We start from the raw sequence: 57,671 nt of genomic DNA on the forward strand, positions 1-57,671 counted from the left end.
TGCGATATTCGAACGAATAGAAACCGAAGTCGGAGCCGGTAAGCCGCTCGAGCCGAACGTTATCTGCCGGTGAATTCGGGTTCGTAGTCGTCTTCGGCGAACGCTTTGGCGCCTTCCTTGTGGTCTTCCGTTTCGAGCAGCGGCTCGAACAGGCGACGGTCGTACTGTCGGCCCTCGCGAAGCCCCGTCTGGGTGGCCACGGAAGCGGACTCCTTGATCGCCTGGATCGCCAGCGGCGGCTTGGATGCTATTTTCTCGGCGAACTCCTGCGTCTCGGCGTCGATGTCGTCGGGGACTCGATTCACGATTCCCAGTTCCTCCGCTCGAGCGGCACTGATGTGGTCCCCGGTCATGGCGATCTCCTTCGCCGCGGCGGGGTTCGCCAGTTCGCTGATGAACTGGACGCCGCCGGCACCGGGGATGATGCCGAGATCGACTTCCGGAAGCCCGAGCTTGGCGTCCGCTGCGGCGAACCGGAAGTCACACGACATCGCGGTTTCGAGGCCGCCGCCGAGGCAGTAGCCGGTTATCTTGGCGATCACCGGCGTCGGGAAGTCCATGATGAAGTCGTAATGGGCGCGTCCGGAACTGTCTCCGGGGCTGGACTCGCTGAATTCGCCGATGTCCGCGCCGGCACAGAAGTTACCCCCGGCCCCTTCGATGACGACCGCTCGAAGCGCGATTTCGCCCCGTTTTTCGTTCTCGGCCTCGAGTACGCGCAGTCCCTCGACGATGTCCTCCTGGAGCTGGCCGCTGAGCGCGTTGAGCGCGTCCGGGCGATTCAGCGTGAGATGTCCGATACCGGTGTCTTCGTTGAACTCGACCTCAGTCGTGTCAAATGTTTCCGCCATACACACGACGGTTCAGGGCCGACTCAAATAGGTTTTCCGATGGGTGAAAGTCACTCGGCCGGGGCAAAGAGGACTCAGCACACCGAAATCGGCCCGAATCGCGGCGTCCGCGCGAGGCCGTCCTCCCTCCGGAACACGGCCGTCGTCGCATCGCTGGCCGACCAGGATGATGTCCGGTAACGTGTCACAAGAAAGCGACAGCGTGTCTCTCCACACCGTGACCGATTTCTCGGCAGAAAATAACCAACTTAGGGTGTTATAGGAAGGAGAGTGACGACTGATTTGACCGGAGCGAATCGGTCGATTTGCGCGTGTCCCTGACCCGCCATGAGCCGACCGGGTCGGCCCGTACTCGGATCGAAAACGACCGTCAGCCAGCGAGGGGGGCCGATCCCGATTCGTCACGGACGGTGTCACTGGTACCCGCATATTTATTGTGAAATCGATCGTATCGTGACACGCAATATCATGGGAGAACCAACTGGAGCTGATACCGATGGTCGCTATTGATGCCGCAGCCGGGTACGTCCCGTTGTATCGGATCGACCGAAGCGAAATAGCGGCCCAACACGGCGGCAGCGGACGGGGCGAAAGCGCTGTTCCATCCCGCGACGAAAACCACATTACGATGGCCAGCGAGGCCACGACGTCCGCCCTCGAGCGTGCGGGCGTCGACGCCGACGATATCGGGGCCGTTTTCGCTGCGAGCGTCAGCGATTTCTTCGCGGAACACGGCATCGCCGCGCAACTCGCATACAGGGTCGGCGCTCCGACCGACAGCAGAACCGGGGATTTCCGGGGAACCACGCGAGCGGCCGCGGACGCGCTCGAGACGGCCAGACAGTACGTGCGTGCCACCGAGAAGCCGGTCGTCGTCGCCGCGGCAGACATCATGCCGGTCGAACCCGGAGACGACGACGAGGAGACGATGGGGGCCGGTGCCGGAGCGCTCGTCCTTCGTCCGCGTAGCGACGATCCGGCCGCGACGATCGATTCGGTCGGGCAGGCGACGACTGGTTTTCTCGAGCGGCACCGCGAACACGGGCAGTCCGCCGAACGGGGGGACGCCCGGTTCGAGCGCCGTCACGGCGTTCAACCGGCCGTGACGACGGCGCTCGAACGAACCGAAACCGACGTCGATCCCGAGTACGCAGTCGTCAGTGCACCGGGGTATCGGTTCGTTCAAACGGCGCTTCAGTCCGTCGACGCGGAACGGCTCTCGACGTTTAACGAGGTGGGGTACGCCGGCACGGCGACGTTGTTGCTGGACGTAGCACACGCGCTGGAATCGACCGAGTCGGGAGATTCCCTCGTCGCTATCGCGTACGGACAGGGCGGTGCGGACGCGTTTCGTCTCACCGTCGATGCGCCCGACGAACGGCCCGGCCTGTCCGTTTCGGACCAGATCGAAACGAAGGAGTACGTATCATACATGAAACACGTGAACTCACGGGAGCGATACGAGTATCAGGGGGTGCCGAATACATGAGCGGACCTCGCTATCACCGGACGAGGCGGCAGGATCAACGACTGGTCGGCTTCGAGTGTCAAGCCTGTGGTTTCGTTTCGTTCCCGGACGAGAAACGAATCTGCAAGCGGTGTGGAGACGCACCGGCGGAGTTTCGGGACGTGGATCTCTCGTCGTCCGGGACGGTCAAGACGTTCGTTGTGCAGGAGTATCTTCCGGACGATATCGAGGTTCCGCAACCGCTTGCGATCATCGATATCCCACAGACCGACGGTGACGGCGAACCGACTCGCGTCTACGGCCTGTTGACCGAAACCGAACTCGACGAAATTTCGGTCGGTTGTACGGTCGACGTTCGGTTTCGGGAACTCTTCGACGAGGGCGATCGACCGATCAATTCCTTTAAATTCTCGGTTCCGAGGGAGGAGAAACGATGACTGATGCACACGTCGTCGGTGCCGGTATCATCGACTTCGGGGAGAAGTACGACTGGTCGTTCGATGACTTGCTCGAGGGCGCGTACCTCGATCTCGTCGAGAGCGTCGATTACGGGGTCGATCCGACGAACGATATCGACGGCGTCTGGTACGGTACGCTGGACATCGCAAACGAAGGGGCGTCCGGCGCCGCAGTCGCACACGCGACGGGGCTTTTCGAAACGCCTGCAACGCACATCGTCAATGCCTGTGCCACCGGGAGCGATGCGTTTCGAAACGCCGTTCAGGCGATCAAGGCCGAGGACATCGACGTTGCGCTCGTGATCGGGGCCGAAAAGATGCTGGACTCGACGGAGGGCCTCATCGGCGGGGCGGCACTCGAACGGCTCTGGCGGGGGCGCGGCGTAACGATGCCGGCGTTCTTCGGTATGCGTGCGACCCGTCACATGGATCAGTACGACACGACCCGCGAACAGATCGCGTCGGTGTCGGTGAAGAACCACGAGAACGGAACGAAATACCCACACGCCCACCAGCAGTTCGAGTGTTCCGTCGACGACGTCAAGGAGTCACCGACCGTGTCGTATCCGCTGAACCTATACGATTGCTGTCCGGTAACTGATGGGGCCTGCGCCGTCCTCATCGCGAACGACGACCGCGCCCGCGAGTTCACCGATGCGCCGGTACGAGTCGCGGGCTACGGACTCTCCACCGATTCGTTCCAGCGCGGTGAGGATCTCGCATTGACGAACTTCCCCGCCTCCAGACACGCCTCCAGTAAGGCCTACGAACGCTCCGGGTACGGCCCCGACGACATCGACGTCGCCGAGGTCCACGACTGCTTCTCGATTACGGAGCTCATCACCTACGAGGACCTCGGATTCTGTGACCAAGGGGAAGGCGGTTCGCACATCGACGAGGGCATCCCCCGCTTGGACGGGGAACAACCGATCAACCCCTCCGGCGGCCTGCTGTCGAAAGGGCATCCGATCGGCGCGACCGGCGTCGCACAGATCGCCGAAATATTCGAGCAGCTCCGTGGAGAAGCGGGCGACGTTCAGGTTCCCGACGCCGAAGTCGGCATGCAACACAACATCGGCATCGGGCGCAACGCCACCGGCGCCGTCTCCTGTGTGAACATCCTCGAGCGATAGCTGCTGTAACCTATTTTTATTCGCCGGCGACAGTGGGCCTCGCGGGTACCGTTCCTGGCGCACTGTTTGGGTGCGTAAAACCGAGACGCCGTCCTTACTCCCCCTTCAGTTCCGCGAACGCCTGCTCGAGATCAGATATTGCCGGAATGATACTTTCCCAATCGAGCCAGATCACGTCGTCGGCGGATTCGGTGTAATCGTACCGGTTCGTGATCTCCTCCGGTGGGTCTTTGAGCTGAACGGGATATCCATGCCCGAGCGTCAGTTCGACTGCGTTCTCGCGTTCATACATGAAATTGAGGAGGTCGTACACATCGTCTTTATTATCGCTTTCATCGATGATGGTCCATCCCGTCGAATAGGTGAGGCACCCCTCCTCGGGGATGATGTAGTCCATCGGGAGCCCGTCATCGATCAGGTTTTCCGTACGGCCGCCCCAGCCTTCGACGGCGTGTGCTTGCTCTTCCCGTAACAGACGGGGGAACTCGTCGCCAGCGGCCCAGTATTTAAAGATGTTGTCGTGGAAATTCCGCTGTTCGTCCCAGACGCTCTGGAACATTTCGTCGTCGCTAATCGCTTCCGATGGGGAAATTTCCATCATCGCGCAATTGTTGCAGAACCTGGCGATGGCGTTATTGTGCATCGAGAGGACGTCGTTGTACTCCGATCCCTGCAGGTCTTCCCACGACGTCGGCTCCACGTGCTCCGTGTTGTATGCGATTCCCTGTGAATTGTTGAAGTAGAAGAGGCCGTAGTCATGTCCCTCGAGGAACGGCGCGTTCTTCCAGGACTCTTTCATGTTGTCGTAATTCGGGACCTCCCCGTAGTCCAGTTCAGCGAACAACTCTTCGTCGTAGAGGAGCGAATGCTGGGCGAACGCGGACGGGACCAGGTTAGTGAAATCGAACGCTCCTGGATTGTTCGATATGAGTTCCAGTATTTCGGTATCGTCAGCGGCCGACTGATGCGTGATTTGCTTTCCGTTTTCTTCGGCCCACTGATCCATCACTTGTCGTTCGGCTTCCTGAGTGACCCCGCCGCGACTGATGTAGGTAAGCGTGTTTTCGCCGCCGCCACCGAGACAGCCCGTGACTGCCATCCCGCTGACGACTGCGCCCGATTGTAGTACTCGTCGCCGTGATACTGGTCGTTGCTGGTTAGCGTGTACCATAGTCAGCCTAGTTTTCAGGACCGGGTATAAATGTTATGGCGCATACCAATAGAATTCATGAGAGACGCGGCTGCCGGCGTCAGTAATCGGTGTGCAAGCGATTTCGCGGGAGCGTAACGCCGGGCCGCCGGGCCGATTCCCCGTCCCGGTGTCGTCCGCACGGACGACGGGGGACCTCACTCTATCGAGTCAGGACTTCAGTTCCGTGAGAACTTCGTTCCAGTACTCGCTTCCGTCGAAGGCCAACTGGATTCGGTCCGCGATGCCGCCGTACTTGTCGAGGATTTCGTCCGCGAGCTCGTCCGGTGGGGCCTCGATCGCGAACGCGTCGACCATGTCGTCAGTAACGAGTTCGGTCATTTCCTCCCACTGGCCGTCTTTCGAGAGCTCGTGGAGTTCCATTCCGACATTTTTCCAGCCGTGGATCTCCAAGACATCGTGGTACGTCCTGGTCGACCCGTAAAACGCGATCCGTTGTTTCGCCTCCCGTCTCATCGCTTCCCGTTCGTCTTCGGTTTCGCCGGTAATCAGGAAGGGGCTCGCGGACAGCGTTACGTCATCGGGGTCGCGGTCGCCGATTTCGGCGCCCGTCTCGATCAGCGGCTTGATGACTTCCTCGGTGTACTTCGGCGTGTTGAACGCGTGCATGCAGAGCCCGTCGGCGACGTCGCCCGCCATCTTGAGCATGTACTCGTTTACTCCCGCCACCCAGATATCCGGCGGTCCCGACTCGAGGGGGCCGGGATTGAATTCCTCGGTCATCAGCGAGAACTGATAGAATTCGCCATCGAAATCGAGCTCGTCTTCGTTACCCTGGAAGACGTCGAAAATGTGGCGAAGTGCGAGGACTTCTTCACGGAGCCGCGGTCCCGGTTTTTCCCAGTCGAAATCGACCGAAAACCGCCGTTCGTTGTGTCCTTTGACCTGGGTTCCGAGGCCGAGTATCATTTGCCCGTCGGAGAACCGCTGTAGATCCCAGGCCATGTACGCCATCACCATCGGTGATCGCGTAAACGCGGTCGCGATCCGCGTTCCAATATTTACGTTCTCAGTTCTCTCGGCTACGAGCGGGAGCGGAAGGAAAGGGTCTTCGTCAGTTTCGGGCGTAAAAACCCCGTCGAAGCCGAAGTCTTCGGCTTGGCTGGCCAACTCCGCTGATTCCGCCGATAACCCCTTGACACTCGTGTCAATTTTGATGTCAGTCATTTCCGACTGATGTGACTACCGACACACAGTTAATAGTACCGCTGTCAGCGACTGAGCCCGCTTCGGGACGTGAAGCGGCCGGGAAATCGTAGCGGGTTCGTATTCTCGCATCGGCTCGACGATCCGAGTCGTGTCCGTCACGACGCGTAATCGACGACGGAAACACTTTGCTGTCGGGAGTTCCGGCCCGCGTCTTCCTCGTCGTTACGATTTATGCCGCGTGGACGGACCGTCTCACCGGTTGAACGGCGCAACGGCCTCCATGGTCGATTCGATCGCATCGTCTTCTGCCGGACCGAGCCAGCCGATTCGAACGGCGTCGCACCCGCGGACAGCGGCGAAATCGTCGATGACTGCGTTTACCTCTTCGGGCGTCCCGCAAGCGACGAGTCCGTCGAGAACGTCCGCATCGATGGCCTCCATGGCCGCCTCGCGATCACCATCGAACCAGCGGCTCCGTACCTCTTCGACCATCTCCTGATATCCCTGCTCCGCGATCGACCGACGATAGAACGGTCCGTAGACGGATATCATGAACGCGACGTGTCGTCGACCGAGAGCTCGTGCCCGATCACCGTCCTCGAGCGCACACGCGCGGAGTAGAATCGAGGTACGCAGCGATTCGGGATCCCGATCGGCCATCTCTGCGCCTCGACGGAGGTCCTCCATCCGCCGTTCGAGTCCGTCCGGCGTAAACAGCTGCGGAACCCACCCGTCCGCGAACCGCCCCGCGAGTTCCACGCCTTTCGGGCCGAGCGCGGCGACGTCGATCGGTATCTCTATCGGAGTGGGTAGCTCGAGGGACATGCCATCGAGTTCGAATATCTCGCCGTCGTAGTCGACGCTCTCACCGGCAGTCGCCGTGTCGACGATTTCGATCGTTTCCCGTAGCCTCCGTAACGGCCGGTCGAAATCGAGCCCGTGCCACCCCTCGACGATGGCCGGCGAGCTGGTTCCGAGCCCCAGCCGAAACCGACCGTCTGCGTGCGTCTGTACCGATCCAGCGGCCTGTGCGATCTGGCTCGGCGATCTGGAGTACGGTCCGATCACCTCGTCGGAAATGCGGATGTCGTCGGTTCGGTCGGCGAGTATCGTAAGCAGGGCGATGCTATCCCATCCCGTTACCTCCCCGAAACTCAGGGTTTCGAAGCCGAGTGTTTCGGCCCGCTGAGCGACGGCGGCCAACTCGTCTAGCGTGTCGTGGCGCCCGGGCGACAGTGTCAGGTCGACTTCGACGCTGTTTGACATGGTCGCTGTAACGAGACAGTCTCCATTAAATATTTGTGCTGGTGTGGGTCTGGCACGCCCGAATCGCCGATGTCGAGCGCGTGAGTTCTCACTCGCCGTCGTTGATCACACGGAGTGCCTGCCTGGCGAGTTCGGGAACGCGGTGCTCCATCATCGGATAGTGCTCGTCGTCGGCGTTTCCCTCTATGTGACGCCGGAAGAACATCTCACCGATCGCGCCGAGTTTGTAGTACGCGAGCGCGCGATAGAACCGGTCGTTCTCGAAACTGAATCCGGTCGCCGACTCGTATCGTTCGACGAGTGTCTCTCGGGTCTGGTACCCGTCCTGAAGGAGGTAGGCGGCATCGCCGGCGGTGCCGACGGTGGTCGTTTCATCGCCCTGATCGGGCCAGTACGAGAGCAACCAACCGAGATCCGTGAACGGATCACCGAGCGTCGACATCTCCCAGTCCAAGACCGCCGTGATCGTCGGGGGCAGTTCCGGACCGAACATCACGTTATCCAGTTTGTAGTCACCGTGTACGAGCGTCTGCGGTGAATTCGACGGGACGTGATCCTGAAGCCAATCGGTCACTTCGCGTACTTCGGGGATAGACCGCTCCTCGGAGGTGACCTCGAACGCCCAATCGTACTGTTGCTGCCATCGGTCGACTTGTCGTTGCGTAAAGCCGTCGGGATGGCCGAACTCGTCGAGACCGATGGCTTCGTAATCGACGGTGTGGATAGACGCCAGCGTATCGACTAGTTCAGTTCCTACCTGCTGTCGATACTCCGGTCGTCCGAATCGATCGGGTTCGTCGTCCCGAATTACGGTCCCCTCCATCCGCTCCATCACGTAGAACTCAGAGCCGATAACGTCCCCGTCCTCGCTGACTACCACCGTCGTCGGAACCGGTACGTCCGTCCCCTGGAGCGCCTCGAGAACCGTGTACTCGCGAATTACGTCGTGTGCGGTGTCGGCGGTTTCGCCCGGGGGTGGACGACGAATTACGAGATTCCGATCACCCCACGTAACGAACAACGTTTCGTTGGAATGGCCGCCCGGATGTCGATCGACGTCGAATCGGTCCGTCGGACCGAGGTGCTCTTCGAAAAACGCCTCGAGCGCGTCCAGATCGACGAGTCGGTCGAAGTACGTCTGGTCGTTTTCACTCATGTATCGTTCTCTCCGATTCGTCCGTGGTATTGGTGGGCATGCCCTTAAATGTGTAGTCGTCGGCCACACGGCGTCTCGAAGCTAGCCCCCTCGAGAGGACCGACTGCGGCGGTACGGAACGATCAGTCCCGCGGTTTCGGACGGACCGAGACCACCATCGAGGGGATCGAACGTCCGCTCGAGATGTCATTTGAGCTCCCCTTTCAGCACTTTTCCCGTCGGATTTCGCGGAAGTGCCGTTCGGAACTCGACCTCGCGCGGTTTTTTGTAACTCGCGATCCGCTCCTCGACGTACGAGACGATCTCCCCCTCGTCGAGATCGGACGCCACCTCGTGTGGAACGACGGCGGCTTTGACGCGTTCACCCCACGTTTCGTCCGGAACCCCGACGACTGCCACTTCGTCCACCGCCGGGTGTTCGTGCAATACCTCTTCGATTTCCGCTGGATGAATGTTTTCGCCGCCGGAAACGATCATATCGTCGGCACGGCCGACGAAGTACACGAACCCCTCTTCGTCCCGCCGGATGAGGTCGTCGGAAATGAACCAGCCGTCCTCGTCGAAGACTTCGGCCGTCTTCTCGGGCATACCGTGATAGCCCGCAAACACTGACGGGCCCTTGTATCCCGCGCGCCCGATCTCACCGCGCGGGACGCGGTTCCCGTCCGAATCGACGACTTTCATTTCGAGGTTGAGGGCGGGTCGTCCCACGCTCTCCGCCTTGTCGATCGTCCGATCCGGCGGAAGGCGCGTCGACAGCGCTTCCGTCTGTCCGAAGCTCTCGACGAGGTCCGTCTCGAACGTCTCAATGATCTCGCGTTTGAGGTCCGCGCCCGACGGCGCCGCTCCGGTTCCGTAGCTCTCGAAACTCGAGAAATCGTACTCTTCGAGGTTCTCGACCGCGAGCAGTTGGCGACTCTGCGTCGGGACGAAATACGACGAGTTGACCGATTCCGCTTCGATGTACTCGAGAACTGGTTCCGGGTCGAATCCATCGACGACGATGGTCGTTCCGCCGGCGTAGAAATTCGTTATAAACGGAACGAAAGCGCCGACGTGAAACAGCGGGGTTACGATCATGTGACGGTTCCCCGGCTCGATGTGGTCCCCCTCGTAGGCACCGTCGGCCGCGAGCGTGATCAGATTGTCGTGCGTGAAGAGACATCCCTTCGGCGTTCCGGTCGTTCCGCTCGTGTACATCAGGGCCGCGTCGCCGGCCCGTGCGGGAACGATATCGACCGGCGCTTCCGACGCGTTCCTCACGACCGTCTCGTAATCGGTGGCGAACGGCGGCGTTTCTTCGCCGACGTACAGGACGGTCTCGACGGGGACGTCGGGATGGTCGTGAATATCGGCGATCGTGTCGGCACCGAACTCGTCCACGATCGCGATTCGGGGGCCGCTATCCTCGAGCACGTATATCACCTCCTCGCCTTTGAACCGGTGGTTGACCGGGACCGGAAGCGCGCCGAGTTTCATCACGGCGAGGAAAACCTCGAGCGTCTCGACGTTGTTCTTCATATACAGCGCGACGGTGTCTCCCTCGCCGACGCCGCGTTCCCGTAAGCCGTTCGCGATTCGGTTCGTTCGGTCGTCGAATTCCGCGAACGTGTATTCCGTTACGCGTCCGTTTTCCGTCCGGTGAATCGCCGCTTCTCGATCGGGGTACTTCCGCGCGTTTCGTTCGGCCAGATAGCCAACCGTAAGCCCGTTCATGCGTTCACACACCACATATGCTGGGATAATAGTTACGCGTTCCCGTTTCCGATTACACTCACGTTTCACACCACTTTCCGAGGAGTCCGACGAAGAGTCGGGACGACCAACGCGAGTTTCGCTTCGGAAATTTCGACCCCTGTCGAAGCGGCAGTCGGACGCTTTCGGGAATTCAGTCTGCGCGCGCCCGTCGCGGTGCGAGATGACGAGCGAAATTTCCGTTTCCGATCGGGTGTTCTCTTTCGGTATGGTTGCGGTCGCTCCACCTACAGTACAACGTTCTTACAAAAATACCGAGATAATACGTATTTTATTCGAGTATTTCCGCTGACTCCCCGTAATCGATAACTATTTATAATGGTGGTCGGATGGCTCGTATGTCGACTATGACTGAAAGAGTTCACCGACGGTCGTTTCTCGCCGCAGCCAGCGGAGCCGGAATTCTCGGGCTCTCCGGGTGCTTGGGCGGCGGTAGCGGATCGGACGACGGAAGCGTAGTATGGACGACGATGGCTTCCGAGAGCGCTTCGTACGCTTCCGTTCAGGGAGTTACGTCCCTCGTTAACGAAAATACCGATCAAGTCCAGTTGGAAGCGAAGCCCAGCAAGGGGTCGGGCGCGAACATCGGCCGACTCCAGCGTGGCGAAGCCGACATCGCGTACACCCAGAGTTTCGACGCGGTTCGAGTCACGGAGCGGATGGGCCCGTATTCGGAGGTCTCGTTCGAAATGAACGAAATCATTCACTGGATGTCATCCCCGTTCCTCTTCGTGACGAGACACGACTGGGACTCGATCACCGACATTCAGTCGGATACTCGCGTCTCTCCCGCCGAGGAGGGCGCCGGGACGAGAGACATGCTCGAGATGGCCTTGGACTACGCCGTCGACGATTACGAGGCGGCGAGCATTCGGTTTACCCAACAGGCGGGCCCGTTCCAGGAAGGGACGCTCGACGTCGGCATCGTGCCGCTGATGAACGGTCAGGTCGAGGGGTCGTACGTTCAGGAGCAAAAGAGCAGCGTCGACTTGAGCGTCCTGCAGTGGCCGGAGAGCGCGCTCTCCGAGATGGAAGACGATCCGTTGATCACCCTCGCGGACGTCGATATGACGCAGTTCTCCGGATACGCGAACGTCCCTGCGGATACGTTGACCGTTCCGACTGCGAACTTTAACATGGTCGCGCGCAACGACATCGATCCAGATGCTATTTCCGAACTGCTGAATATCATGTACGAAAATCGAGATTCACTATCCGATTATCACAACATCCTCTCGTTCCACGGCAACATCGAACACTGGATACAGAACTCGTACGAAGCGGTCCCCTTCCATCCGGCCGCTGCCGATTTCTACGAAGAAATCGGCGCATGGGACATGGCCAAGGGCGGTCGTGCAGACGAATAGTCATCAATAATACACTATACCCATGGCCACAGCAAACCGATCACTGACCGCAATGTCGGCTCTCAGGGGCGTCGTATTTGTTACTGCGCTTTCGCTGACGGTATCGACGCTCTATTACGCATACGCGTTGCCAGTGAGTCGACTTCGATTTTCGAACGCCTTTCTCGGGATCGGCCTGTTTCTGTTCTACTTGCTCGAGGTCAAGGACGTCTACGAGGACGACAGCGAAACCGAAGCAGCTGTTCCCGGCGTCGAGGAGCAAGCCTCGATGGCAAGTAGTCCCGTCGAAGACGGCGGTCGGCTATTCGGACTGGTCGACGTGAACGATTCCGTCTGGGGTCGAACGGTTCGTCCCGCGATATCACGTATCAATCCGGGTGTCTGCCTGCTACTGGCAGTTACCTCGGTAGCCGTCACCGCGTACGTCGAACTCAATTTCGACCGTCTGTTGAGCGAAGCCCCGATCATGGGATGGAACCAGACGGACCTCCTCATCGGACTCGTCATCATCTTCCTCGCCGTCGACGCTACGTATCGCGCATACGGTAAAGCTATCGCGGGCGTCGTTCTGGCATCGATACTGTACGCGACGACGATGGTCGGACCACTGCTTCCGGGCGTATTCGGACACAGTGGGATGGGGTGGGAACAGATCAGCCGAAACGGCGCGATCGGACTCTCCGGCGTCTACGGATTCATCCTTACGGTCGGCTCGACCTGGGTCGCCATTTTCATCATGTTCGCCGGGATCGCGAAAGTGTTCGGACTGATGGACTTCATCATCGAGATTTCCCAAGAGACCCAGAAATCGCTCAAAAGCGGTGTGGTGCACATCGCCGTCATCGGAAGCATGGTGATGGGATCGATCACCGGCAGTGCCGCAGCGAACACCGCGACGACGGGGAGTTTCACGATCCCGATGATGAAAGAACAGGGGATCAGAAGCGATTTCGCTGCCGCTATCGAAAGCGTCGCGTCGACCGGCGGCCAGATGCTCCCCCCGGTGATGGGCGTTGCAGCGTTTCTCATGGCCGACATGCTCGGCATATCGTACCTCCGCGTGATCCAAGCGGGTATCATTCCCGCTGCGCTGTTTTACTTCAGCGTCTTCGCCGCCGTGCATCTGTTGTTGCGCAAACACGGCTGGACGGTCTCCAGTACGGGTTCCTTCGATACGAGCATGCTCCTGTCCGGTCTTCACTTCGTCGTGCCCCTCGGTGTACTTGTGTACACGCTCGCGGTCATGCGTCTCACACCGCTCGGCGCGGGGCTGTATTCCACCGTGGCGTTGATCGCTACCATGTACGTGAAAAACCTCGCAACTGAGGGGCTTTCCCCCGCCGTTTTGGTCGATACCACGAAACAGACCATACGGGGATTCAAACAGGGCGGTGTCGAAGTCGCACCGCTAGTCGGCGTGTTAGCGTCTCTCGGGATCGTCCTCACGCTGCTAACACAGACGGGACTCACTCAAAAGATCAGCGCCCAGATGGTCAGCCTGGCCGGTGGGATATTCGTCTTCCTCCTATTGATCGCCGCAGTTACCAGTATCCTGTTTGGATTAGGTATGCCGACGCCGGCCGCCTATATCCTGGTCGTTATTCTCATCGCGCCGGCGATGATCGGGTTCGGCGTGAAGGAAATCACGGCACACATGTTCGTATTCTACTTCGCGATGCTGTCGGCGATAACCCCGCCCGTGGCGATTGCGGTCGCGATCGGCTCGAAGATCGCGGACGCAAACTTCCTCGTGGCGAGCAAACAGGCACTTCGTATCGGTGCCCCCGGGTTCGTTATCCCCTTCGCGTTTATAACGAACGACAGCATCCTGTACTGGTCGTTTCCGGCGACGCCACTCGCGCTGTGTTTCCTCTTCGTGAGCATCACGGCACTCACCGTCGCGACGACCGGATTCAACGGTCGAAACAAGATCTCGCTGCCACATCGCGCGGTCTATCTGGGGCTCTCGGCGGCCGGAATGTGGGGTCCGACGCTGCTTCAGGCTGCCGTGGTCGTTGCTATCCTCGGATTGTTGGCGTATGAGAACCAGGACCCCGGACTCATCCGGCCGGAGTCGAAACCGAGCGATTGACACGGGTCTTCCAGATGTAGTTGCCACTGGAACGATTTACACACTGATCGCAACGCAATCGAGCGATCAGATCTGCAATGACGTTCAGTGGCCCCTATAGTTGCCGGAGGACGTCGGGACGGTCTTCCCTTCAGGTTCGGCTGTAGTACCGAACGCCGTCCTCGACGGTGCGCTGTATCTGGCCGTGGTGTTCGAGATATCCGACGAGGCCGACGGTTTCCGCGAAGATTCGGCTGATCTCCCGTTTCGTTCCCGCTCTCTCGGCGGCGATCTGAAAGGCCGTGGTCCGGCCAGTTTCGATCCGTTCGAGGCATTGCTCGCATTTGTTCTCGAGGTCCGTTATCGATCGGTCGAGACAGTCCTGATACTGGTCGTGTACCGGGCCATGTCCCGGATATACTCGGCTGAAGTCGTAGGTTTTGAGCCGGTCTAGCGAAGAACGGAACTGCCGCACGCTGTCCCTAACGCCGTCGTCGAAGTTAACGAGTAGGGACGGTGCGCGAAACGGTCGTATCGCCATGTCCCCGGAGAAGATCACTCGGTCGCCGTCGAGCGTCATCCCGAAACAGACGTGACTGATGTGATGGCCCGGAGCAGAGATCGGTTCCAATTCGCGTCTCCCGACGGTGAGAGGCACGTCGTCGACCCATACGTCCACTGCTTCTTCGGGAAGAGATTCGCGAACGACCCGATGGGCGACGAGCAATCGTTCGCTGGCGGACTCCAGACGACGAGGTTCGAGGCCACTCTCGAGGAGGTTTGCCCGCGTTCGCTCGGTGACCGTTTCCATGTCTCGTTCGTATCGTTCTCGCATTCGTTTCGGCGCGTAGATCATCGGCGATCCCGCTTCGTGGAGCGTCCGCGCCTGGCCGACGTGATCCGTATGGCCGTGCGTGAGCACGACGTGCTCGATGTCAGCCGGTTCGTAACCGTGGGCAGCTAGTTCCGTACGTAATTCCTCCGAACCGCGTTCGCCTGGCGTCCCCGCGTCGATTAGAATCGGCTCGTCGTCGGCTATCAAATACGCCGCTGCGTGGCCGGGTCGCCAGTCGACGGAAAACTCCAGTCGGTGTATCTCCGCATCGCGGTCCGAAACGACAGTCCGATCAGCGTCGTTCATACGTCCAGTATGGAAACCTCGGTAGATAAATTTCTATTGGAGGGAAATGCGCCCGGTAAAACGACCTCGAAGAACGGATCGCCGGGGTAGTCATCGCTCTCGAGGTCGGTTGCCGACGACCCGGTATCGATCGGGTATGGACCGCGACAGAATCCTCGCATGTGAGATGTTAATCCACCCCATCTCCCAGAGTCCATAACACACTTAGGGTGTTATCTGATCGTCAACGCACGTCAGGTGGAATGCGAAACCAAGGTGCAGACTTTATTGTGACTTCTTCGCATCCGTAGGCAGCCGTATCGTTGATAAGGATCCCATCGCTGGCGGTTCGTATTCAGCCGCGGTACTGTTCCAGTCGGTCCCCGGAGTCGGACTGTCGTTCCCCTCGAAAAGGGGAATCGTTATTATGGTCGACAAACACTCACAAATTGCGATGGAATTAGGTATCAACGATAAAACCGCGGTTGTTACCGGCGGTGCCGGACGAATCGGAGGCGCAGATTGCCGAACGCTCGCGGAAGAAGGCGCGAACGTCGTCGTCCTCGACGTCGACGAGGACGGCGCCTCCGAAGTCGCCGAGGAGGTAAACGAAACCGCAGGCGGAGGAGACGCGCTCCCGCTGCTTTGTGACTTGACCGACAGGGAAGACGTGCGGGAGTCGATGGACGACGTTCGAGACGAGTTCGGCGGCGTCGACATTCTCGTCAACAACGCTGCGATGGTAGACGCTCGCAACCGCATCGCCGACTTCGACGACGAGACCTGGGACCGGGACGTCGAAATCAACCTGACCGGAACGTACAACATCAGTAAAGAAGTCTTCCCGAAGATGTGTGACCGCGGTTGGGGTCGCGTCATCAACATGTCGTCGATGGCCGGCTGGTACGGCGGATTCGGCCAGTTCTCGTACTCGGCGACGAAAGCGGCGATGCTCGGTGTCGGAAAGACGATGGCGCTCGAAGGCGCACAGTCCGGAGTCACGTCGAACGTCATCGCTCCGAACATCGTCGTCGATCAGTGGTCCGAGATGACGCCGGACGAACTCCGCGAAAACGTCGACGAGTACTTCGCTCGAATCGCGGAGGCGACACCGATGCGACGCCTCGGTAGCGAGGACGACGTTGCGAACATGATCGCTTATCTCAGTTCGGAACACGCGTCGTACGTGACCGGACAGGTCATCGGCGTGACCGGCGGCATCGATCTCTTCTCGTTCTAACGGAGCCTCCGCTTGTCCTTTCGGTTTCTTCTCGACGCGCGTGGCCGACTTACTTTCTGAAACGATCACGACGAGCCGTCGATGCGGCGCCACACGACGTTTCCCACCCGGTACCGAGCGGGCAACTACTCGGACATTCTCGGAGTCGAATGAGGAAGACGGGGGCGCTTCGCTACCGTCCTTCGAACTCGGGTTCGCGATCCTCGAGCCGCGCCGTAAACCCTTCCGTGTAGTCGTACGTGTCGTCGAGTTGTTTCCCGAGGGAATTTTCGTAAGCGAGTCCCTCGTCGAGCGGGGTTTCCAAGGCGGCGTTGAGCGCTTTTCGGGCCCGCTCCATCCCGAGTGGGGCGTTCTCAGCGAGATCGTCCGCGAGCTCGCGAGCACGGTCGTCGACGGCTTCCACATCGCATACCTCGTTCACCAGCCCGATTCGCTCGGCCTCTTCGGGGTCGATGAACTCCCCACTGAGGACCAGCTCTTTCGCTTTTGCCAGTCCGATCATGCGAGGGAGCCGCTGTGTTGCGCCCCCGTGCGGGAACGTACCGAGTTTTACCTCGATAACGCCGTACTGTGCATCTTCCGAGATGATCCGGAAGTCAGCGGGAAGGGACAGTTCGAACGCGCCGGCGGGCGCGGCTCGTTTGATCCCGACGACGGTCGGAACGCGGGCCGTCTCGATCGCATCGACGACGTCCCCGAGGAGATCCCCCTGGGAGCCGGTACTGCGTGATTCCCCTTGCTGGGCTTGTTCGCCCCGGTCACGCATCATTTCGAGATCCATTCCGGCACAGAACACCGGTCCGTTGCCGAGCAGCGTGATCGCGCGAACTCGCTCGTCCGAATCCGCTTCGGTAATCGCCTGCTTCAGGTCGGTTAGCACGGCCTCGTTCATCGCGTTGCGCTTCTCCGGCCGGTTCAGAACGATATCGGCGCGGTGGTCGTCGATCTCCACGAGTACGTTGCCGCTTCCTATCTCGCGCATGATCGACAATCGATATCCGTCCCCTTAGTTCCTATCACTGTGGAAGTCTCTTCGTCCCGGTTCGACGACTTCGGCTGGGCGTTCGGAAGTGACAGAGGAGGAATTTGACCGCTGTCGTAGACAAAGCTATTAATAGCTCGATGGATAACGTGGCACACGCCAATGAAAAACGCTGTCATTGTTGACGCAGTGCGAACGCCGTTCGGGAAGCGAGACGGGTCGTTCCGCGATACTCATCCACAGGACCTCGCTGCGGAGCCGCTCGAGGCGCTCCGAGAACGAAACGGATTCGAGCCGGAAACGATCGAAGACGTCATCTACGGCTGCGTGAGCCCGGTGGGCGAACAGGGCCTGAACGTGGGTCGACTCGCACCGATGGTCGCGGGCTGGGGCGATATTGTTCCGGGCGTCCAGCTCAACCGGATGTGTGGCTCCGGCCAGCAGGCGACTAACTTCGCGGCTGCAAACGTCATGGCCGACCAGCACGACGTCCTCATCGCGGGCGGCGTCGAGCACATGACTCGCGTTCCGATGGGATCCGACGCGAACGCGGACAGCCTCACGGACACGTACTTCGAGTATTTCGACGAACGGACGAATCAGGGCGAGGGTGCCGAACGCATCGCCGAAGAGTGGGACCTCTCCCGGACGGAACTCGACGAGATCGCCGTCGATTCCCAGCAGCGCTGGAAGCGGGCCTGGGACGAGGGACGCTTCGACGATCAGCTCGTCCCGGTCGAGACCGAACTCGACGGGGAGGAAGTCGTCGTGGAGCAAGACGAACATCCCCGACCGGGAACCGACCTCGAGACGCTTTCGAACCTGCCGCTCTCGTTCCGCGAGGAAGGGGACGGGTTCCACCATCCCGGGAACTCCTCCGGGATCGTCGATGGATCGTCCGCCTTGCTCATCGCGAGCGAGGAAGCCGCCGAGGAACACGGCTGGGACCCGATGGCCCGTATTCGGCAGACGGAAGTCGTCGGCGTCGACCCGGTGACGATGCTCAAGGGGCCGATTCCGGCGACCGAACAAGTCCTCGAGAAGGCGGATATGACCGTCGGGGACATCGACCTCTTCGAGGTCAACGAGGCGTTCGCATCCGTCGTCGGCGCCTGGCTCGAGGAGTCGGGCGCGTCCTGGGAGGACGTCAACGTCAACGGCGGCGCGATCGCTCACGGCCACCCGCTGGGCGCGACCGGCGCGATGTTGCTCACCAAGCTCGCCCACGAACTCGAGCGCACGGGCCAGGATACCGCGCTGTCGACGATGTGTATCGGCTTCGGCCAAGGCGTCGCAACTATCATCGAGCGGGTCTGAACTGCGTTCGGACGGCGACGTCGCTTTCCGTCTCTCCGTTGCGTGTCGGCGGTGTTCGTTCGGACTCCGCCATCAGCAGGCCAGTTACGTGACGGTGTCCCGCCGAGAGTATCGCGAACGTCGCGTATCCCCGTCGGTCTCCGCTTCAGGCGACCGCGACCGGCACGCGAATCGAGGTGACGCGGTGAACGCGGCTCAGTCGGTCAAACCGGTGGTCGTCGAGCGGAGTGCATCGGCCCCCTGCAGATGCGAGAGCAGCGTTTCATGCAGTGGACCGTTCGATCCGAGCAGTTCGTTTCGCGTGTCGAGGTCGACGTTTGACTCGTACCGGGTACCGTCGGCCGTCGTCACGGTCGCGCCCGCCGTTCGAGCGATGACCAGTCCCGCGTTGACATCCCAGGGATAGGTATCGTACTCCCAGACGGCGTCCGCGCTGCCGGCTGCGAGATAACAGAGATTCAGTGCGGCAGAGCCGAGCCGACGAACGCCTCGGGCTTCGTGATAACTGTGAGATAGGAACGTGCCGTCCGGATCGTATCCGGAGAGCAACATACACTCGTCGAGGGACGTTCGTTCGGTCGTGGTAAGGGGTTTGCCGTTGAGCGTCGCCTCCTCGCCGCTGATCGCGCTGAACATCTCGTCGGTCTCGGGCGCGTAGACGACCCCCATGACGGGGGTTTCGTTTTCGAGCAGCGCGATCGAGACGGAGTAGTTCGGATTCCCGTGCGCGAAATTACCGGTGCCGTCGAGGGGATCGACCGACCACGTGTACTCGCTCGAGCCGTCGCGTTGGACGTCCTCTTCGGATCGAATTCCGTGATCGGGGAATTCGCTCTCGAGGACCGTCGTGATGATGTTCTCGGACTTGTAGTCGGCCTCCGTGACGATGTCCGACTTGTCCGACTTGAACTCGATCGATTCGGTCTGTCCGTGAAGTTCCCGAAGTGCGGGCCCCGCCGCCCGGGCGGCATCCATCGCCGCTCGTTTCGCTCGCTCCAAGAGCGGTCGCTCGTCGTGAGTTCCGTCGGCTCGAGTTCCGATGTCACTGAAACCAGTGTCGTTCCGGTCCTCACGGACGCTCCACCCCAGTTTTTCGGAAACCGAGGTGAAGAAATCGTCGTCGTAGCTCGTATTGACGACGTGGGCTGCCGTTCCCGCCCCCTCGACCGTGACGACGTCCGCTTCCCCGAGTCTCGTCTGGGCGCGACCACCGTCGACGAGCAGGTTCGCCGGCCCTTCGGAAACGACTCGAAGGGTCGTCTCCGCATCGACGATGAGAGGCCGTACGCCGAGTCGGTGGGTGTGAAGCGGGACGAGCTGCAGCGACGTGTTGTTCTTCGGATAGTGGATCGGTCCGCCGGCCGATAACGAGACGCCGGTCGAGCCCGTCGGCGTCGATACTGCGATCCCGCTTCCTTCGTACTCGCCGATGAACTCGTCGTCAGCGTACACTTCGAGTCGCGTTATCTTTCGGTCGACGGGGTTCTCGGGCGGGACGTGTTCGATCATCACGTCGTTGATGCCCGTACAGTCGACGCCGTCCGCGGTGACCTGCAGTTGCTGTCGCTGATCGATCGTCGCCTTCCCGGAAACCGTTTCCGTGAGGGCGTCGGTGAGATCGTCCGGCGAGATGCTCGCGAGGAACGCGAGACTGCCGGCGTTGACCCCGAGAATCGGTATCTCTTTGGGACTGAACTGTCGGACTCCCTCGAGGTACGTCCCGTCACCGCCGAGCGTGACGCCGAGATATTCGGTGCCGGGCTCGTAGATCGGATCGATATCACTGCCGACATCGACCGCGTTGACAGAAACGCTTCGCGTTCGTCCCCACTCTTCGATAGTCGCGAGTTCCTCGTCGCTGTCGGGACTGACGAGGACGATGAGTTCTTCCGTGGTGGCGAGTCGTCTTCCAATCATAGTTACTCCACGCTATCGACCCGAGGCGAACAACGCGCGGCGCGCGCTAATCCGTGTGGGTAGATAGCAGTAATCACTCGAAGCACGTTATTTCTTATAAACGTTTGGAAACTCCATAAGAAAGTCTCAAAAATTTCTCTTTGTGTAAAACACACGGAAGAATTACGAAATGGCAATTTTCTCCCGGTCGTCTATCACCCACTGCTGCGACCGAACGGTGAGGAGATCGATCCGGTCACCGATCTCAATGCGAACGGCGACGGCCGCCTTCGCGTCCGGTTCCCGAAACACCGGCCGTTCAGTTCCGACTCCTTCGAGAAGAGACCAGCGTTCGATAGTCTCACGAGGAGGACTACTGAATTCTCTCACCACTCGTAGCGTGTTTCTCACAGAGCCGATTCGGTCGGTCTACTGCTGAGAGACGGTCGTCGTTTCAGATGGCGTTCAATCAGTGTTGGGCTCGTTGCCGATCAGGCAACTCAGTACTTTCAACTCTTCCGCTTCAGAGATTTGATCTGAGTTCATGCAGGCGTGAACGACCTTGTGAACGAGAGCGGGATCTTCAAAGACGGTATGCGATCGAGATTGCTCCTGTAGGCTTTCTTCGATCCGTTGGAGTCGGTTACGGATTTCAGTAATATCACTACCCGCTCCTCCCTCGAAAGGGTCATCTGACATGTTCTCGTTCTCCGACGGCTTTTCGGTTCCGAATATTCGCTCGACGAATTCGTGACGGTCATTCCACTCGAACCCGTCAACGTCGTTTATCCGTCGACAGATCGTCGCGCTGCTCACGTCAAACTGTTCGGCTATCTCCTTCTGCGTTTTTTCCGGTTTCTCGTAAATCGTCCGGAGGATCTCTCGTTGCTTTTCGGGTATCCGGTCCGGGTCGGTCACTGGTTCGATCTGTAACTCCTCTTGCGTCGCTAACTCATCGTCCGTCAATTTCTGCTCCGTTTTGGTGTTTGAGTCGTCCCCCGTCTCTCCCGGTGACTCGTCCGCCGGATCCTCCCCGACTCTCTCGGAGACCCGTGCTGGATCGCCGTACTCCTTCAGAACGTGCTTTACCAGATCCGGCGATGCCCCGTTTACTATTTTTGCGAGTTCCGTGATGGCCGTATCGGGTCGTTCTTCTGCAACATCCAGGATTTTCTTGTGTATAATCGCCCGTGGTATAGCTGATGATCCGTTCGCTGCCTCGCTTTGCGGTGGCCGTGTTGACTCACTCATATCTCTCCCTGTTGCCAGTGAATGGCACTCGTGGCGAACCAAAGCGGAGAACACTATTATAGATAACTGTCATACTTTTTCCTGTTTCTATTTAATATATCCGTATTATCGACCGAGATCTATGTTGTAGTTCTGTCTGGTCACTGCGAGTGAGGGACAGACCACTGAACGAAGGCGAAAGCGTGCCAGCAGGTCCTTCGCTACGACGCGTGGCTGGATCCCGCCGACGCGTTCGCCGACAGTCGCTGCCAACGATGGATCCCTCGAGGGCGATCATTCCGTCCGAATCTGACATCGAACGGCCCGGGCGGGTTCATTGGTCGGCTGGTACGATTCGTCCGTCCCGGCAGGATAGTCGTCCCTTTACCGTCCTCCGCTACCGATCGGAACCGACACCGATCACGAACCCGGCGTCGATGACACCGCAACCGACAGCGAACTGAGTTCGGTATCGGATTGCTTCCGGTGGACCACTCGCCGTTCGAATATACAGAACGGTTCCGGTCCAAGCGCATCCCCAGATTTCAGGTCCACGCATCGACCCTGATGCATCTATTCGACGAAAACGGACGGTAGTGAGGGTTCTCTGTTCCACTCCCGGTCGGTGAGCGGGTCCTCCAGAGTCGACGTCGCGACTCTACTATCGAGACTTTCGTTCCGTATATTCGAATAATGGGCCGTGAACGGTCTCTACGGGCTATTTTAAACCATTACACCGATATGATCGTAAATCTTCCCCCGTCGGATTACTCGTACGGATACTCCGGGGAGGGCGGTGGATATCGTCCCCATCCCACCTGATCTCCCGTCGTACGACCTCGTGAGCTTCAGCTATCCGCTCGCTGCGCCGCCTGACGAGTACGCCGACGGTTCCGTCCGCGGACCACCCGGACCGAGTCTCCCTGACAGTCGTGCGAACGCTCTCGCCGTTTCGCCCCGTGCGTTCTGTATACTCGAACGAAAGGTAGTACAGTACTCGAGCGGCGTGCGGTTATCCAGTGGCAGTACTCCTCACGCGAGCTGCGACGAGCGACCATACCGGCCTCGACGCGGCGAGGACTGGCGCTCGGCCGTACCGGGTCTCTGGAGTGCCAGCCGACGACGACGTTACCGGAATTGCGACACGACGCGGTGATGGCCGACCGGAAACGATGCTCGTCCGGATGCAGTCACAGTCACGTATCCCACCAATATATAGTGAAGTATAACGAACGCTCCGCCATGAGTGAGAGTGACCGAATCGCCATACTCGGCGGAACGTTCACACCGATTCACGACGGCCACCGCGCGCTCCTGCACAAGGCGTTCCAGATTGCGAGTCACGACGGCGCCGGTGAGGGACAGGTGATCGTCGCGGTGACGGCGACGGCGCTCGCAAAACGGACGCGCAGCGATCCCGCCCACGCCGAACTCCTCGGTCCCTTCGAGCAGCGACGCGACGTCATCGAGGCCGAGCTCGAGCAGTTGAGCGGTGCGTACACCGCCTCGTACGAAACCATCAAGCTCGAGGATCAACACGGGCCCGCAGCGACCCGTGAGGACATCGATGCGTTGATCGTCTCCCCCGAAGGGAAGGCCCAGCACCGCGCCCACGAACTAAACGAGCAGCGGGTCAGCGACGGGCTCGCGCCGCTCGAGATTCACACTGCGCCGTTCGTTACCGCCAACGACGGCGTTCGGATCAGCAGCACACGTATCCGAAACGGCGAGATAGACGCACATGGGCAGCTTCTCACCGAGACCGAGTGAGTCCGTCCATCGTGAACTCGATCTTTCGGGAATCAGCCCCGCTGCGGCGACGAACCGGATCTCGATCGGGGGTCTCGCAGGCCGCGTCATCCCGCCCCGTTCCTGTCGGCCGTGCGGACGACGCTAGTCTCGGAAAGAGACGCTCCGCGTTGCGGAGTTGGAGTCGTGACTCGTCACCCGTCGACGGCTCCGCTCGAGTGGAAGACGATTCCGCACGCCGCCTTGCCTCTCGAACCGATGCGTGGCCCTGACTGCGCGTTCGGCCACTGTTGTATCCACTCACCGATGACGGCGTTCTACCGTGGAGCACAACGAAATCCGTCGCTCGAACCCAATCGCGACGGGAACCGAAACGATGCCGTGATCGGCGTATCGGGGTCCGTTCAGCATCCGACGGTCGTGACATCACTGTTTCCGAGCCGTTCGTCACTGGATCGTTCAGACCGAGCGCGATTACGCAGTAGTCTTATATGAGATGCTGCCAAACTGGTGGCCGTGACGGAAAAATCACTTGCCGAAAAGTTCGACTTCACAGACGACGCTGTCGCCGTGACGGGCGGAGCGAGCGGAATCGGTCGGGCGGTTTGTGAGACGTTCGCAGCACAGGGTGCGAACGTCACTATCGCCGATGTCGATATCGAAGCCGCCGAAGAAACGGCCGAAACCATCGAATCGGAGCACGATACGCAGGCGTTGGCGATCGAGACGGACGTCTCATCGTACGACGAGGCCGCCGAGATGATCGAGACGACCGTCGACGAGTTCGGTTCGATCGACGTTCTCGTCAACAATGCGGGACTGAGTACGCGTGCATCCTCGTTCCTCGAGTCGACCCCTGACGACTGGGACCACTCGGTGGGCGTGACCTACTTCGGGACGATGAACTGTACGCACGCCGCGCTCTCGCACATGGTCGAGCAGGAAAGCGGCTGCATCATCAACTACGCCAGCGATTCGTACAAAGGAAACGATCCGTCCCTGCCCGTATACGGCGGCGCTAAAGCCGCCAACGTCGCGTTCACGATGAACGTCGCGAAGGAAGTCGGTGAACACGGGGTCCGTATGAACGTCGTCTCCCCGGGGACGACGGAGACGCCCGCGACCGAGGACTGGCTCGCGGAGTACGGGGACAAGGTCCTCGAGTCCTACGCGTTGAATCGCCTCGGTCAGCCCCAGGACATCGCCGATGCGGTCGCGTTCCTCGCGAGCGACGCTGCCGACTGGATCACTGCAGAGGTGCTCAGTGTCAACGGCGGGTACATCCGCGGATAGACCGGACGAACCGGCAGAACAGTCTCGATTCCGGCTGATCGATCGCGCGGCGTGAATCGGTTACCCGCGCGTTTCACTCTTGTCTCGGCGCCCCCACCAGACGGGCGCAGCTCGCCCGATGACAACATTGAATAGCTTACGACTGGTACCGTGTCCCATGGTTGAGTCCATCACTCACTGTAGTGCTGACGACGTCCGAAACGATTCGCGCGTCTGTCACTACGACGAGCTCTCCGAACCTGTCAAGGAACAGTTCCCCACCCTGTTGGAATCGAGCGACGACGCAGCGTCGTCGTCACTCGAGGCCGGTCTCGACGGCTGTGACTACGTGAAATACGTCGAATACTACGAGGTCGTTCGTGAGTAGTGGCCGGACTTCCCGTTCTCGGGACTGGGCTCGACGAACGGTCGAAATCCCCTACGTGCTCTCGTCAGTAACGGCCCCATCGGTTTCCTCGAGCGGGTCTCGGAGGATCTTCCCGGACGGGTTCCGCGGAAGCGAATCAAGGAACACGAACTCCCTCGGCTTCTTGTAGTCGGCGAGTCGGTCGCCGACGTACCCCCGTAGCTCCTCGGTCGAGAGCGAGTCGCCGGCGGCCGGGACGACGACTGCCCTGATCCGTTCACCCCACCGTTCGTCCGGGACACCGACGACGGCGGCTTCGTCGACGTCCGGGTGTTCGTGCAGCACCTCCTCGATTTCCGCCGGATGAACGTTCTCGCCGCCGGTGATTATCATGTCGTCGTTCCGTCCGACGAATTCGACGAACCCGTCCTCGTCTCGGGTCACCAGATCGCCCGAGACGAAGAAGCCCTCGTCGTCGAACGCGGCTTCGGTCCGGTCGGGCATATTGTGATACCCGTTGAACGCCGTCGGCCCGCGGTAACAGACCCGACCGGCTTCGCCGGGATCGACTTCCTCACCCGTCTCCGGATCGATCACCTTGCAGAGGACGTTGATGACCGGTTGCCCGACGCTGTCCGGGTGATCGAGCGCCTGACTCGACATCAACATCGTCGTCGTGGGGGACATTTCGGTCTGGCCGAAGGCCTCCCGTATCTCCGCGTCGAACGCGTCGATGATCTCTTCTTTGAGTTCCTTTCCCGACGGCGCGGCACCGATACCGAATCGGGTGAACGACGAGAGGTCGTAGGAATCGAAGTTCTCGACCGCGAGGAGCGCACGCGCCATCGTCGGTACGAAGAAGCCGTTCGTAATCGATTCGTTCTCCAGTACCTCGAGTACTCGTTCAGCGTCGAACCCGTCCATCAGAACCGTCGTGGCAGAGGCGTAATGGTTGTTGACGAACTTGCCGAACGCGGCGATGTGGAACAGGGGCGTGACGACGATTCCTCGGCCGTCCGGGTCGACTTGCTGTCCTTCGAAAGCCTTCTCGACGATGCCGTTGACGGTCATCTGAAGGATGTTGTCGTGCGTGAGCAGGCATCCCTTCGGCCTCCCAGTCGTTCCGGACGTGTACATGAGCATCGCCTCGTCGAGTCGCGACGGAACGACGTCGACCGGCGTGGCGGGCGCCTCCTCTCGAAAGTCGACGTAGCCGTCCGCATAATCGGGGCCGTCGTCGCCGACGAACAAGCGGTCGCTCGGTATCTCCGGGGCGTCGTGGACGTCGTCGATGATGTCGGCGGCCCGGTCGTCGAACAGGAGCAGTTGCGCGTCGGAATCGTCGAGGACGTATCGAACCTCGTCCGCCCGGAACCGGTGGTTCACCGGAACCGGCAGCGCGCCGATCCGCATGGCTCCGAGATACATCTCGATCGTTGCGATCGAGTTCGCAGTGTAGACGGCGACCGCGTCGTGCCGCTCGACCCCTCGTTTTCGGAGACCGTTCGCGACGCGGTTCACGCGGTCGTTGAGCGTCGCGTTCGTGATCGCGGATCGATCTCCAGCGATCGGTCGCAGTACGACTGACTCCGCCTCCGGGGACTTGTATGCGTTCCGCTCGGTGAGCCGACTGACGGTCATCCCTTGCATGGGATGAACAACCGCACATTTTCCCATAACGATTTCGGTGTTTCGCTCGAGGAAGCACTTCGGGTCGCCGGGAGGAACGCCGCGAGGGCACCGCATGACTCGAATTAGGTGTTCCCTCGCCTGAACGGCAGTTCACCACCGTCGCAGCGAGCGATCTAGACGACGTCCTTGGAGTGGAGTTCTCGGGCGGCGTCGGCGTTGCGAAACCGAGGAGTCGTCGAACGCGCGACGGCGACCCCGGCGGCGGTCAGTAGAAGGTCTCGCCGTTCTTGGCTTTCTCGACGAGGAGGTCACACGGCAGCGTCTCGGCGAGTTTGTCCGTATCCTCGTGTCGGCCGGCGACTTCGGTCAGTTTCTCGAGAATGATGTCGACGCCGACGTCGTCGGCTTTCTCCAGGGGGCCGACGGGCCAGTTGCCCCCGAGGCGCGCACCGGTATCGATGTCTTCGACGCTGGCGACGTCGTTTTGTACCATCTTCGCTGCCTCGTTGACGATCGGGGCCCAGACGAGGAGCGTGTCGAACCCCTGTCCCGCGTCGACCGATATCCGAGGTTCGTCGCGCTCGTCGTAGTCGTAGTACCCGGCGTCGGCCTTGCGCCCGTAGCGGCCCTTCTCGTACAGTTGGTGGAGAATGGGACACACTTCGGTGTCGTAGGCCATCGGCCGATCGTCCTCGAGGTGGTCCTGTTCCCCTTCGACGCGAATCTGGATCCCGCCGGTGAAGTCCGCGAGTTCGAACGGCCCCATCGGGAATCCCTCCTTGAACTTCATCGCGGAGTCGATCTCTTCGATGGTGTGCTCGCCGCGATAGGCCATCCACGCGGAACCCTCGCCGTAGGGTCGCATGAGTCGGTTGACGATGAACGAGGGGATGTCGATCTTGCATCGGATCGGCGTCTTGCCGAACGACTCGATGAGCGCCTCCGCGGTGTCCGCGACCCCGTCCGGGGTGTACTCGGTCATGATGACCTCGACCAGGTCCATCAACATCGGCGGGTTGAACCAGTGAGTCCCGACGACCTGTTCGGGCCGATCCGTCACTTCGGCGAGCCGGGTAATGTTGAGTCCGGACGTGTTCGTCGAGAGAACTGCGTCTTCCGGTGCGACGGCGTCGAGGTCCTCGAAGATGTCCTCCTTGACCGCCTGCTGTTCGACCGCCGCCTCGGTGACGAAGTCGGCGTCGCCGACTGCCTCCTCGAGGTCGGACGTGAACGTCAGTCGCGCCATCGCGTCGGCGATCTCCGTCTCGGACGCGGCCCCGTTCTCGACGGACTTCTCGTACGACCATTCGACCTGCTCCTTCGCCTCGGCGAGTTGGGATTCGTCGATGTCGTTGACGTACGTTTCGTACCCCGCCAGCGCGGCGACGGCGGCGATTCCACGGCCCATCTGGCCGCTGCCAATGACGGCGACGGTCTCGATGTCGTCGATATCTACGACCATACCTACGAAGTGTCGAACGGGACTAAAAAAGTGTCCCGTTTGGAGCGGTCGACCCGCCGGGGACGAAACGGAGACGAGTCCGACCGCCACCGCCGTTCGGAGAGCGGCCGTATCGACCGCCCGTGTGCTCGCAGCCGTCAACGAGCGGCCATCGTCCTCGAGGAGTTCGAGTACGTCCTCGAGAAAGGGGACACGTGTCGGATCGGCTTCCGATTCATGAAACTGGGAGGGGAGACTCGAAAGTGAAACAGTGCGTACCGGATGGCGAGACGGAGAGTCGCGAAAGTAGCCGACTAAACCGCCGAACGAGCGCAGTTCGTCGTCGAGGAACACGGGAAGGCTGTGTCCGTGTTCGGCCCGACCGGCGAACACGCCGCGCAAACCAATTCCGAGGTAGGGAAGTGTCAACCGCTTCAGTTGCTGGCCGCGGGAAAAGCGATTCTCGCGTCGCTTCCGGACGAACGCGTCGCGGAGATCATCGCGGAGTGCGGCGCTGAAGGGCGTGTCGAGCCGAACGCCACGAGATCGGGCCGTGACGGAAGGCGGCCTGCCGAGAACGGCGCTCGCCGCGACGGCTACACGACGGCCGAGACCGTGCGGGAGACGGCCGGTCGCAGCGGAGGGCCACCGAGCGGACGGCTCACAGCTGCTGGTCCCTGTCGATGATCGCGAGCGTCTGTTCGGCGAGACGCGGCACGCCGTCTTCCATCGCGGGATACAGCGGGTCGGCAGAGTTCCCCTCGAGGTAGCGCCGGAAGAACATCTCGCCGAGGCCGGCCATTTTGTACGCCGCCAACACCTGATAGAAGCGGCGGTTCTCGAACGCCACGCCCGTTCGTCGTTCGTATCTGTCCACAAGTTCGTCGCGAGTGGGATACCCGTCGCGAGCCGTGAACGTGCTCATCAGCTCGGGCATCGCGGGCTCGGGATCCGCCGGGTCGTGCCAAAAGAGCAGCATCCATCCGAGATCGGTCAGCGGATCGCCGAGCGTCGACAGTTCCCAGTCGAAGATCGCACCCAGCCGCGGCGGCACGCCCGGCTCGAAGAGGACGTTGTCGAGTTTGTAGTCCCCGTGAACCAGGGCGCGGGCGTGATCGGACGGAACGTTTTCCCGCAGCCAATCGCCCACGATCTCGAGTTCTGGAACGGCGCGCTCGGCTTCCGTCACTTCGAACGCCCACTCTAGTTGCCGGTGCCACCGGTCGACCTGTCGGTCCGTGAACCCGGTGGGGCGACCGAAGTCACCGAGTCCGACGGCCTCGTAATCTATCGCGTGGGTCCGGGCGAGCGCATCGACCAGTTCCGTGCCGATGTCGGTCCGGTGCTCGGGCGTCACGAACCGCTCGATCTCGTCGTCCCGAAGGACGTCCCCGTCCTCGCGGACCATGACGTAGAATTCGCTCCCGATCACCGAGTCGTCGGTACACGCCAGGACGGTTTCGGGAACCGGGACGGCGGTCTCCTGGAGCGCGTCGATCGTCCGGTATTCGCGGAGCACGTCGTGAGCGGTGTCCGCGGTTTCCCCGGCCGGTGGTCGGCGTATCACGAACTCGCGGTCGTCCCACTCGACGAACAGCGTTTCGTTCGAGTGGCCCTCGTCGTGGCGCAGTACCGAGAAGTGGGCGGGTTCACCGAGGGTTCCCTCGAGGTAGGTTCGTAACGCCTCCTCGTCGACGAGTCGCTCTAGATACCGGTCGTCATCTTCCATACGGATCATCGGACCTCCGTTCCGCTGTCATCGTCTGCGATACGGAAAATCCGGTTAAGTAAGTTCTGGATCAGCGAACCGCGGATCCATCGGGGCACCGTCTCGGCGAGTCGTCCGTTGCTGTCATCACCCACCGTCGGAGTTGGGTTCGTCCGTAGTATCGTCACTGGACGCTATTTGATAACGCCCTTAGTTAATCATATGATGGTTCTATAGTAAAGAATGAAAGGCGGCTAAAACCGATACCAAAACACGTTATTCAGCGACCGCTGGAATCAGCGGTACGAGCGGGACCCCACCACAAACCACTATAAACGGCCCGACCGATTCGCTTCGTATGGCAGCGACTGACGTTCTCGTGATCGGCGGGGGACCGGGCGGCTACAGTGCTGCGATCCGTGCCGCCCAGCGCGGCCGCGACGTCACGCTCGTCGATCGCGACGGAGTCGGCGGCACCTGTCTCAATCACGGCTGTATCCCCTCGAAGGCACTGTTGACCGCCTCGAACCTCGTCACCGAACTCGAGTCGGCGTCCCGGATGGGGATCTACGCGGAGCCGTTCGTCGACGTCGACGAGATGATCGGCTGGAAAGACGACGTCGTCGAGCGACTCACGGGCGGCGTCGAAACGCTCTGTGAGGCGAACGGCGTCGCGGTGCGGGAGGGAGCGGCACGTTTTACGGCGGACCACGTCGCCGAAATCGTTACTGATAACGGCTCTACGACCGATATCGAGTTCGAAAACGCGATCGTCGCGACCGGGAGCCGTCCGATGGAACTCCCCGAGTTCCCGTTCGACGCCGACCCGGTTCTGAACTCCCGGCAGGCGCTGGCGCTCGAGGGGGCGCCGCGTTCGCTGGTCGTCGTCGGTGCGGGATACATCGGGATGGAACTCTCGACGGTGTTCGCGAAGCTCGGGACGGACGTGACGGTCATCGAAATGGAAGACGACGTGTTACCGGGATACGAAACGGATCTCACCCGGGCCGTCAAGGAACGGGCGGAGTCGGTAGGCGTCGACTTCCGATTCGGTCAGGTCGCGGCTGAATGGTCCCGGTCGAACGATGGGACCGTCACCCTCTCAACGGACGGGACGAACGGGAACGGGCTCGATATGACGGCGGAGAAGCTACTCGTCGCGATCGGCCGGGAACCGGTCTCCGACACGCTCGACCTCGGGTCGGTTGGCGTGGCCCCGAACGACCGCGGGTTCCTCGAGACCGACGACCGGATGCGGACGAGTCGCGAGCACGTCTTCGCGGTCGGTGACGTGGCCGGCGAACCGATGCTCGCACACAAGGCGATCGCCGAGGGACTCGTCGCCGCGGAGGTCGCGTCGGGCGGCGACGCCGTACTTCGCGACGCCACGATCCCGACGGCGGTGTTCGTCGATCCGGAAATCGCGACCGTCGGACTGACGGAGGCGGAGGCGCGCGACGCCGGCTATTCACCGGTCGTCGGCGAGTTCTCGTTCGACGCCAGCGGCCGAGCGCTCACGCTGACGGAGACGGAGGGATTCGTCCGCGTCGTCGCCGACGGAGACGGCGGCCGACTCCTCGGTGCCCAGATCGTGGGCCCCGAAGCGTCCGAGCTGATCGGCGAACTCGGACTGGCGGTCGAAACGGAACTGACCCTCGAGGACGTCGCCGGCACCGCCCACATGCATCCGACGCTTTCGGAGGCGATCATGGAGGCCTGCGAGAACGCGCTCGGGCAGGCGATACACACGCCGAACCGCTGACCGAGGTACGGCCGTGAACCGCGTCAGGGCTCGACGAGTACTTTGATCCGGTCGCTGTCGGGATCGCGAAGGCGCTCGAACACTGATTCGGTCTCCTCGAGCGGAACGGTCCCGGTGATCATCGGTTCGGGATCGATGCGCCCGTCGGCCATGTAGTCCAGTGCGGTCGCGAACTCGGACCGGGAGACGAGGGGCCCGCCCTGAAAGCCGAACGAGCCGACGAGTTCCCGTTCCGCTTGCATGATGTCGTTGGGGTGGATCGGGACTTCCTCCTCGAAGACGCTGAGGACGACGACCCGTTCCCCGTACGCGGTGCTCCGGAGCGCGTCGGTAAGCGTCGCGGCCGTTCCGGCGCACTCGAACGAGACGTCCACCCGGTCGGTTTCCCGGGTGATCTTCTCGACGGCGTCGACGGCTGTCGGATCGATGACGACATCGGCGCCGAGCGCTTCCGCAGCCGCTCGACGGGCGGCTCGAGGTTCGCTGACGTATATCTCGCGGGCACCGGCCGCAGCGGCGCCGGCGACGACGCCGAGCCCGATCGGCCCGGCGCCGAACACCGCGACGCGATCGGTCGGCTCGAGGTCCGATCGGCGAACGCCCCGAAGCGAGACGCCGAGGGGTTCCGCGAGCGCGGCGTGGCGAAGCGATACCTCGTCCGGAACGGTGACCGCCATCGAGGCCGGGACGACGATCCGATCCGCGAATCCCCGGCTGGCGACGACGCCGCCGTCTCCCCGCTCGCAGAGGTGGTACTCGCCGGTCGCACAGTAGCGGCAGTCGTGGCAGGCGATTACCATGTTCAGCGTGACCCGATCACCGACGTCGACCTCGTCGACGTCCTCGCCGACCTCCGAAACGGTACCGGCGACCTCGTGGCCCATCGGCTTCGGCAAGTACTCGTCCCAGTCCGGTTCCGGGATCGAGTGATCGATCGCTTCGGCCCGGATCGGAACGGGACCGACCTCGTACTCGTGCAGATCGGAGCCACAGATACCCGTATATTCGATGTCGACCGCGACCGTTCCCGCCGAGACGGGGTGTCGATCGACGGCGTCGACGCGGAGGTCTCCCGGCCCGTGTAGGTATACGGCGTCCATTGTCTCGAGTTCCCATACCATGGCCGGGAACGTAAATCCACGTGTGTCACGGCCGAATCGGACGGCCCAGACGGGCTGGTCCGTCGTTGCGGCGCAATCCATATCACAGGCCGCACCGGAAACCCGTCGCTCGAGAGACCGACGAGATGGCGGTCCGGGTCGTTCCAGCGCGCCGGTTCGGTCGCGATACCGGTAACGTAACTCGAGCGGACGGCGTTCGTGACCACGTTCACCGGAACGGATAGCGGTCGCTCTAATGAACCCGTGACGGTCGGCCGGTCGCGGACGAAAGAGCTAACACGCTGATCCCGGAAAAGATGGGGCATGGGTTATCTTCCCACGATACCGGAGACGCTGTCACGGACGACGCGGAAGTACCCGGATCGGGAAGCGATCGTCTACCCCCGAAAGGACGTCCGCCTGACCTACGCCGAACTCGACGAGAGAGCGACTCGGTTCGCGAACGCGCTCCGGGAGCGCGGCGTCGAGCGCGGCGACCGCGTCTCGCTGTTGCTTCACAACTCCTCGGAGTTCGCCGTCGCGCTGTTCGGCCTCCTGCGGGCCGGCGCCGTCTTCAATCCCGTGAACTATCGCCTCGCGCCCAGCGAGGTCGGATACATCCTCGACGACTCCGAGTCGACGGTACTGATCTTCGAAGAGGCGACGCGGGACACGGTCGAACGCGGCCGCGACGACTTCGGAACGGTCGAGGAGTACGTGTACGTTGACGACGACGGCGAACGCGCGCCCGAGTACGCCGGGTTCCACGACCTGCTCGAGGGCGCGTCGACCGCGCCGCCGGCGGTCTCGGTCGACTCGACCGACCAGTACGCGATCATGTACACCAGCGGGACGACCGGCAGACCGAAGGGCGTCGTCCACTCCCATCGAGACGCGACGTATCATAACACGCTCTACGCCGGCCGGATGGGACTGGATTTCACGGACGTCGGCGTTTCCGCGATGCCGCTGTATCACAACGCCGAACTCAACTGCGGGCTACTCACCCGGATCAACCTCGGCGCGACGTCGGTGATCCTCCACGACTTCGATCCGCGACGCGCCCTCGAGGTCGTCGACGAGGAGCGCGCGACCCACCTCTTCGTGGCCTCGCGGATCTGGGGGCAACTGCTCGATGAATCGACGGAAATGTCGTCGTTCGACGGTTCGTCGCTCGAACTCGGCGTCTACGGCGCCGCCCCGATGCCGCCGTCGCTGCTCGAGGAATGCATCGAGACGTTCACGGAGGACTACGCGACGGCCTACGGGATGACCGAGATGGGGCCGTGCGCGACGTTTATCCTTCCGTTCGAGGGACGGGAACACCCGGAGAGCGTCGGGCGAGCCGCGCCGAACCACGAGGTCCGGATCGTCGAACCGACCGAGAACGAAAGTCCGGACGACCCCGTCACGCCCGAAGACACCGTCGATACCGGGGAAACGGGTGAGATCATCCTGCAGGGACCGCCGATGATGGCGGAGTACTGGAACCGACCTGAGATGACCGCGGACGCGATCCGCGACGGCTGGTTCTTCACGGGCGACGCGGGCTATCTCAACGAGGACGGCTATCTCTTCCTGGTCGACAGGATCGACGACATGATCATCAGCGGGGGCGAGAACATCTACCCGACCGACGTCGAGAACGTCCTCTACGAACGCGACGGCGTCGCCGAAGTCGCCGTGATCGGCGAGGAAGACGAGGAGTGGGGGGAACGCGTCGTCGCCCACGTCGTTCCCGAGGGCGACCTGACCGCGGACGACCTCGACGAGTTCTGTCGGAAGCACGACGACCTCGCCGCGTTCAAGCGACCGCGGCGGTACGAGTTCCGCGACGAACTCCCCAAGAACCCGAGCGGGAAGATCCAGAAGTACAAGCTCCGAGACGAGGCCGAAGCGTAGTCGGCGATGCGACGCGGGCGGTAACCGGACCGGCTGGTGACTGCGCGGCGGTCTCGAGCCCGTGTCGCGTTCGTTCCTGTACTCGATCGCCGGGTCGAACCACTCGGTCGCCGCGATGCGATAGTTCCCCTTGTCGTGCTCCGTATGGCGGCCGAGCGCGTCGAACAATTCTCTGAGTTCGGACGCGGTCTGGCACTGCATCCCCGCGGTGCCGTCGAGTACCCGCTTGAGGACTCGGACGTCGTTACCCGGCATTTGTCGGCTCTCCGCGACCGCGGAACGACGCGATTGACCGCTCTTACTCCCCACTCTTTGAGCGTCGACGGTCTTCCCCGAGAGCAGCAGTTCCGTCGCCTCGTGGCGGTTCGTCGCCCGTAAGCAAGGGACGAACCGTCGCCTCCTGTCGAGATGGCGCAGTGATACGCGACTGTAGTAACTCACCATATAATAGATGTGTAGTTGCCTCCTTCTACGGCAGGTGCCGCCGTCGGCGTATTCGATCAGTCGAAACACCTTTTTGTTTGCCCGAAGTCATTGGGTGATAATGCCACACCTAGGTCCGGACCGCGTACTGGAGCGCTTTTCGACGTTCCTGCAGGAGGACGTCCGAGCGGAGATCGACGACGAGTTCATCGACGGACAAGTCGGTTCGATGTCGAGCACGCTATCTTACCTCGCCAGCGAACTCCGTGTCAGGCGCGAGATGACTGTTCGACAACGACAGGCGCTCGTCGACGGTCTGGAAGCGGTCACCCGGAATTGCGATGACGAGACCGTCAGCGAAGCGGCCGAACGAGGGCGGGAACGGATCGCCGAGGCACAGACCGGCGATACCACCGAGCTCGAATCGGTGCTCATCGAGACGTGCAACGACGTCCTCGAGACGATCAACGAGGAACTCGCCGGGAGCGACGCGCGCGACGCGCGTGCACCGCTCTACGAGTTCCTCCGCGTTCGGGTCGACAGCCAGCTGACGATGCTCGGCCGCGACAACGACTGATCCGCGGAGTCGCGGAGGGGACGTAGCCGACCGAAGCGCCGTTTCGGTGACCGACGCGTCCGGCGTCGGACCGCTCGGTCGCGGCCGATAGCGGCTCGTTTCGGCTGGGCAGTGCGATTTCTCCGGCCACCGTAACGTATATGAAAGCAGGTGTGTATTCGGGAGGTGTACGGCATATGTACACTCTTGGCATGGACATCGGCGGCACGTTCACGGACTTCACGCTGGTCGACCGGGAGTCCGAAGGCGTCACCGTCGACAAGGAGCCGACGACGCCGGACAATCCGGCCGAAGGGGCGCTGACCGGTGCCCGTCGAATCCTCGAGGAGAACGGCGTCGCGTTCGGCGACCTCGATACGGTCATCCACGGGACGACGCTGGTCTCGAACACGCTCATCGAAAGTACCGGCGCGACGACGGGGCTGTTGACGACCGAGGGAATCCGCGATACGCTCGAGTTGCGGCGCGGCTCGCGCTACGACATGTTCGACTGGGAGATGGAGTACCCCGACCCGCTGGTGCCCCGCCAGCGCCGCCTCGAGTTGAACGAGCGGCTGAACGACGCGGGCGAAGTCGTCGAATCGCTCGACCGCGAGGAGGTCCGTGAGCGGACCCGAACGCTGGTCGAGGACCACGACGTCGACTCCGTCGCCGTCTCGCTGTTGCACTCCTACGAGTCGGACGAACACGAACGGATGGTCGCGGGCGTCATCGAGGACGAGTACCCCGACCTGAACGTCTCGCTGTCGTCGTCGGTCGTCCCCGTCATCAGGGAGTACGAGCGGACGTCGACCACCGTCATCAACGCCTACGTCGCGCCCGTGGTGGCCGACTACCTCGAGTACCTCCGCTCGGAGCTGGAATCGGAGGGGTTCGCGGGCGAGGTCTACATGATGACCTCGTCGGGCGGGATCGTCGACGTCCGGACGGCGAAGGCGGAACCGATCCGGCTCGTCGAGTCCGGACCGGCGGCGGGCGTCCTCGCCTCGCGCATCTTCGGCCAGAACCACGGTAACGACGACGTGTTCTCCTTCGACATGGGCGGCACTACCGCGAAGGGATCGATCGTTGAGGACGGCGACGTTCGGATGAAATACACCGCCGACGTCGCTCGCGTCCACCGGTTCAAGGAGGGGAGCGGCTACGACCTCGTCTCGCCGCTCATCGACCTCACCGAGATCGGTGCCGGCGGAGGGTCGATCGCCTCCGTGAACGACGTCGGCCTCGTTGAGGTCGGGCCCGAGTCGGCCGGCTCCGACCCCGGGCCGATCTGTTACAATCAGGGCGGCGAGGAGCCGACGGTGACCGACGCCTCGCTCCTGCTCGGCTACCTCAACCCCGAGAACTTCTACGGCGGACGGATGGAACTGGCGGCCGAGCGGACCGAGTCGATCTTCGACGCGGAACTCGCCGCTCCGCTCGAGGTCTCGGTGACCGAGGCCGCCTGGCGCGTGTTCGAGGTCGTCAACGAGAACATGGCCACGGCGTTTCGCCGGTACGCCGCCTCGCGCGGGATCGACACCCGCGGGCTCTCGATGACGGCGCTCGGCGGCGCGGGCCCCTCGCACGCGTTCCGCGTCGCCCGCAAGCTCGACATCGACGAGGTCGTCTGCCCGTACGGCGCGGGAGTCGGGTCCTCGATCGGGCTCACCGAAGCGCCGCGCATGTACGAGGCCAGCTCGACCAGCCAGGCCGTCCTCGAGGCGCTGACCCCCCAGGACTTCCACCGCCAGTTCGACGCGCTCCGCGGGGAAGCCGCGGCGGTCCTCGAACGGGCCGGCATCGACCCGGCCGAGACCGAGGCGTCGCTCAGTCTCGACATGCGCCACGTCGACCAGGGCCACGAGATCAAGGTCCCCCTCGAGGGCCACGGCGTCGACGACGTGACGCCCGAGGTCGCCCGCGAGGCGTTCGAGCGGACCTATCGCGAGACGTTCAACCGCGAGACCCTGGAGTTCCCCGTCGAGGTGCTCACCTACCGGCTCGAGCTCGGTGAATCCGATTCCGTCACCGAGACCGCACAGCTCGCCGTTCCCGAGGGCGGGAGCGACGAACCGGACAGCCGCGACGTCTACTTCGGCCCGGACCACGGGACGATCGCGACCGACGTCTACCGCTGGGACGGCCTCGCGGCGGGGCAAACGATGGACGGTCCCGTCGTCGTCGAGGCCGACCAGACGACGGTGGTCGCCGACCCCGCCTCGAGCGTCAGCGTGGCCGACAACTACGACATCACCATCGAACTATGAGCGAGACCGACGACACCGCGACGGCCGATTCGACCGGGCTAGAGACGCAAGTGCTGTGGAACAGGCTTCAGGCGACCGCAGACGAAATGTACGACGCCGCCGAGCGGCTGGCGTACTCCTTCTCCATCCGAGAGGGGGCCGACGCCTCCACGGCGGTCATGACGGCCGACGGCGACGCGATCGGCCTCTCCGACCAGTCCGTTCCCGTCCTCTCGGGGGCGCTTTCCCGAACGACGCGGCTCGTCCTCGAGGACCACTTCCCGCCGGAGACGCTGGAGCCGGGCGATACGATCGTCACGAACGATCCCTGGATCGGCGGCGGCCACCTGTCGGACGTGGTCGTCCTGAATCCGGTCTTTCACGACGGCGACCTCGTCAGCATCGTGGGCAGTCTCGGGCACACGGACGACGTGGGGGGCAACCGCGGCGGCTGGTCGACCGACGCCGAACAGGTCTACGAGGAAGGACTGTTGCTCCCGCCGACGAAGCTCTACGAGGCCGGCGAGCGAAACGACGCGGTCGACGCCATCATCCGGAGCAACGTCCGCATCCCCCATCAGGCCCTCGGCGACCTCGAGGCGTTACGGTCGGGGAACACGGTCGGGGAGGAACGGATTCGCGAAATCGTCGACGAACGGGGCCCCGAGACGTTCGACCGCGTCGCCGCCGAAGTCATCGATCGGACCGAGCGCGCGCTGCGTGAGCGACTCGCCGACCTGCCCGACGGGACCTACGAGGACGCGATCGAGTTCACCGTCGCCGACCACGACCTCGAGATCCGCGTCGCCGTGACGATCGACGGCGACGCCCTCGAGGTCGACTTCGACGGGACGTCGCCGCAGGTCGAGGGCGGGATCAACTGTCCGTTCGGGAACATCGTCACGATCACCGAGTACATCGTGAAGTGCATGCTCGTCCCCGACCTGCCGAACGCGGAGGGGTTCTTCCGACCGATCGAGGTGACCGCGCCCGAGGGGTCGATCCTCAACTGCGACCGGCCGGCGGCGACGATGGGACGACACCTCATCTACTCGCGGGCGGAGGACGCGCTCATCCGCGCGCTGGGGCAGGTCGTCCCCGAATCGGCGCTCTCCGAGATGGCGGGGATTCAGCTCGCGCCGTTTTCGGGCGCCGACGAGAACGGCGACGAGTTCATCGCCGTCGGCGGGACGGCCGGCGGCATGCCGCCGAGCGCCGACAAGGACGGCATCCCCGGCGTCTACTTCCCGTACAACGGACAGAACACGCCGATCGAGATGTTCGAACGGTACAGTCCCCTCCGCTGGGAGGAGACGTCGCTCGTCCCCGACAGCGAGGGCGCGGGGGAACACCGGTCCGGCCCGGCGATGCGAACGTCGTACTACAACCCGACGGACGGACCGGTCTACTTCGCGCTCACCTCCGGACGAGCCGACGACGACCCGGCGGGCTTTCGCGGCGGTCGCCCCGGCAAGCGAGCGACCACCGCCTCCTCGACGGACGACAAACCCGTCCCGCCGAACGGACCCGGGGTGCTCGAGTCCGGCGAGACGCTGACCCTCGTCTCCGCGACCCCGGGCGGCTTCGGCGACCCCGAGGACCGCGATCGGGAGGCCATCGAAGCCGACGTCGAGCGGGGGCTGATCACCGAAGAACGCGCCCGCGACGTCTACGGCTACGAGCCCGACGAGTCATGAACTTCGGCGGGTTCGTCGCGACCGATTCGGTCGCCGACGCGACCGAGTACGCCCGCGCGCTCGAGCGCTGGGGCTGGGACGCCCTCTGGGCGATCGACTCCCAGCAGCTCTACACCGACCTCTACGTCACGCTCACGGCGTGTGCGAGGGCGACCGACGATCTGACGCTCGCGCCCGGGATCACCAATCCCAAGAGCAGGCATCCCTCCGTGACGGCGAACGCGGTCGCCTCGCTGGACCAGGTCGCCGACGGCCGGACGGTGGTGGGAATCGGCGCCGGCGACAGCGCCGTCTATTCGATCGGCCGACGACCGGCCGCCGTCGACGAACTGGCCGCGAGCGCCGAGAAAGTCCGGGGGCTGCTCCGCGGTGACGAAGTCGCGTTCGGCGGCGAACCGTTCCGGCTCGAGTCGCGCCGGCGCGACGTTCCGGTCTACGTCGCCGCCGAGGGACCCCAGACGCTTCGAATGGCCGGCGAAGTGGCCGACGGCGTCATTTTCGGCGGCGGGCCGAAGCCGGGGACGGTCGAGGAACTCGGCATAGCGAACATCCGAGAGGGTGCCGAACGAGCCGGACGGTCGATCGACGACCTCGACATCGTGACGCTCACGCCGACCTGCGTCGCGGAGACTCGAGCGGAGGCGGTCGAGAAGCTCAAACCGGTCATCGAACCGATCGCCTACCACAATTTCACGTTCTCCGTCGCGGAAGCACCCGACGAGGTGCAAACTGATCTCCGCGCGCTCGTCGACGCTCACGACATGCAGGAACACGGCGACGAGGAGGCGGCCGCGCTGGACGACATCGGCGACGAGGTGTGGGAGTATCTCGGCGACCGCTTCGCGATCGCGGGGCCGCCCGAGACGTGTCGAGAGCGCTTGCGAGCGCTCGCAGACCTCGGCGTCGATCACGTCATGTGCCTGTTCCCGCCCGATAGAACCGCGGAGAACGAGCGGTTCCACGAGGCCGTCCTCGCGGGCTCCGATCTCGGCCCCTGAGAGCGACCCCCTGGGATTCCGTTTCGTCGCGCCTGCGCGCTACACGGCGTCGAACGCCCGACCGGGGTACTCGAGGTACTCGGCGAGCCGATCGAGGAACGCGCCGGAGTCGGCACCGTCGAGGACCCGATGGTCGATCGTCAGGCTGAACGTCATCCCGCGCTCGAATTCGACGTCGCCGTCGCGCTCGACGGCCATCGGCTTGCGGCGGCCGAGCGCGAGGATCGCGACCTGGGGCGGATTGATGATCGAGTAGGAGACGTCCATGTCGAAGACCCCGACGTTGGTGACGGTGAACGTTCCCCCCTGAAGATCCGACGGCGCGTGTTCGTTCTCGAGAACCGCCTCGACGAGCCTGCGCCGTTCCGACGCCAGGTCGTCGAGGCCGCGGTTCGGCGCGTCGTCGATCACCGGCACCACGAGGCCCTTCTCGCTGTCGACCGCGTAGCCGACGTTGACCTCGTCGATGAGCCGGTGTTCCCCGTCCTCGAAGTGGGCGTTGAACTCGGGAAGGTCCTCGAGCGTTCGGCCGACGAAGTGAAGGACGAGGTCGTTCAGTGAGACGTCGACGCCGTTCTCCTGCAGTCGGTCCGTGACTTCCTCGAGCCGTTCGATGCCGATCTCGCGCGTCCCCATGACGTGGGGTTTCTCTCGAGCGCTCTCGCTCAGCCGCTCCGCGATCGTTTTCCGCGCGCCGGTGAGTTCCCGCGAGTCGGTCACGGTGAGTCCGTCATCGGTCGACTCGCCGTTCGCGGCCGCCGACGCGTCGGTCCCGTCGTCACCGCCACCGCTCGCGAACGCGGCCACGTCGTCCTCGGTGATCGCCCCCTGCGGGCCCGTCCCGTCGACCCTCGACAGTTCGATTCCGTCTTCCTCTGCGCGGCGCTTCGCTCGCGGCGTCGCCTTGACGTCCGTCGTCGACCCGGCGTCGGACTCGTCGTCGTCACCTATCGGTGCTCCGTCGCCGCTCTCGAGGTGATCCTCGATATCGCGCTCGGTGACCGCCCCCTGGGGTCCCGTCCCCTCGATCGCCGTCAGGTCGACGTCCGCCTCGTTTGCGCGGCGCTTGGCCCGCGGCGTCGCCTTGACGTCCGCGGCCGACGTACCGCCGTTGGCCGCTTCCTCGCCGGCGGTGCCATCACCCGATGCGGTCGCCGACCCGTCCGCGCTCGACGACCGGTCGTCGCCCCCGCCGTCCTCGAGTGCCGCCAGCGACGGCGCCGACTCCCCCTCCTCGCCGATCACCGCGAGCGGTTTCCCCACCTCGATGGCGATCTCCTCGCCTTGCTCGACGTACTGCGCGAGCAAGACCCCGCTCGCCGGCGTCTCGATCTCGGCGCTTGCCTTCTCGGACTCGAGGACGGCGACGACGTCCCCCGCCTCGACGCGCTCGCCCGTATCGACCTCCCAAGCGACGAGATCGCCGTAATCACTCAGCCCGAGCTTCGGGATCCTTACTACGTCTACCATATTTGGTACCTTGGTCCACCCTTCTATTTAAATTCTCACCCGACGGTCGAGGCGTCACCGCCGCGTTTCGGGCCGGCCCGGAGGGCAGACGGTGAGAACGGCGAACGGTTAGAAGAGCGATTCGATCCCATCGACGATGCGGTCCGCGGAGGGCAGGGCCTCCTGCTCGAGCGGCGGGCTCAGCGGGATCGGGATGTCCTTCACCCCGATGGTTTTCGGCGGCGCGTCGAGACTGAAGAAGTCGTTCTCGACGATCTCGTTGGCGATGTGACCCTGCGTTCCGTACCGCTCGACGGTCTCGTCGACGACGACGAGCCGCCCCGTCTTTCGGACGCTCTCGGCGATGGTCTCGGTGTCGAGCGGGGCGAACGTCCGGGGGTTGACGATTTCGACGTCGGCGTCGACCTGGGCCGCGGCTTCCCTCGCCCGGTGAAACATGAGCTGGGTCGCGACGACGGTGACGTCCTCGCCTTCCTCCTCGACTGCGGCTTCCCCGAGCGGAAGCGTGTACTCCTCGTCGGGGACCTCGCCTTTCGTCTCGCTCAGCATCTTGTGCGGGAGGAAGAAAACGGGGTTATCGTCCCGGATGGCGCTCTTGAACAGCCCCTTCGCGTCGTACGGCGTCGTCGCGGTGACGACGACCCACCCGGGGACGTTTCCGAGCCAGGAGTGGACCGACTGCGAGTGCTGTGCGCCCGCCCCGATCCCGGCCCCGGACGGGGCGAAAATCGTCAGCGGCGCTTCGATCTGCCCGCCGCTGACGTAGGGCTGCTTCGGGATCTGATTGAAGACTTCGTCGCCGGCCGTCGCCGCGAAGTCCGCGAACTGCAGTTCAGCGACCGGTCGAATCCCGCCGACGGCGGCGCCGAGGGCCATGCCGGCGATCCCGATCTCCGACAGCGGCGTGTTCCGCACGCGATCGCGACCGTGTTTCTCGTAGAGCCCCTCCGTCTCGCCGAAGTTGCCGCCGAACTCCTCGACGTCCTCGCCGAACAGGATGACGTCCTCGTCGCGTTGCAGTTCCTCGTCTATCGCCTCCGCGATCGCCTGAATGTACGTGATCTCTCGCGTCATCGTCGGTCACCCTGTCCGTAGAGGGGGGTCTTGTAGACGTGATCGTAGGCCGCTTCCGGTTCGGGTTCCGGACTCTCGCGAGCGAACTCGACGGCCTCCTCGACTTCCGCTTCGATGTTTTCGACCATGTCCTCGAGTTCGGTCTCGGTAATGACATCGTTCTCGAGCAGTCGCTCCCGGTAGTTCTCGATCGGGTCTTTCTCCGCTTTGGCCCGCTCGTAGGCCTCCTGATCGCGGTAGCTCTCCTTGTCCCCCTCGAAGTGCGGAACGAGACGGACGACGCGGCTCTCGATCACCGTCGGACCCCCGCCGTTGCGGGCGCGCTCGATCGCCTCGGAGACCGCGTGGTACACCTCCTCGACGTCGCTCCCGTCGATGCTCTCGGTCGGCATGTTGTGCGGGATACCGTAGTCCGAGAGGTGATCCGGCGACAGCGATTCGGCGGGCGTCGAGATCGCCCACTCGTTGTTCTCGATGACGAACACGACCGGCAGGTCCCAGTACGCGGCGAAGACGAGCGCCGTGTGGAAGGAGCCGCGGCTCGTCCCGCCGTCGCCGATGGTCGTCACCGCCACGTTGTCGGTGCCTTTCATCTCCTCCGCCAGTCCGAGCCCGACGGCTGGGTTCTGCCCGGAGCCGATCGTCGCGGCGTGGCCGTACAGCCGCCGATCGACGTCGGAGACGTGCATCTGCCCGCCGTGTCCCTTGTTCGATCCCCCGACGCGTCCGTAGAGTTCCGCCATGATCTCCGGGAGCGGCACGCCCTTCGCGATGTACTGTCCGATCAGTCGGGCGCCGCCGACGGCCAGCCAGTCGTCGTCGTCCATCGCGGCACCCATACCGACGTGTGATCCCTCGTGGCCGCCGCTGAGGTGGACAAATCCCGGGATCTCTCCCTCGCCGAACCGCTCTTTCGTCTCCTCCTCGAAGACGCCGATGCGGAGCATCTTCTCGAGGAAGTCCCTCGCCAGTTCGTCGTCGACGTTACCCTCCTGTGTCATGTGGTCCCACAGTACGAATTGCTTCGGTAAACCGTATAAAACTATCCCGCGTGATACGTCCGGCGCGACTCCGTGAGACGACGCGGTCGGGCTCGAGGCGGGGAACGACGTTACATCCGACGATCGACTGTCAACCCCCCTTTCGGCCTGGACATCGGTAATGGCGACGTGGACCGACGCTAACTGAAAAAGTCACTGAAATTATAATACTATCCGTTCCAACGATAACATACAACACACTTATGATGATCGCTCTCGTGTTACCACATGCAGGGAAAAGTAAGGCTTTACAGCTACCAAACCACTCTCAAGGCCCCTGCACACGACATCCCGTGTAAGGCCGGGCTATCCCGGCCGCTCTTATCCTTCAGACAGATATAGGAGAGGCCACACGACCCGTTTCTCGTCCGTTCCTCGCTCGGGATTCCAAACGCGGAACCGCTCCGGACGGACGGTCCCGCCCCGCGCCCGTTAACCGTCAGCACTCACGTCTTCAGTAGGGTCGCCGAAGTACGCCGCTTCGCGGGCGGCTTTTCGTTCCCGACGCCGTTGCCGCGCCTCCTCGGTCATCATCCCCGCGTGCCAGTCGACCCCCTCGTCGGTCTCGAGCGTGACGGATTCCACCCCGTCGACGGAACCGACCCGCTCGTCGACCTCCTCGACGAAGTAGGGCAGTTGCATGCAAAACGGCGAGGTTAGCCGCATCGAGACGGTGACGTGACCCTCGTCGATCTCGATTCCGTCGAGGAGCCCCATCTCGATAACGCTGAGATCCGTTCCGTTGGCCGCACTACACGGATCGACGACCTCGTCCAGTCGCTCGCGAACCCGGCGCTCGAGGGCAGTCATCGGGCCACCTCGGCGTCCGTCGTCGAGTACGGTTCCGCGAGTTCCCCGTTCGACCGCGCGCCGCTGAACTCGTCGTCCTCGATGCGAGCGCGGGCCGCGTCGACATCGAGACCGATCAGGTCCGCGTAGTTCTCGCCGAGGATTTTCCGCTTGTGATCGTCAGTGATCCGGGGGAGTTCCCCCATCATGCTGGTGTTTTTGCGAACTTCTTCGGTGAACTCGAAGTCGCGGAACGCCTCGAGCTGGGGCCGCGGGTGGACGGACATCGCTCCCGAACTCCAGAACAGCCGGTCGAAGCCGTCCTCGCCGAGGAAGCCGATCAACTCGGCGAGCAACTCGCCGAACCGCCGTTCGTTCCCGAGCAGAATCGCCGGCAGTCCCTCGAGGTTCACGTAGACGTTCGGGAAGCGAGCGAGCTGCCAGGCCGTCTCCTCGGTGAACGAGTAGCCACCGTGGACGATACTGAACGTGAGGTCGGGAAAGCTCGCTGCCGCCTCGTCGACGTCCCCGGGGTGGTACGGGCTCCGCGGGACGGGCCCGAAGGGGATGGCCTTGTGGATGGCGACGGTTTCGATGCCGAGGTCGCGCGCCTTCTCGAAGACGGGGAACGCGACCTCCGGGTCGCCCATACTCCAGCCCTCGTGATGATCTTCGCTCCAGTGGGACGGGTACAGTTTGACGCCGATCGGATCGAAGTCCTCGACCTGGGCCTCGAACTCGTCCTCCCACCCGTCTCGGAGCGGATCCACGCAGGCGAACGACCGGAACCGGTCGGGCCACCGGTCCACGACCGCGCCCGCCTTGTCGTTGGCGACCAGTCCGTCGTGGAAGGCGTACATCGGCACCGGATGGAACGTCGCCATGTCCGTGTAGCTCTCCTCGAACAGCATGGTCGCCGTCTCCTCGACGCCCCAGTCCCGCACGAACCCCTCGGGAGTGAGGGTGTATTCGTCGGCGACGACACCCGATACGTTTCCGTAGAGCATCTCGGTGATCCCCTCGGCGTGCTGTTCGTTGCGGTAGTTCGACGGGGCCATATTGTACGAGTGCGTCACCGCGTCGTACACGAACGTCTCCTCGAGGTCTAACATGGCGCGTATCCTCCGCTGATTTCACCGACCGTCGTCGGTTCGACCGTGAAAGTGGTACGTGATACCATACCTGTGTACTGTCACCGTTTTACCATTAATAACTTCGCCCGAGGCCCGGAGAGCACACGACGATGGCGCTCTCGCTCTTTCGGATCGAGACCCGGTCTCCTCCTGATTTCGATGGGAGAGTTCCGGACCCAGTGCCGTAGTAATTAGTACCGGTATGGATACGATAACGCGTTGCCTTTGACTGCGAGGTGTTTATCACCATACCGATCCGAAAATAACGGGCTTAGGGCGTTATTGAAACGGAACCGAAACCGGCCACTGCCCCCAGTTTCATTGTGAAAGATCAGTACATCGTGGCGCTCCGCGAGACCGCCACGACTCCGACTGCGGTTCCAGACGGCCAGTACGTCGGCTCGCTGTCGTTCCGGACCGTACAAAACTCAGATTTATTACCGATGAACGCACTATATCCGCGTATGACAGACAGGGACGTGTTTCTCCCGGTCGGAGCACAGCCGACGCTCGATGACCTCGTCGAACAGGCAGTTCACGCCGAAGATCTGGGGTACGACCGCGTGTGGTTCCCGGAAACGTGGGGGCGGGACGCCGTCACGGCGATGGGGATCACCGCGGGACGAACCGACTCGATCGGTATCGGAACGAGTATCGCCAACATCTATTCCAGATCGCCGGCACTACTCGGTCAGACCGCGGCCACCCTTCAGGAGGCCAGCGGCGGTCGGTTCCGGCTCGGGGTCGGCCCCAGCGGTCCGATCGTCATCGAGAACTGGCACGGAGAGGAGTTCGGCAATCCGCTCCGTCGAACCCGCGAAACGATCGAAATCGCTCGGCAGGTCGTCTCCGGGGAGAACGTCTCCTACGATGGCGAATACTTCTCCCTCGACGGCTTCCGACTGCGCTGTGACGCTCCCGATCCCGCACCACCGATCGATGCGGCGGGACTCGGCCCGAAGGCCGTCGAACTCGCCGGCCGGTTCGCCGACGGCTGGCACGCGGTCAACTACACCCGAGACGGTCTCGCGGAGCGTCTCGAGGACCTCCGTCGCGGCGCCGAACTCGGCGACAAAACGCTCGACGACATTCGCGTCACCCTGTCCGTCGGCTGTTGCGCCCTCGAGGACGGGGAGCGCGCTCGGAACCTCGTCGCACAGCACATCGCGTTCTACATCGGTGGCATGGGGACGTTCTACCGAGACAACCTCGCCCGACAGGGGTACGAAGACGTCGCCCACGAGATCTACGAGACGTGGCAAGAGGGGGAGAAAGGCCAGGCGACGGCCGTCGTGAAAGAGCAGTTGCGAGATCAGATGGGGGCTGCGGGAACGCCCGAGGAAGCGCGGAACCAGTTCGAACAGTTCCTCGATATGGACGGCGTCGATGCGATCAACGTCTCGTTCCCGCGGGGTGCCGGTCCCGACGAGGTACGCGAGACGATGACCACGCTCGCGCCGTAACCGCGGACGGGAACCGCCCCCGACAGACACGGACAGTAACGCAGACCCGTCGATCCCAGTGGTCCCGCGGAGCAGCCGGCTTCGGCGAGCCAGGGATCGAGCCGATCAGCTGCTCTCGTCGCGCCGAACGCCGTCCTCGAGAACGCGCCGGCCGTCCCCGCGGTCCCCGCGTTGTTCGACGGGTTCGACGGTATCCGGGAAGAGACGACAGCTCCGTCGTCCGTACTCGCTCCGTCCGCCGCGATCCGAAAGGCCAACGATCGACCCGATGCGATCGAGTTCGGCTTCCAGCTCGGCGACGGCTCGCCCGAGCCACGCCTCGTACCGATCGTGGCCCGGAAACACCAGTTCGAACCAGTATCGTCTCGAGATGTGCTACCGTCCAACAGAACCGCTGGACGCTGTCCGCGACGCCGCCGTCGACATCGGCGAGCAGCGCCGGCACGCGGTGACGCTATTTCGCTCGCGTCGGTGGCCGACGGACTGGTACGCTCGAGCGCTCGGTCCCGTCTACGTCTCCACGCCGAACTGCTTCGCGATAGTATTGAGTTGGATCTCGTCGGTTCCCTCGACGATTCGCTGGATGCGGGCGCGGTGGAGGCGATCCATGAAGGGGTTCTCCTCGGAGAGACCGTTGGCGCCGTGAATCTGGACGACGTCGTCGGCGATCTCCCAAAACGCATTGGTCGCAAACCACTTGAGGATCGACGATTCGGCGATCGCGGGCTCGCCCTGATCGAGCAGCCAGGCGCACTTGAGGCCGACGGTATCGGCGGCCATCGCGTTCGCTCGGCCGCGTGCGATCTTGTGCGAGACCGCCTGATACCGGCCGATGTGCTCGCCGAACGCCTCGCGTTCGTTCGCGTACTCGGTGGCTGTATCGAGCAGCCACTCCGCGTGGCCGACCGCCGTCGCACCGATCTCGATGCGACCGAGTCCGAGAAACGACATCGCGTCGTAGAAGGCGTTATCGACGCTCCCGAGGACGCGATCCGGTGATAGTCGGACGTCGTCGAAGTGAACCTCGGCCTGGACGCCGGTCGCACCGACGGCGTTGTTCAGGCTCCCGATCTCGTACTCGTCTTCCTCGACGATGAAACACGTGATGCCTTCGTACCGGCCCGCCTCCTCCTGCGGCGTCGTCCGGGCGAACACCTGGATGAAGTCCGCGTACGGGGCGTTCGTGATCCACTGTTTCTGTCCGTTGAGCACCCACTCGCCGCCGTCCTTCTCGGCTCGCGTCTCCATGTTCGGCGAATCCGATCCCACCCCCGGCTCCGTCTGGCCGAACGCGGTCGTCTTCTCCGCGCGCATCGTCGGCTCGAGGTAGCGCTCGACCTGCGATCCTTCCGCCTGCGCGAGCAGCGGCTTGGGTCCGCCGGGGCCGGCCAGAACATCCGACGCCAGCGGCACCGATTTGGTCGCGAGACGTTTGTTCGCCCGATACCACGTGACGGCCGAGATGTCGTCGCCCCCGACCTCCTCGGGCATGTTCATCGCATAGAAGCCGGCTTCCGCGCTCTTCCGTCGCACTTCGGCTTTCGCCTCGAGTACCTCGTCGGTCAGCCGGCCGTTGGGTTCGTGTCCGAGCCGTGGATTGGTGAGCGTCTCGCCGAGGTCGTCCGCGATCGGCTTCACTTCCTGTTCGACGAACTCGTCGAGACTCTGGAGGATGAGTTCCGTCTCTTCGTCGGTCCCGAAGGAAACGCCGGAACCAGTCTCCGCTGATTGTGCCATGCGTACGCAGCCTATTGGGCCGAATACACATATAAATATCGTCATTCGTGTGAGGGCACTGCCACGAAGTGCCAGTCCTTGGATCGGGTGGACCCGCCGCCGAGAGCGGTCGACGATCCCGCAACCAGCCCCGAGTTCGGTATCTCCCTCCGACGGGCTCCTGATCAGCGACGGGCGCTTCGGGTACGGCTGGACTCCCTGGAGGAGCAAGTAACGGGGACACTGCCGTCTGAAAAATACGCGCACGATCACGCGGAGCGCCACGCTCGAGCGCTCGCGAAGGGGCACAGCCCCCTACTAGTCGCTTATGGGGGGAAAATTTCAAACGCGTGGAGGCGCCGGCACGGAATGGATACCCATGCCTGCGAAGGCCGCCGCTCTCACGCCCGTCGACCGAATTCCGTGCGGCTCGCGCACCTATCACTACGACGAACTCTGCGAGCCCGCAAAAATCACCTGCCCCGGTCGCTCAGAACCGACGAGACGACTTCTGGTTTCCGAGACGGGAGGGGCTGCGCTCGAACCATACGACGTCGTAAAGTTCACAAGATGAGATCGGATCGTCGTTTTCGAAGAGCCGTCGTCAGCACGCGTTTCTAGCTGATTTTATCGCGATATATGTCGCGTACTACTCGCGACCGCTGCGTCCGAGCGACCGCTGCTGCAGACCGTTCCAGTGGCATGTCACGCCACCCATCAATGGTAATCTGTCGCAAACAGGGAGCCGGTTTGGCTGGACACGAAACGCGAGGTGTCTTCCAGATATATAACGGCCTTAGTTCGTTATTCACGGTCCGCGATATCGTATTGTAACTGTCATCACTCGTGCCAGTGGGCTACTCGACACCGTAGCGGTGTCAGCGTCGGAGCGATCGGACGACCTCGGCTCGGACGTCGGAACGGATTCACGGACACCAGAACAGTGAAAAGCACTATAACGTTACTCACACGAGAGGACGACCATGGACGGATTGACCCTTGGTGACGTGGCGGAGACGAACGCACGAAAGTACTCGAACGACAACTGTCTCGTGTCGCTCACCGGCGGGACGCGGAACGAGATCACGTTTCGGGAATTCGACGAACGGGTGAATCGGATCGGTCGAGCGCTTTCGGACCGCGGCCTCTCGAAGGGGGACCGCATCGCGGTCTACATGCAGAACCACCCCGAAACGATCCAGACGTACTACGCGGCGATGAAACTCGGCGCACTACCGGTTCCGATCAACCACCGATTCAAGGACAAAGAAGTCGGGTACGTCCTCCGGGACAGCGATGCATCGTTCTGTCTCTTCGACGAGGAAGCGAGCGAAACCATCTCCGCGGTCGCCACGCAGGAGGAGACGGAAATCGACGAGTATCTGTACCTCGGATCGGACGTCCCCGACTTCGCTGACGGCTTCGACGCCGTCCTCGAGGGCAGTTCTACCGACCGAATCGACGTCGTCCCGAACCGACTCGACGATGCAGCACTCATGTATACGAGCGGAACGACGGGGAAACCGAAGGGGTGCGTGCTCACGCACGATAATATCTTGCAGAACTCCGTGAACACGGTGTACAGCTGTAACTTCGAGGAGAACGAGGACCGCTTTCTCGTAGTGACGCCGCTGTTTCACATCGCGGCGGTCGCGCTGTTCAACAACACGTTCTACTGCGGATCGACGACGTACCTGATGAACGATTTCGATCCGATCCGCGTGATGGAGGTCATCGACGCCGAGGACATCACCGGATCGTTCTTCGTGCCCATGATGAGCCGTGCACTGCTCGACGTCGCCGGATTCAGCGACTACGATATCGACTCGTTCGAGCACTACATGACCGGCGCTGCACCCTCCGGAGAGGAACTCAAAGAAGACGTCATCGACGCGTTCGGTGCGAACCTTTACGAGGTGTTCGGACAGACGGAGATGTCCCCGGTCACCTGTCTGCTCGATCCCGAAAACGCACTCGAGAAGCCGGACAGTATCGGAAAGCCGATCACCAACGTGACGGTCAAAGTCGTCGATGCGGACGGAGAAGAAGTGGAACCCGGTGAGATCGGTCGGATCGCGTATCGTGGTCCGACCGCGTTCAGGGAGTATCTCGGGATGCCGGAGAAGACCAACGAGGTGTTCGACGACGAGGGATACTTCGTCTCTTCGGATCTCGTCCGCCGGGACGAAGACGGGTTCCTCTACTTCGTCGGACGGTACGACGATATGATCGTCTCGGGCGGTGAGAACATCTATCCCGCGGAGATCGAGGAAATCCTACACGAACACGGGAGCATCTCGGAGGCGGCCGTCGTCGGCGTTCCGGACGAGGAGTGGACGGAACGCGTGAAGGCGGCGGTGGTCCTTCGCGACGGCGAATCGATGACCGCCGAGGAAGTCATGGACTACGTCGGGAGTCGCATCGCCGATTTCAAGAAGCCCCGCGAGGTGGAATTCTACGAGGAACTGCCGCGCAATCCGACCGGAAAAATCCTCAAAGAGAGCCTCTCGTGACGACCGGAAACGATCGACGAGAAGCGAACCATCTCGAGGGCAGGTGCAACCGGTCGACTCGACTGCTCCAAGCTCGACGGTCGGAGCCGTCGAATCGTCGGACCGGAACCGGTGAACCGTGTGGCAGTCATCGGCCTCGTGCCGGTCTCGATGGTAGTCGACGCACAGGTGTTTCGCCGCGCGGATTCGATTAGTGCCACTGCCAAGCGACGATGGCGGCGTTCAGATACGGGCGAAGGAGTGAGTCGTCGCGGTTTCAAAGTGATTCGTACCCGAAAGCTACGCTTGAATCATAGCATCGAACGGGTCGGTCGGTTTCGTGAAGCGAGGGGCAACACCTCGACTGATACTGACGCCCACTATCCGATTATCTCGCCGACCTCTCGATATCGGATACTGTTCGATTTATCCATACATTCGGCGTTAAACGCGCCCGATCCACCCTCCCTAATTGGGTTCACAAAGTCGGTCTGAAGCCCGGTTCCGGTCGGAGTCCGGATCGCGTCGCGGTTGACGAGACGACGATCACGCTCGGCGACGGGCAGTATTGGCTGTACGCCGCTGTCGATCTAGGTCCAAGCGAACTACACCATAGGAAGCTCGAGCCGACCGGTAGCACGGTGATACCAAGTACATTCTCTGCGGGGCTACTGAGAAACACGACATCGATGCCACCGTATTCCTCGCCGGTGAAGACAAGCCACTGAACGACACGTATCTACGACATGACTTCCGTTTCAGACGCGAACGACACGGAGATCTGAACGTCATCGAATATGTATTTGGGGAGATGAAAAAGAGAACCTCCTCGTTCTCGAACTGTTTCGAGAGCCCGAGCGCAGAAACCGTTGATCAGTGGTCTGGATTGTTCGGCTTCGCGTGTAATCAGCTTACCCGACGCGGTCACAACAATATAAAGAGATTTTAATAGTTAGTAGATGCAGTACCAGAATATGCCGGACCGCACTGACGACGACGTTCTCGAGATAGACGAGATCGATAGACGGATCCTGGAAGTACTGGCGAACGATCCACGGAGCCCATACGCCGATATCGCGGACGAACTAGCAAACTACGACATCGATATGAGCAGCGAAGGCGTCCGCCGACGCGTCACGTCGTTGCTCGAGAATATGACGAGTTTCTTTCTGCCTCGTCCGGAACGAAATAGCTGGGAAATCGTCCTGATCACGGTCGAAACCACCGACAAAGCGAACTCGAAACAAGAGGTCTTCGAAGCGATGACGGACATGGACTTCTGGTTCGTTGCCGACGGATTCGGAACCATCGATCTATACGGAATCGCCACTGCGGAGTCGAATGCGAAAATCGACGACCTGCTCACTCAGGTGCGGGCGCTCGATTCGGTGGCTGCGGTCGACTATTTCATCGAAACCGACCGTAACGTGAACATCAGAAACTACCTTCCTGTTTATTAAGAGTGACCTTTCAGCTCCGAGCGATCGGTTCGAACGTGACCGTGTCGAACGCCGTATCAACGGCTGATTCTGGATGGACCGTCGCAACCAAGTAGTCCGTTTCGTCGGCGAAGTAGTTGACGAGGCGGCGGGTCCGTTCCGCATCGAAGGCGCCCAACGAATCGAGAACGAGTACCGGGGTTACCTCGTCGACGTCGTACGTGACGAATCCCGCTAGTGCGAGGACGAGTCCGATCATTTCCCGCTCGCTTTCCGCCAGATGTTCGATCGTATCCGATCGGGTCTGCCCGTCGATCTCGCGCGCGACGACGAGTTCGAACTCTCCGTCAAGCCAGACGCGCTCGACCTGTTCGAACTCGAGTACGTCCAGTAACTCGTCCATCGTCTCGTTGAACACCGTTCGCAGTTCGCTCTCGAGGTTCTCGATTCGATCGGTCAACGAGGTGATCTCTTCCGAGAGTCTGTCAATCTCGTTTCGCTTTCGTTCCAAGTCCGTCCGGGTTTCACGGAGCGAATCACAGGTCTCTTCGAGTCGCGTAATATCACGTCGAAGCGTTTCTATCTCGACTCGAGTCTCCTCGATTTCGTCGGTGAGTTCCGACTGTTCGGAGCGCTGGTCTGCCGCCCGATCGGCGATTTCGTCGTCGAGTTCCGAGAGGCGGTCACGGACCCCCTCCAATTGGTCGCGTCGTTCGTCCAGGGAGTCGCGACGGCTCGATAGCTTCTGTTCGACATCCTGTTTTTCCGTCTCGAGTCGCTGTATGTCCCGTTCCGAGCGGCGAACCTGATCGATTCGTTCGGTGAGGTCCTCGATCTCCGGTTCGCGCTCGCGCTTGCGGCGCTTTTCGTCCCTGACGAGTTCCGTCAAGTCATCGGTCGTCTCCTCGAGATCCTCGAGCGGTGCCGATCGGCCACACGCCCAACAGGTCACTTCATCGCCCATCAGTCCCGAATCGCGACCGAGAGCGCCCGTAAATTCGGAGTCGACCATCTCCCGGTTCGCGGTCAGGACCGACTGCAGCACGTCGAGGCGTTCCGTCACGTCGTCGAGTTCGGCCCGTGCGGACTCACGTTTCTGCTTGAGGGACTCGATATCGGTCTCTTCGACCGCGGCGCGTGCCTCCTCGAGTTCGTCTTCGGTCTCGGCCTTCCGTTCCTCGAGACGATCGATGGCCGCTTCGAGCTGCTCGATTTGGGTCTCGCACTCGGCCTCGTCCGACCGTAAGTCGGCTCGCTCGTCGCGCAGTTCCTGAAGCTCGCCGTCGGTTTCGGTGGTGTCTTGCTCGTCGTACAACGTCTCGAGCGTCGACTCGAGTTCGTCGAGCCGGTCGCGTTTTTCCTCGAGTTCCCGCTTTCGGTCCTCGAGTCGGCCGGAGACGTCTCCGGCCGACTCAATTTCGTTCGTAAGTTCCCGCTTTCGGGCCATCATCTCCGATCGTTCCGCCTCGAGCGTCTCGATGTTCATCGGTTCTTTCAGGAGCGATTCGATGTCCTCGTTTCGGGCGACGGCGCTCCGAAGCGAGTTCGTCTCCAGCAGCCCCGCAAACCGCTCGAGAAGCGTGACGTCGTCGGCGTCCGATATCCACGCCTCGCCGGTCGTCTCGATACCGGCATCGGTCCGTTTGGCGATCCGTTCGACGCGTTTATCGCCGGAGGAGAGTACTGCACGCGCTTCGTCAGCCCCGCTTCGAATCGGAACTGACGTGCTTCCCAGCGCGAAGAGGAGGCCCCTGAGGAACGACGTCTTGTTCGCGGCGTTCGGCCCCTGAATGAACGTCGGCCCCGCAGTAATCGACAGTTCTTCGTGTTCGATGCCACCGATGTTTTCCAGTTCGAGATGAAGTGTTCGGTCAGTCATGGTCAGTCGTCGCAACGACAGACGTATTCGCGTCGGATCGCTCGATCGACGGGAACGCTGGCGTAACAGTTCTCGCATTCGAGTTCGGCGGTCACGGATACGGTCACGTTACCGCCGGCGCTGAGCCGCCCCTTGTTTCGGAGCGAGCGGACGGCCTCCCCAATCTTCGTGGTCGCGTGATCCGTCGTGATTTCGATTGCGTCTCGTTCCCAATCGCCGCCCGAGAGGTCGATATCTGCCTCCAGACAGCTCTTTAAATGCGTTCGAATCACACCATACGAGACGAAATCGTTTCGTAACCTCTCGATCGGAAGCCCCGCGTTTTCCAACTCCGCTGCGACCTCTTCCGCGACCGCTTCGTCCGACCGCAACCGTTCGTACTTGGACTCGGCTTCATCGCCGAGCGTCGAAAGACCTGCCCGGTCCATTTCGCGGCGCAGCATGAGTGTATTGAACCACTCGGCGAGTTGGCGATACCCCTTTCGCTGGCCCCCGTCCGCTTGCCACTGCTCGAGGAGTTGCTCCTCGTATCGCTCCATGCCGTATTCGTCTAGTATTCGACATACTTTACATCCGTACGCGCTCATCTGTTCTCCCTTTTCGGCCGTTATAAATAAGGCCAGCGGTTCGCAACATTCTGTGGATTCGTATTTCGTTCATAGTTGGTAGAACGGAGCCGTTAGATCCGTTCAAACACCCGCGACCAGTAGTAGTGTCCGCACTACTCACCACCCATCGATATTATACTGCCGGTCTGAATAGGCGGATACGAGAACTATCGAGGTTACAGGGTACGGTGTCAGTGGCGTACTCGCATAGGTCGATGGACCGATGCCCGGAGCGGGACTCGGTGAAATCCGTATCGATGTCGAAGCAGTGGTATCACCGGGAGCACTGGACGGCCACCAACATCGCCCGAAAAGAACGTACCTAAACGAGGACGACAACGCGAATTGGCCGTCGAGTAAACGAGTACGCTTGCGATCATCGTCCGGTAACATCGTCGTTACCAACATATCCAGCCAATAGAGTTATTCGGAAATGGACTCAAGATGGTGATGACGAGGGGGAATGGGTTCAGTCGTTGCCCGACAGGATCCGTCCGACCCGAGACATACGGTCCCTCGTCTTCCGAGATCGAATCACGTTCCGACGTGAAGCCAATAGCCATATTGTCAAACCCGATCTCGGACCCACCCAAGTCGATACCCATTGACATTGGATGGGGGCTCAACGCTGGCCTCTGGCCGGCGTTTCTGTGACGCAAGCGTTTATACGCGAAGCCGCGGCCAACGCCGGCGATATCTCTCATCGATAGACGCGAAAGTCTCTTGATCGCCGTCGCACTGACCGCGTTCCGCATTTACTACGAGGATGCCGATTCCGAACTCGCTGAGCATGCCCAGCAGCTGGCTGCCGATCACCTCGTCGATCACGGCATTGTGGCCGCCGAAGCCGTCGATGCGCTCGAAATCGAACGATCACTAAGCGTCTAATCGCCTCGAGAAACCTCAAAAGGCCGCCCGGATAGGCGCAAGGGGATGGCCGCCGGACGGAATAGGGACAAGGTCCGGTAGGGTTGGGTGCTGATTGGATCGTGTCGCGCCGTGGGAACGCGACAGTGAATATGTTCGACCAGTCCTATATCAAACCCGCTCCGATTCCGAGTGTGTTGGAATCGTCCTACTGACCCGTTCATATCCCGCCGTGATCGAGGAGCTACTCCTCTTCGAGTTCGATACACCAGCGATCGCTCTGGTAGTCGTCAAACGACAGCTGCCAGTTCTGGATAAGAGACGTGCCCGATTCGAGGCTGACCGCTTCCGGCGCGTCGATCGTCGCCGTCTGGGTGCCTCTACTCGAGACCTCAACAAGAGACTTGCTGTCCAAAATCGATCGTTCAAGGATCGAATCGGGAACGTCCGCAGTATCGACGACCGTCTCAAAGACCTCCTGATTGCTGTCGCACTCACTGAGTTCAGGGTTCACTACGAAGCTGCTGCTTCTGAGCTCGCCGAGTACGCGCGGCAACTGGCCGCCGATCGTTTCCGTGATCACAGCGGTGGGCCCACCAAGCCGTTAACGTACTCAAGACCGGGTAGGTTAGAAATGATGATGGGTTCTAATACAGATATCTAACACTCTATAGATATCTGAAACGATAAGAGGTGTTGTTGAGGAAGGCCCCACTCTGTCCGGTTATCTTCTCTGTCCAGTCTCTCTCTCGTATGATTTTGGATGTTGCAAATAGTTCACACGTATAGTAAGCAGCTGAACCTCGAACCGTACCATACCCTCACGGTCAGCCTTCCGGTATCGTTACACGGAGTTCACCGTCAACCTCGTAGAAGTAGCCCCGCTCGAGCAGTCGAGTAAGTGCATGGCTCGCATCCTCGGGTTCGAGGGACAGTTCATCGCTACTGTGGAGAACTGCGAGCGCTTGCTCTCGTATCGACTAACAACGTGACTTTCAACTGCTGAATCGTCAGCCCTGCCCGTTTCGTGTAGTGTTTTGAGGCGTGACTACGGTCAAATCCGGAGGCGTCGATACGGACAACGCCGTTAGTCGGGAGAAGCGTAACCGAGAGGTTGAGAAGGACACGCCACACCGCCATATTAAGCCGGTTAAACGCTTTACACAGCGTCGAAGG

Annotated in this window: 44 protein-coding genes and 2 pseudogenes; 21 read left to right on the forward strand and 25 right to left on the reverse strand. The window is 61.9% G+C overall.

The genetic code is table 11. The features are described from left to right. Positions 1 to 59 precede the first annotated feature (59 nt). The gene (locus AC0QDI_RS15025) at positions 60 to 851 is read right to left on the reverse strand and encodes an enoyl-CoA hydratase/isomerase family protein (protein WP_474669533.1); all 792 of its coding nucleotides are present in this window, start codon (positions 849 to 851) and stop codon (positions 60 to 62) included. 496 nt (positions 852 to 1,347) lie between these two features. On the opposite strand from AC0QDI_RS15025, the gene AC0QDI_RS15030 reads away from it, so the two are divergent. The 3 genes from AC0QDI_RS15030 to AC0QDI_RS15040 are packed head-to-tail and all read left to right on the forward strand — an operon-like array spanning position 1,348 to position 3,910. After that, positions 1,348 to 2,340: a hypothetical protein gene (locus AC0QDI_RS15030; protein WP_474669535.1), complete on the forward strand. Its 993-nt coding sequence runs from the start codon at positions 1,348 to 1,350 to the stop codon at positions 2,338 to 2,340. Then, a complete protein-coding gene (locus AC0QDI_RS15035; protein WP_474669537.1) occupies positions 2,337 to 2,756 on the forward strand; it encodes a Zn-ribbon domain-containing OB-fold protein in 420 nt (139 codons plus the stop codon). Before AC0QDI_RS15030 ends, AC0QDI_RS15035 begins: the two co-directional genes overlap by 4 nt. Further along, positions 2,753 to 3,910, forward strand: a complete 1,158-nt coding sequence (locus AC0QDI_RS15040) for a thiolase family protein (RefSeq protein ID WP_474669539.1) — start codon at positions 2,753 to 2,755, stop codon at positions 3,908 to 3,910. Before AC0QDI_RS15035 ends, AC0QDI_RS15040 begins: the two co-directional genes overlap by 4 nt. Positions 3,911 to 4,004: 94 nt before the next feature. On the opposite strand, the gene AC0QDI_RS15045 is transcribed toward AC0QDI_RS15040, so the two are convergent. From AC0QDI_RS15045 to AC0QDI_RS15065, 5 genes are all read right to left on the reverse strand, one after another. Continuing rightward, positions 4,005 to 5,081: an ABC transporter substrate-binding protein gene (locus AC0QDI_RS15045; RefSeq protein WP_474669541.1), complete on the reverse strand. Its 1,077-nt coding sequence runs from the start codon at positions 5,079 to 5,081 to the stop codon at positions 4,005 to 4,007. A 189-nt stretch (positions 5,082 to 5,270) separates the two neighbouring features. Next, positions 5,271 to 6,287: a TIGR03617 family F420-dependent LLM class oxidoreductase gene (locus tag AC0QDI_RS15050; protein ID WP_474669543.1), complete on the reverse strand. Its 1,017-nt coding sequence runs from the start codon at positions 6,285 to 6,287 to the stop codon at positions 5,271 to 5,273. A gap of 234 nt (positions 6,288 to 6,521) precedes the next feature. Beyond that, positions 6,522 to 7,535: a TIGR04024 family LLM class F420-dependent oxidoreductase gene (locus AC0QDI_RS15055; protein WP_474669545.1), complete on the reverse strand. Its 1,014-nt coding sequence runs from the start codon at positions 7,533 to 7,535 to the stop codon at positions 6,522 to 6,524. Between the two features lie 88 nt (positions 7,536 to 7,623). Next, a complete protein-coding gene (locus AC0QDI_RS15060) occupies positions 7,624 to 8,691 on the reverse strand; it encodes a phosphotransferase family protein (RefSeq protein ID WP_474669547.1) in 1,068 nt (355 codons plus the stop codon). Positions 8,692 to 8,877: 186 nt separating this feature from the next. Then, entirely contained in the window at positions 8,878 to 10,407 is a 1,530-nt protein-coding gene (locus tag AC0QDI_RS15065; RefSeq protein WP_474669549.1) for a class I adenylate-forming enzyme family protein, read from the reverse strand. 509 nt (positions 10,408 to 10,916) lie between these two features. Here AC0QDI_RS15065 and AC0QDI_RS15070 point away from each other — a divergent pair. Together AC0QDI_RS15070 and AC0QDI_RS15075 are read left to right on the forward strand one after the other, a co-directional pair. Further along, positions 10,917 to 11,813, forward strand: coding sequence for a TAXI family TRAP transporter solute-binding subunit (locus tag AC0QDI_RS15070; RefSeq protein WP_474669551.1), 897 nt, complete (start codon positions 10,917 to 10,919; stop codon positions 11,811 to 11,813). A gap of 133 nt (positions 11,814 to 11,946) precedes the next feature. Further along, a complete protein-coding gene (locus AC0QDI_RS15075) occupies positions 11,947 to 13,905 on the forward strand; it encodes a TRAP transporter permease (RefSeq protein ID WP_474669553.1) in 1,959 nt (652 codons plus the stop codon). Between the two features lie 130 nt (positions 13,906 to 14,035). On the opposite strand, the gene AC0QDI_RS15080 is transcribed toward AC0QDI_RS15075, so the two are convergent. Next, the gene (locus tag AC0QDI_RS15080) at positions 14,036 to 15,025 is read right to left on the reverse strand and encodes an MBL fold metallo-hydrolase (protein ID WP_474669555.1); all 990 of its coding nucleotides are present in this window, start codon (positions 15,023 to 15,025) and stop codon (positions 14,036 to 14,038) included. A gap of 433 nt (positions 15,026 to 15,458) precedes the next feature. Here AC0QDI_RS15080 and AC0QDI_RS15085 point away from each other — a divergent pair, with 433 nt between their 5' ends. Then, positions 15,459 to 16,244 (forward strand): SDR family NAD(P)-dependent oxidoreductase, encoded by a 786-nt coding sequence (locus AC0QDI_RS15085; RefSeq protein WP_474669557.1) that lies wholly within the window; start codon positions 15,459 to 15,461, stop codon positions 16,242 to 16,244. A gap of 172 nt (positions 16,245 to 16,416) precedes the next feature. On the opposite strand, the gene AC0QDI_RS15090 is transcribed toward AC0QDI_RS15085, so the two are convergent. After that, positions 16,417 to 17,226 carry an enoyl-CoA hydratase/isomerase family protein gene (locus tag AC0QDI_RS15090; RefSeq protein ID WP_474669559.1) on the reverse strand — a complete coding sequence of 270 codons (810 nt, stop codon included), beginning with the start codon at positions 17,224 to 17,226 and terminating at the stop codon, positions 16,417 to 16,419. Between the two features lie 162 nt (positions 17,227 to 17,388). Between AC0QDI_RS15090 and AC0QDI_RS15095 the strand changes: the two genes are divergently transcribed. Continuing rightward, on the forward strand, positions 17,389 to 18,543 hold the full coding sequence (locus AC0QDI_RS15095; protein ID WP_474669561.1) for a thiolase family protein: 1,155 nt from the start codon (positions 17,389 to 17,391) through the stop codon (positions 18,541 to 18,543). 195 nt (positions 18,544 to 18,738) lie between these two features. On the opposite strand, the gene AC0QDI_RS15100 is transcribed toward AC0QDI_RS15095, so the two are convergent. Together AC0QDI_RS15100 and AC0QDI_RS15105 are read right to left on the reverse strand one after the other, a co-directional pair. Then, the gene (locus AC0QDI_RS15100) at positions 18,739 to 20,460 is read right to left on the reverse strand and encodes an inositol monophosphatase family protein (RefSeq protein ID WP_474669563.1); all 1,722 of its coding nucleotides are present in this window, start codon (positions 20,458 to 20,460) and stop codon (positions 18,739 to 18,741) included. A gap of 444 nt (positions 20,461 to 20,904) precedes the next feature. Then, the gene (locus AC0QDI_RS15105; RefSeq protein WP_474669565.1) at positions 20,905 to 21,690 is read right to left on the reverse strand and encodes a winged helix-turn-helix transcriptional regulator; all 786 of its coding nucleotides are present in this window, start codon (positions 21,688 to 21,690) and stop codon (positions 20,905 to 20,907) included. A gap of 1,221 nt (positions 21,691 to 22,911) precedes the next feature. On the opposite strand from AC0QDI_RS15105, the gene AC0QDI_RS15110 reads away from it, so the two are divergent. From AC0QDI_RS15110 to AC0QDI_RS15120, 3 genes are all read left to right on the forward strand, one after another. Next, positions 22,912 to 23,439: a phosphopantetheine adenylyltransferase gene (locus AC0QDI_RS15110; protein ID WP_474669567.1), complete on the forward strand. Its 528-nt coding sequence runs from the start codon at positions 22,912 to 22,914 to the stop codon at positions 23,437 to 23,439. Between the two features lie 495 nt (positions 23,440 to 23,934). Next, complete coding sequence (locus tag AC0QDI_RS15115; RefSeq protein ID WP_474669569.1) at positions 23,935 to 24,711, forward strand: SDR family NAD(P)-dependent oxidoreductase; 777 nt, start codon at positions 23,935 to 23,937, stop codon at positions 24,709 to 24,711. 157 nt (positions 24,712 to 24,868) lie between these two features. Further along, a complete protein-coding gene (locus tag AC0QDI_RS15120) occupies positions 24,869 to 25,078 on the forward strand; it encodes a DUF7979 domain-containing protein (RefSeq protein WP_474669571.1) in 210 nt (69 codons plus the stop codon). Between the two features lie 51 nt (positions 25,079 to 25,129). Here AC0QDI_RS15120 and AC0QDI_RS15125 read toward each other — a convergent pair whose 3' ends face one another. The 3 genes from AC0QDI_RS15125 to AC0QDI_RS15135 all read right to left on the reverse strand — a co-directional run bounded on the left by AC0QDI_RS15125 (position 25,130) and on the right by AC0QDI_RS15135 (position 29,859). Next, positions 25,130 to 26,707 (reverse strand): class I adenylate-forming enzyme family protein, encoded by a 1,578-nt coding sequence (locus AC0QDI_RS15125; RefSeq protein WP_474669573.1) that lies wholly within the window; start codon positions 26,705 to 26,707, stop codon positions 25,130 to 25,132. A gap of 247 nt (positions 26,708 to 26,954) precedes the next feature. Beyond that, positions 26,955 to 28,151, reverse strand: coding sequence for a 3-hydroxyacyl-CoA dehydrogenase (locus AC0QDI_RS15130; RefSeq protein ID WP_474669575.1), 1,197 nt, complete (start codon positions 28,149 to 28,151; stop codon positions 26,955 to 26,957). Positions 28,152 to 28,791: 640 nt separating this feature from the next. Then, entirely contained in the window at positions 28,792 to 29,859 is a 1,068-nt protein-coding gene (locus AC0QDI_RS15135) for a phosphotransferase family protein (protein ID WP_474669577.1), read from the reverse strand. 337 nt (positions 29,860 to 30,196) lie between these two features. On the opposite strand from AC0QDI_RS15135, the gene lpdA reads away from it, so the two are divergent. Further along, entirely contained in the window at positions 30,197 to 31,600 is a 1,404-nt protein-coding gene (gene lpdA, locus AC0QDI_RS15140; RefSeq protein WP_474669579.1) for a dihydrolipoyl dehydrogenase, read from the forward strand. Positions 31,601 to 31,623: 23 nt separating this feature from the next. On the opposite strand, the gene AC0QDI_RS15145 is transcribed toward lpdA, so the two are convergent. Continuing rightward, positions 31,624 to 32,700 carry a zinc-binding dehydrogenase gene (locus AC0QDI_RS15145; RefSeq protein ID WP_474669581.1) on the reverse strand — a complete coding sequence of 359 codons (1,077 nt, stop codon included), beginning with the start codon at positions 32,698 to 32,700 and terminating at the stop codon, positions 31,624 to 31,626. A gap of 324 nt (positions 32,701 to 33,024) precedes the next feature. On the opposite strand from AC0QDI_RS15145, the gene AC0QDI_RS15150 reads away from it, so the two are divergent. From AC0QDI_RS15150 to AC0QDI_RS15170, 5 genes are all read left to right on the forward strand, one after another. Next, complete coding sequence (locus AC0QDI_RS15150) at positions 33,025 to 34,602, forward strand: long-chain-fatty-acid--CoA ligase (protein ID WP_474669583.1); 1,578 nt, start codon at positions 33,025 to 33,027, stop codon at positions 34,600 to 34,602. 544 nt (positions 34,603 to 35,146) lie between these two features. After that, entirely contained in the window at positions 35,147 to 35,602 is a 456-nt protein-coding gene (locus tag AC0QDI_RS15155; RefSeq protein WP_474669585.1) for a hypothetical protein, read from the forward strand. A 176-nt stretch (positions 35,603 to 35,778) separates the two neighbouring features. After that, entirely contained in the window at positions 35,779 to 37,851 is a 2,073-nt protein-coding gene (locus AC0QDI_RS15160; protein WP_474669587.1) for a hydantoinase/oxoprolinase family protein, read from the forward strand. Beyond that, positions 37,848 to 39,527, forward strand: a complete 1,680-nt coding sequence (locus AC0QDI_RS15165) for a hydantoinase B/oxoprolinase family protein (protein ID WP_474669589.1) — start codon at positions 37,848 to 37,850, stop codon at positions 39,525 to 39,527. Before AC0QDI_RS15160 ends, AC0QDI_RS15165 begins: the two co-directional genes overlap by 4 nt. Next, positions 39,524 to 40,525 carry an LLM class flavin-dependent oxidoreductase gene (locus AC0QDI_RS15170; RefSeq protein ID WP_474669591.1) on the forward strand — a complete coding sequence of 334 codons (1,002 nt, stop codon included), beginning with the start codon at positions 39,524 to 39,526 and terminating at the stop codon, positions 40,523 to 40,525. The genes AC0QDI_RS15165 and AC0QDI_RS15170 overlap by 4 nt, the downstream gene beginning before the upstream one ends. Before the next feature lie 39 nt (positions 40,526 to 40,564). Here the strand turns inward: AC0QDI_RS15170 and AC0QDI_RS15175 are convergent, their stop codons facing one another. The 5 genes from AC0QDI_RS15175 to AC0QDI_RS15195 all read right to left on the reverse strand — a co-directional run bounded on the left by AC0QDI_RS15175 (position 40,565) and on the right by AC0QDI_RS15195 (position 46,010). Further along, positions 40,565 to 41,995: a dihydrolipoamide acetyltransferase family protein gene (locus AC0QDI_RS15175; protein WP_474669593.1), complete on the reverse strand. Its 1,431-nt coding sequence runs from the start codon at positions 41,993 to 41,995 to the stop codon at positions 40,565 to 40,567. A 108-nt stretch (positions 41,996 to 42,103) separates the two neighbouring features. After that, positions 42,104 to 43,069: an alpha-ketoacid dehydrogenase subunit beta gene (locus tag AC0QDI_RS15180; RefSeq protein ID WP_474669595.1), complete on the reverse strand. Its 966-nt coding sequence runs from the start codon at positions 43,067 to 43,069 to the stop codon at positions 42,104 to 42,106. Continuing rightward, positions 43,066 to 44,070, reverse strand: a complete 1,005-nt coding sequence (locus AC0QDI_RS15185) for a thiamine pyrophosphate-dependent dehydrogenase E1 component subunit alpha (protein WP_474669597.1) — start codon at positions 44,068 to 44,070, stop codon at positions 43,066 to 43,068. Before AC0QDI_RS15185 ends, AC0QDI_RS15180 begins: the two co-directional genes overlap by 4 nt. A 471-nt stretch (positions 44,071 to 44,541) precedes the next feature. Then, complete coding sequence (locus tag AC0QDI_RS15190; protein WP_474669599.1) at positions 44,542 to 44,919, reverse strand: metal-sulfur cluster assembly factor; 378 nt, start codon at positions 44,917 to 44,919, stop codon at positions 44,542 to 44,544. Continuing rightward, a complete protein-coding gene (locus tag AC0QDI_RS15195; RefSeq protein ID WP_474669601.1) occupies positions 44,916 to 46,010 on the reverse strand; it encodes an amidohydrolase family protein in 1,095 nt (364 codons plus the stop codon). The genes AC0QDI_RS15190 and AC0QDI_RS15195 overlap by 4 nt, the downstream gene beginning before the upstream one ends. 485 nt (positions 46,011 to 46,495) lie before the next feature. Here AC0QDI_RS15195 and AC0QDI_RS15200 point away from each other — a divergent pair, with 485 nt between their 5' ends. After that, positions 46,496 to 47,494: a TIGR04024 family LLM class F420-dependent oxidoreductase gene (locus tag AC0QDI_RS15200; RefSeq protein ID WP_474669603.1), complete on the forward strand. Its 999-nt coding sequence runs from the start codon at positions 46,496 to 46,498 to the stop codon at positions 47,492 to 47,494. Between the two features lie 105 nt (positions 47,495 to 47,599). On the opposite strand, the gene AC0QDI_RS15205 is transcribed toward AC0QDI_RS15200, so the two are convergent. Then, positions 47,600 to 47,839, reverse strand: a complete 240-nt coding sequence (locus tag AC0QDI_RS15205) for a hypothetical protein (protein ID WP_474669605.1) — start codon at positions 47,837 to 47,839, stop codon at positions 47,600 to 47,602. Positions 47,840 to 48,004: 165 nt separating this feature from the next. Continuing rightward, the gene (locus AC0QDI_RS15210) at positions 48,005 to 49,231 is read right to left on the reverse strand and encodes an acyl-CoA dehydrogenase family protein (RefSeq protein ID WP_474669607.1); all 1,227 of its coding nucleotides are present in this window, start codon (positions 49,229 to 49,231) and stop codon (positions 48,005 to 48,007) included. A gap of 962 nt (positions 49,232 to 50,193) precedes the next feature. Between AC0QDI_RS15210 and AC0QDI_RS15215 the strand changes: the two genes are divergently transcribed. The 3 genes and pseudogenes from AC0QDI_RS15215 (at position 50,194) to AC0QDI_RS15225 (ending at position 53,162) form a co-directional block, all read left to right on the forward strand. Next, positions 50,194 to 51,723, forward strand: a complete 1,530-nt coding sequence (locus tag AC0QDI_RS15215; RefSeq protein WP_474669609.1) for a class I adenylate-forming enzyme family protein — start codon at positions 50,194 to 50,196, stop codon at positions 51,721 to 51,723. Positions 51,724 to 52,012: 289 nt separating this feature from the next. Then, positions 52,013 to 52,651, forward strand: a pseudogene (locus tag AC0QDI_RS15220) (IS6 family transposase). Between the two features lie 25 nt (positions 52,652 to 52,676). Continuing rightward, positions 52,677 to 53,162: an AsnC family transcriptional regulator gene (locus tag AC0QDI_RS15225; protein ID WP_474669611.1), complete on the forward strand. Its 486-nt coding sequence runs from the start codon at positions 52,677 to 52,679 to the stop codon at positions 53,160 to 53,162. Between the two features lie 10 nt (positions 53,163 to 53,172). Here AC0QDI_RS15225 and AC0QDI_RS15230 read toward each other — a convergent pair whose 3' ends face one another. Then, positions 53,173 to 55,020 (reverse strand): archaea-specific SMC-related protein, encoded by a 1,848-nt coding sequence (locus AC0QDI_RS15230; RefSeq protein WP_474669613.1) that lies wholly within the window; start codon positions 55,018 to 55,020, stop codon positions 53,173 to 53,175. A gap of 2 nt (positions 55,021 to 55,022) precedes the next feature. Then, complete coding sequence (rdfA, locus tag AC0QDI_RS15235; protein ID WP_474669615.1) at positions 55,023 to 55,607, reverse strand: rod-determining factor RdfA; 585 nt, start codon at positions 55,605 to 55,607, stop codon at positions 55,023 to 55,025. A 744-nt stretch (positions 55,608 to 56,351) separates the two neighbouring features. Here rdfA and AC0QDI_RS15240 point away from each other — a divergent pair. Then, positions 56,352 to 56,516, forward strand: a complete 165-nt coding sequence (locus AC0QDI_RS15240; RefSeq protein ID WP_474669617.1) for a hypothetical protein — start codon at positions 56,352 to 56,354, stop codon at positions 56,514 to 56,516. A 223-nt stretch (positions 56,517 to 56,739) separates the two neighbouring features. Here the strand turns inward: AC0QDI_RS15240 and AC0QDI_RS15245 are convergent, their stop codons facing one another. Beyond that, a complete protein-coding gene (locus tag AC0QDI_RS15245) occupies positions 56,740 to 57,078 on the reverse strand; it encodes a hypothetical protein (protein WP_474669619.1) in 339 nt (112 codons plus the stop codon). A 377-nt stretch (positions 57,079 to 57,455) separates the two neighbouring features. Continuing rightward, a pseudogene (locus tag AC0QDI_RS15250) lies at positions 57,456 to 57,671 on the reverse strand (IS5/IS1182 family transposase); the annotation flags it as partial.

The organism is Natrinema sp. LJW11 (assembly GCF_056135975.1).

Excerpts from the sequence above, each read along its gene's own strand:
- AC0QDI_RS15025 (WP_474669533.1), bottom strand. The coding sequence starts at position 851 with ATGGCGGAAACATTTGACACGACTGAGGTCGAGTTCAACGAAGACACC.
- AC0QDI_RS15030 (WP_474669535.1), top strand. The coding sequence starts at position 1,348 with ATGGTCGCTATTGATGCCGCAGCCGGGTACGTCCCGTTGTATCGGATC.
- AC0QDI_RS15035 (WP_474669537.1), top strand. The coding sequence starts at position 2,337 with ATGAGCGGACCTCGCTATCACCGGACGAGGCGGCAGGATCAACGACTG.
- AC0QDI_RS15040 (WP_474669539.1), top strand. The coding sequence starts at position 2,753 with ATGACTGATGCACACGTCGTCGGTGCCGGTATCATCGACTTCGGGGAG.
- AC0QDI_RS15045 (WP_474669541.1), bottom strand. The coding sequence starts at position 5,081 with ATGGTACACGCTAACCAGCAACGACCAGTATCACGGCGACGAGTACTA.
- AC0QDI_RS15050 (WP_474669543.1), bottom strand. The coding sequence starts at position 6,287 with ATGACTGACATCAAAATTGACACGAGTGTCAAGGGGTTATCGGCGGAA.
- AC0QDI_RS15055 (WP_474669545.1), bottom strand. The coding sequence starts at position 7,535 with ATGTCAAACAGCGTCGAAGTCGACCTGACACTGTCGCCCGGGCGCCAC.
- AC0QDI_RS15060 (WP_474669547.1), bottom strand. The coding sequence starts at position 8,691 with ATGAGTGAAAACGACCAGACGTACTTCGACCGACTCGTCGATCTGGAC.
- AC0QDI_RS15065 (WP_474669549.1), bottom strand. The coding sequence starts at position 10,407 with ATGAACGGGCTTACGGTTGGCTATCTGGCCGAACGAAACGCGCGGAAG.
- AC0QDI_RS15070 (WP_474669551.1), top strand. The coding sequence starts at position 10,917 with ATGGCTTCCGAGAGCGCTTCGTACGCTTCCGTTCAGGGAGTTACGTCC.
- AC0QDI_RS15080 (WP_474669555.1), bottom strand. The coding sequence starts at position 15,025 with ATGAACGACGCTGATCGGACTGTCGTTTCGGACCGCGATGCGGAGATA.
- AC0QDI_RS15085 (WP_474669557.1), top strand. The coding sequence starts at position 15,459 with ATGGAATTAGGTATCAACGATAAAACCGCGGTTGTTACCGGCGGTGCC.
- AC0QDI_RS15090 (WP_474669559.1), bottom strand. The coding sequence starts at position 17,226 with ATGCGCGAGATAGGAAGCGGCAACGTACTCGTGGAGATCGACGACCAC.
- AC0QDI_RS15095 (WP_474669561.1), top strand. The coding sequence starts at position 17,389 with ATGAAAAACGCTGTCATTGTTGACGCAGTGCGAACGCCGTTCGGGAAG.
- AC0QDI_RS15100 (WP_474669563.1), bottom strand. The coding sequence starts at position 20,460 with ATGATTGGAAGACGACTCGCCACCACGGAAGAACTCATCGTCCTCGTC.
- AC0QDI_RS15105 (WP_474669565.1), bottom strand. The coding sequence starts at position 21,690 with ATGAGTGAGTCAACACGGCCACCGCAAAGCGAGGCAGCGAACGGATCA.
- AC0QDI_RS15110 (WP_474669567.1), top strand. The coding sequence starts at position 22,912 with ATGAGTGAGAGTGACCGAATCGCCATACTCGGCGGAACGTTCACACCG.
- AC0QDI_RS15120 (WP_474669571.1), top strand. The coding sequence starts at position 24,869 with ATGGTTGAGTCCATCACTCACTGTAGTGCTGACGACGTCCGAAACGAT.
- AC0QDI_RS15125 (WP_474669573.1), bottom strand. The coding sequence starts at position 26,707 with ATGCAAGGGATGACCGTCAGTCGGCTCACCGAGCGGAACGCATACAAG.
- AC0QDI_RS15130 (WP_474669575.1), bottom strand. The coding sequence starts at position 28,151 with ATGGTCGTAGATATCGACGACATCGAGACCGTCGCCGTCATTGGCAGC.
- AC0QDI_RS15135 (WP_474669577.1), bottom strand. The coding sequence starts at position 29,859 with ATGGAAGATGACGACCGGTATCTAGAGCGACTCGTCGACGAGGAGGCG.
- lpdA (WP_474669579.1), top strand. The coding sequence starts at position 30,197 with ATGGCAGCGACTGACGTTCTCGTGATCGGCGGGGGACCGGGCGGCTAC.
- AC0QDI_RS15145 (WP_474669581.1), bottom strand. The coding sequence starts at position 32,700 with ATGGACGCCGTATACCTACACGGGCCGGGAGACCTCCGCGTCGACGCC.
- AC0QDI_RS15150 (WP_474669583.1), top strand. The coding sequence starts at position 33,025 with ATGGGTTATCTTCCCACGATACCGGAGACGCTGTCACGGACGACGCGG.
- AC0QDI_RS15155 (WP_474669585.1), top strand. The coding sequence starts at position 35,147 with ATGCCACACCTAGGTCCGGACCGCGTACTGGAGCGCTTTTCGACGTTC.
- AC0QDI_RS15160 (WP_474669587.1), top strand. The coding sequence starts at position 35,779 with ATGTACACTCTTGGCATGGACATCGGCGGCACGTTCACGGACTTCACG.
- AC0QDI_RS15165 (WP_474669589.1), top strand. The coding sequence starts at position 37,848 with ATGAGCGAGACCGACGACACCGCGACGGCCGATTCGACCGGGCTAGAG.
- AC0QDI_RS15170 (WP_474669591.1), top strand. The coding sequence starts at position 39,524 with ATGAACTTCGGCGGGTTCGTCGCGACCGATTCGGTCGCCGACGCGACC.
- AC0QDI_RS15175 (WP_474669593.1), bottom strand. The coding sequence starts at position 41,995 with ATGGTAGACGTAGTAAGGATCCCGAAGCTCGGGCTGAGTGATTACGGC.
- AC0QDI_RS15180 (WP_474669595.1), bottom strand. The coding sequence starts at position 43,069 with ATGACGCGAGAGATCACGTACATTCAGGCGATCGCGGAGGCGATAGAC.
- AC0QDI_RS15185 (WP_474669597.1), bottom strand. The coding sequence starts at position 44,070 with ATGACACAGGAGGGTAACGTCGACGACGAACTGGCGAGGGACTTCCTC.
- AC0QDI_RS15190 (WP_474669599.1), bottom strand. The coding sequence starts at position 44,919 with ATGACTGCCCTCGAGCGCCGGGTTCGCGAGCGACTGGACGAGGTCGTC.
- AC0QDI_RS15195 (WP_474669601.1), bottom strand. The coding sequence starts at position 46,010 with ATGTTAGACCTCGAGGAGACGTTCGTGTACGACGCGGTGACGCACTCG.
- AC0QDI_RS15200 (WP_474669603.1), top strand. The coding sequence starts at position 46,496 with ATGACAGACAGGGACGTGTTTCTCCCGGTCGGAGCACAGCCGACGCTC.
- AC0QDI_RS15210 (WP_474669607.1), bottom strand. The coding sequence starts at position 49,231 with ATGGCACAATCAGCGGAGACTGGTTCCGGCGTTTCCTTCGGGACCGAC.
- AC0QDI_RS15215 (WP_474669609.1), top strand. The coding sequence starts at position 50,194 with ATGGACGGATTGACCCTTGGTGACGTGGCGGAGACGAACGCACGAAAG.
- AC0QDI_RS15225 (WP_474669611.1), top strand. The coding sequence starts at position 52,677 with ATGCCGGACCGCACTGACGACGACGTTCTCGAGATAGACGAGATCGAT.
- AC0QDI_RS15230 (WP_474669613.1), bottom strand. The coding sequence starts at position 55,020 with ATGACTGACCGAACACTTCATCTCGAACTGGAAAACATCGGTGGCATC.
- rdfA (WP_474669615.1), bottom strand. The coding sequence starts at position 55,607 with ATGAGCGCGTACGGATGTAAAGTATGTCGAATACTAGACGAATACGGC.